We start from the raw sequence: 53,163 nt of genomic DNA, 5'->3' as shown, positions 1-53,163 counted from the left end.
GGCATCGCGCCATGCTCGATTTCGCGGTCAAGCTGACGGAGACGCCGCATCTGATCGGCGAGGCCGATCGCGAAGGCCTGCGCAAGGCGGGCTTCGGCGAGCGCGACATCTGGGATGTCGGCGCGGTCGCGGCCTTCTTCAACATGTCGAACCGGATGGCCTCGGCGGTCGATATGCGGCCCAATGCCGAATATCACGGCCAGGCGCGCTAGAGCCGGATGATGTCTGATGGGATCACACAGTGATCCCATCAGACATCTGAATCCGTCTCTCATCTAAAAGTGAGAGCAGGATCAATGCGAAAAACCGGTGCCCACTTTTTCGCATCCTGCTCGAGAGCATCGGCCCGAAAAGTGGGACCGGTTTTCGGGACGAGCCGATGCCGTAAATCGCGGAAACAAACGGCAAAAGAAAACGGCCAGCGGAGACCGCCGGCCGTGAGGTAGCCTCGAACCGATTGGCCCGGCCCATTCGAACTCCGGGGGGCTGGGGGGCTGACAAATCCGAAGATCAGCAGGCCGGGCCGTCGAGGCAACATGCATAGTTGAACCGCCTAGTTTGGCCGTCGCTTGTCGCGTTTCGGGCGAAAATGCGGCGAAGCTGACGAAGCTGTGATGGCGTTCACTGCCTTGCCGGTAGGGAACCTTGCCAGCGCAGCATCGCAAGCGCATCATCGACTGCCAAACAGCGTGGCGACTCGACGGTCGCCGATCGGGAGGCGCAATGAGCGAAAGCGAAACGCCGCAATCGCAGCAGGCCGGCGGGGTCATTGCCTTCCCCAGCCCGGCCAAAACCCCCACCGTCACCTTCGATCGACGCGAACTCGCGGAATTGCTGAACCTCTACGGCCGAATGGTCGCACTGGGTGAATGGCGCGACTATGCGATTGATTTTCTGAAGGACAAGGCGCAGTTCTCAGTCTATCGCCGCTCTTCCGAGGTACCACTTTATCGCTTCGTCAAGGACCCGGCACTGGCCAAGCGGCAGGGCGCCTATTCCGTCGTGGCGGCGACCGGGCTCGTGCTCAAGCGCGGCCCCGATCTCAGCCGCGTGCTGCGGGTGGTCGATAAGCGCCTGAGCGTGGTGAGCTGAGGCTCAAAGCGAAGGCGGCACCCTGTCGGCTTCGCCCAACTCCTTCTGCATCAGCATCTGGTCGAGCCAGCGGCCGTGCTTGTAGCCGACCTTCTCGGCCACGCCGATGAGCCGGAAGCCGGCGCGCTCATGCAGCCGGCGCGAGCCGATGGAAGCGCCGGTGCCGTCGCCGATCACTGCGATCATCTGCCGGAAGCCGCGCGCGGCGCAGGCCTCGATCAGCGCCGCCAGCAGCGCACCGCCGACGCCTGAGCCTTGCGCGGCAGGGGCGATATAGATCGAATTCTCGACAGTCGCGCGATAAGCGGGGCGCGGGCGGTAGGCCCCGGCATAGGCATAGCCGAGCAGCGCGCCGTCGCGCTGCGCAACAAGATAAGGGTAGCCCCCGGCCAGGATCGCCTCCTGGCGGCGCAGCATCTCAGCCTCGTCCGGGGGCTCGATCTCCCAGGAGGCGGTGCCGTGCAGAACGGCTTGAGCGTAGATCGCCGTGATGGCGGGAATATCGGCGGGGCCGGCGGGGCGGATCGAAAGCGTCGTCATCCGCCGATGATGACTGTGTGGCTGCCCAAAAGAAAAGCCCCGGCCTTGCGGCCGGGGCTCGTTTTCATGCAGGGCGGAGGTCGCTCAGCGACGGTCGCCGAAGAGCTGCAGCAGCATCTGGAACATGTTGATGAAGTTCAGGTAGAGCGACAGGGCGCCGTTTACCGAGAGCTTCGCAGCCGATTCCTGATCCATGTCCGAGTAGAGATACATCTCCTTCAGGCGCTGCGTATCCCAGGCGGTCAGGCCGGCGAAGACCAGCACGCCGATCGCCGAGATGGCGAAGGACAGCGCGCTCGAGGCCAGGAAAATGTTGACCACCGAGGCAATCACGAGGCCGATCAGGCCCATGATCAGGAACGAGCCCATGCCCGAGAGCGACTTCTTCGTGGTGTAGCCGTAAAGGCTGAGGCCACCGAAAGCCGCAGCCGTGATGAAGAACACCTTGGTGATCGACTCGCCGGTGAAGACGACGAAGATCGACGCCATCGAGACGCCCATCACCGCCGCGAAGGCGAAGAACATGGCGCGTGCGGCCGAGGAGCTCATGCTCTCGGCCTTGAACGAGAAGAACAGGATGAAGGCGAGCGGCGCCAGCATCACGACCCATTTCAGCGGGCTGGTGAAAAGCGTCACCCCGAACGGAGACAGGATCGCCTTTCCGGTCGACGCATAGCCGGCGATCGCCAGCATGGAGATGCCGATCGCGGCGAGGCCGGTGATGGCCAGACCGATCGACATGTTGTTGTAGACGCCGAGCATGAACGAGCGCAGGCCCTGATCCATCTCGACGGCGCTGGTCTGCTGTGCGCGGCCGGCACCCCAGACTGGAGCATTGCGGTCGAAGTTGCTCATCGAGCGAGTTCCCCTGACGTTGATTCCGGAGACGGATATCGCCTCTGCGAAACCCATCATCGCCGACAATCGTGGCGATGTCGCGAATATGAGGGGGATCGGCCGCGCTTACAAGGGGGCGTCATGGTTAAGACGGGCGCCCGCATAGAAACGCGGCGCGCGAATGATGCAATGCAGCGACCGTTCATGTCTATCGTTAGCCGGAGCAGATAGTCATCACAAATTTCGCAGGTGAGAAGCCGGCGCTTTCGATAGTATCTGCAGCGTGCCGACAAGCCCGAACAGGACGGTAACGCCGACAGCCGCAGTCGCAGCCAGTAGAGCGCCGGTCGGATCACTGACGAATGCGATCTTCATCACTTGCGTGACGACGCCCCAGCCCGCCAGTGCGCCCGCGAGAACGCCGAACAATGCCGAAACGAGGCCGATCGCAGCGTACTCAAGGGCGTACGACGAAAGTATAAAGCGCCTCGTCGCGCCAAGCGTCTTCAGGATCATTGCGTCATAGAGCCGCGCGTGCTGCCCGGCTGCGAGCGCGCCGCCCAGGACGAGCAGGCTTGCAGCGATGGCGAGGCCCGATGCGCCCCGGATCGCGGTGGCGAGCTGGCCGACGATGGTGTTGACCGCTTCCAGCGCGTCCTTCACCCGCACGGCCGTCACCGAGGGGAACGCGACGGCGAGCTTGCGTAGCAGGCTCGCATCGTCGGCGCTGCTTGCATTGGCGGCGGGCGTGATCGTGGCGAGGTTGGTGTGGGGCGCGCCGGCGAAGGTGTTGGGCGAGAACAGCATCACGAAATTGATGCCGAGCGAGCGCCATTCGACCGCGCGCAGATTGGCGACGCGGGCGGTGATGTTGCGGCCGAGCACGTTGACGGTGAGCGTGTCGCCGACCGAGAGGCCGATTCCCGCCGCGATCGGCGCATCGAAGGAGACGAGCGGCTCGCCCTTGTAGTTTTCCGGCCACCACTCGCCGGCGGTGAGCTTCGAGCCTTCCGGTAGGGCTGCGGCGTAGGTGATGCCGCGGTCGCCGTCGAGCACCCAGGCGGACTGTTCGGTCGCCTTGACGTCTTCGGCCCTGACCCCGTTCACGCTGACGATGCGCCCGCGCATCATCGGCACGCGCTCGGTCACCGCGCCCGGCCGCTGTTCGGCGAGGAAGGCGTCGAAGCGCGCCGATTCGGCGTTGGGGATGTCGAGGAAGAAGAAACTCGGGGCTTTCTCCGGCAGCGCCTGGGTGAGCTGGCGCGTCAGGCTGACATTGATGAAGGCCAGCGCCGAAAGCAGGGCGACGCCCAGCCCCAGCGAGAGCACGAGCGAAGGCGTCAATGCGCCGGGGCGGTGGCTGTTGGCGAGCGCCATGCGCAGGCTCGGATTGCGCGGTCGCGGCAGGGCTCGCGCCAGCGCCATCAAACCCCATGAAACCGCGCGCAGCAGCAGGAAGATGCCGGCCATCACGGCGAGGTAGATCAGCGCGATGCGCTGCTCATAGGCGAAGACGAGCGCGACGCCGACGAGCCCGGCCAGCGCCAGAGCGAAGATCGCCATGTAGACCGGGCGCGGGCGGCGGGCATCCGGCTCGATCTGATCGCGGAACAGCGCCGAAACCGGCACGTCATGGGCGCGGCCGAGCGGCAGGATCGCGAAAACCAGCGCCGTCAGCATGCCGTAGAGCGCCGCGACGCCGAGTTCGCCCGGCGCCAGGGTCGGTTCGAAAGGCAGCGGCAGGATGCCCTGAAGCGCATAGCCCAATGCGAAAGGCGCGGCTGCGCCGAGCGCAAGGCCGATGGCGGTGCCCAAGGCTGCGACCAGCATGACCTCGGTCAGATGGATCGCGACGACGCGCCCGCCGGTCGCCCCGATCGCCTTCATCGTGGCGAAATCGAGCTTCTTGGCCTCGACGAAGCGGCGTACCGCATTGGCCACGCCGACGCCGCCGACGAGCAGGGCGGTCAGGCCGACCAGCGTCAGGAACTGGGTGAAGCGCTCGAGATTGCGCTGGAAGCCCGGATTGGCGTTGGAGCGCGAGCGGATCTCCCAACCCGCCTCGCGCTGCTGCGTGCCGGCGGCGGCGATCAGCGCATCGAGCGCGGGTTCATTCGAAGCAGCGGCGGGCAGGATGACGCGATAGGTCCAGCGCACCAGGCTGCCGGGCTGGAGCAGGCCGGTGGCGCGCAGGGCGGCCTGGGTCATGAGCAGGCGCGGGCCGAAGCCAACACCGGCCGCGATCTTGTCGGGCTCCGAGACGAGATTGGCGCGCAGTTGAAGCTTTGCGGCGCCAACCGAGATGATGTCGCCCGGCTTCAGGTCGAGACGTCCGAGCAGGACCGGATCGGCGACGGCGCCGAAGACGCCGTCACGCTCAGTGAGGAGATCCGGGAGCGGTGCTGCCGGTTCGGTCGTGACCGCGCCGATGCTCGGATAGCCGGCATCGACCGCCTTGATCTCGACCAGGGCTGCGCCCTTCTCGCCGGCATTGGCCATGCCGCGCATGGTGGCGATGGTGGAGACGGCGCCATGGGAGCTGAGGAAGGCCAGTTCCTGCGAGGTCGCTTCGCGGTGGATCAGGCTGAAGGCGGCGTCGCCGCCGAGGATGCGCCGTCCTTCCCGGGAGAGGCCCTCGGTCAGGCCGCGCGACGCCGAGGCCACCGCTGCGATCGCCATCACGCCGAGCGCGAGGCAGGCGATGAAGACGCCGAAGCCACGCAGCCCGCCGCGCAGATCGCGCCAGGCGAGCCGCAATGCCAGGGCAACGCCGGCGGCGCGGGAGGGGGGCTGGGCTTGCGGCTTCACGATTGCGTGCATGATCAGGCGACCGCCAGATCGGCATCGGCCTCGATGCGCCCGGCGCGCAGGCGGATCGTCCTGTCGCAAAGGGCTGCGAGCGAGAGATCATGCGTGACCAGGACCAGCGTTGCGCCGCGCTCGCGCCGGAGCGCGAAGATCAGGTCGACGATCGAGCGGCCGGTGTTCTCGTCGAGATTGCCGGTCGGCTCGTCGGCGACGAGGATCGCCGGATCGGGCGCGACCGCACGCGCGATCGCGACGCGCTGCTGCTCGCCGCCCGAGAGCTGGGCCGGGTAATGGTCCATGCGATCGCCGAGGCCGACATTGCGCAATTCCGCTTCGGCGCGGGCGAAAGCGTCGTTCGCGCCGGCCAATTCCAGCGGCAGCGCGACATTTTCACGCGCCGTCATGGTCGGGACGAGATGGAAGGACTGGAAGACGATGCCGATGCGCTTGCCGCGGAACAAGGCGAGGCCGTCCTCGTTCAGGCTGCCGAGGTCCTGGCCCGCGACCTTGACGATGCCGGAATCGGGGCGCTCCAGTCCGGCCATGGTCATGAGGAGCGTGGACTTGCCCGAACCGGATGGACCGACGAGCCCTGTCGCCTCGCCCGAGGGCAGCGACAAAGAAACACCCTTCAAGATATGGACGCGGGCAGCGGCACGCCCCAGACTAAGGTGGACATCCTGCAATTCGATCGCCGGGGCGGGCTTTTCGCTCATCGTGACATGATCCTGACTTCGCATTCCATCAGACCCTCTCGCACTGCATCATGGAGCGAGTGGGGCGGTACCGCAGCGCACCCCGTTCCGGGGCGATATGGGCGTGCGCATGCGCTTGTCCAATCGCTCGCCGCGGTTTTTCTGTTCTGTCTCATGCTGCTTCCGGTCGCGACCATGGCCCAGACACCGCCGCGCCCGCTCAAGCTCGTCGCCTTCGGGGACAGCCTGTCGGCCGGGTACGGCCTGCCCGGCAGCGCTGCCTTTCCCGCCGTGCTGGAGCAAGCCCTGCGCCAGAAGGGCGTTCAGGTCGAGATCAGCAATGCCGGCGTCTCCGGCGATACCGCCTCGGGCGGGCTGGAGCGACTGGACTGGTCGGTTCCCGACGGGACCGATGGCGTCATCCTCGAGCTCGGCGCCAACGACGCGCTGCGCGGTATCGATCCGGCGACCACCGAGAAGGCGCTGGATGCGATCGTCACGCGGTTGAAGGCGCGCAACATTCCCGTGCTGCTGGCGGGCATGTATGCGCCACGCAATCTCGGCACGGACTACACCGGCCGTTTCGACGCCATGTTCCCGCGGCTTGCGCAGGCGCATGGACTGGTGCTTTACCCGTTTTTCCTGGACGGCATCGCGGGCGACCGCGCGTTGAATCAGGCCGACCTGCTTCATCCCACCCCAGAGGGCGTCCGCGTCATCGTCCAGCGCATCCTGCCGACGGTCGAGCGCTTCCTCGCGACGTTGCCCGCCAAATCCTGAACGCGGTTCTCGGCCCGAAAATCGCTTCCCTCGTTTTTCGTCTTGCCCGCCTTTTCCGTTTTGCCTTCCTCGCGGCGCGCGCCTGCTCGCCGGTCTTTTCTCGGAGTTGCATCACCATGGAATATCGTCGTCTCGGGCGCACCGATCTCAAGGTCTCGGTGATCTGCCTTGGAACCATGACCTGGGGTGAGCAGAACACCGAAGCCGAGGGCCATGAGCAGATGGACTATGCCCTCGACCAGGGCGTGAACTTCTTCGACACGGCCGAGATGTACTCGATCCCGCCCAAGGCGGAGACGCAAGGCTCGACCGAGCGGATCATCGGCAGCTGGTTCAAGGCCAGGGGCAATCGCGACAAGGTCATCCTAGCTTCCAAGGTGCTGGGGCGCAGCACCAGCGACTGGCTGCGTGACGACAAGAGCCCGACGCGCGTCACCCGCAAGCAGATCTTCGAGGCCGTCGACAAGAGCCTGGCGCGGCTGCAGACCGATTATATCGACCTCTACCAGATCCATTTTCCCGAGCGGCCGATGCCATGGGGTTCGAACCCGACGCGCTTCAGCACGACGGCCTTCGAAAAGCTGGCCGACGAAACGCCGATCGCCGAGCAGCTCGACGCTTTCGCCGAGGTCATCAAGGCCGGCAAGATCCGCCATCTCGGCCTTTCCAATGAGAGCGCCTGGGGCACGATGAGCTTCGTGCGCGATTCGGAAACGCGCGGCAGCCCGAGGGTCCAGTCGATCCAGAACGCCTATAGCCTGCTGAATCGCACCTTCGAGACGGCGCTGGCTGAGGTCGCCATCCGCGAGGATGTCGGTTTGCTGGCTTATTCGCCGTTGGCTCAGGGTTTCCTCACCGGCAAATATCTCGACGGTGCGCGACCGGCCGGGGCCCGCACCACTCTGTTCAATCGGGCGCAGCGCTATGAGACGGCAGGCGCGGAGGATGCGATCAAGCGCTATGTCGCGCTTGCCCGCGAGGCAGGGCTCGATCCGGCGCAGATGGCGCTGGCCTTCGTCAATTCGCGCTCCTTCGTGACGGCCAACATCATTGGCGCTACCAAGATGGATCAGTTGAAGACCGACATTGCCTCGATCGGCGTGATGCTCTCGCCCGAGCTTGAGGCCAAGATCGACGCGATCCACCAGCTCGTCGGCAACCCCTGCCCCTGACGGTTGACGTCATTCCCGGGCTTGCCCCGGGAATCTCCCGCCAGAGATGCCCGGGTCTTCGCCCGGGCATGACGGGAGAGCAACGCTGCCTTGTGGACGAAGGCAGTGCTTGCTCGGTTTTTCGTCTCGCCAGAGTCACAAAAAACTGGCACTGATTCGTCATGCCGAGGCTGTTCACAGCTCTGGAAATACCCGCCGAGGTTGCCTCGGTGCTAACGCTGCATCGAGGCGGGCTGGTTGGCGCGCGCTGGATCGAGGCGGCCGATTACCACATCACCTTGCGCTTCCTCGGCGATATCGATCGCCGCATGGCCAATGACGTCGATAGCTTTCTGGCCGATCTGCAATCCTATCCCTTCCAGGTGACGCTCGATTCGCTCGGCAGCTTCGGCGGCGACAAGCCGCGCGCGGTCTTCGCCAGGGTCCAGCCGAGCCAGAAGCTGAGCGAACTCCAGGCCGATATCGAGCGCTTGATGCGCCGGCTCGGCCTGCCGCCGGAGGCGCGCAAATTCGTGCCGCATGTCACCCTGGCGCGGCTGCGGGACGCCTCCCCGATCGATGTCGCGCATTATCTCAGCCAGCATCCGATTGTCCGGCCGATCAGCTTCACGACACGGCGGTTGGCGCTGATGTCGTCGCGCGATTCGGTCGGCGGCGGCCCCTATGTGCTGGAAGCGGCCTATCCGCTTGGACCTGCCTACCCCAACCGGCTGTCCCAGACCGGTTTCCAGCGGAGATGACGATGCCGAAGCGATTAGGCGCGGAGGCCCGCAACGAGGCGCTGGTGACGTTGACCGGCTGGCGGCTCGTCGAGGGGCGCGAGGCGATCACGAAGCGCTTCATCTTCCGCGATTTCAGCGAGGCCTTCGGCTGGATGACGCGCGTCGCGCTGCTGGCGGAGAAAATGGACCACCATCCGGAATGGTCGAATGTCTACAAGACCGTCGAGGTCACGCTGGCGACGCATGACGCCGGCGGCCTGACCGAGCTCGACGTCAAGCTCGCCCGCGCCATGGACGCGCTGGCGGGCTGAGACCCATCAGAACCGCGCCGTCATCCTGGGCGACCGAAGGTCGTCATTCTCGGGCTTGCGCCCCGAGAATCTCATGACCAGAGCGCTCTGGGCTTACGAGATGGTCGGGACAAGCCCACGACCGTCCGGTTGGGGTTTTGGCCACTGAGCGGATCATGGACGGTTCTCCCCTCGCGGGCAAGATGAAGCGAAATGCCGGATGAAGGACGCGGGGAACCCTTCTCCCATCCGGGAGAAGGGTTCCCCGCGCCTGTCTCATTCCTCACCGCCTGCTGGAAAGCCTGCGATGAATGGAGCTTTTTCGACCGGGGGCTCGTGGCGAACCGGTCGGCAGTGGGTCAAGCCCGACCGTGTTCAGCTCTTGCCGGTGTTCGACCAGGCGGCGAGGCGGCGGGTCACCGGCTCCGGCAGGTTCCGGACGGCGGCCCGCAGCGCCGGGCGCAGATGACGCAGCCCGAGTCGGCAGATCAGGCGGCCCCGCCAGGACAGCGGCAGCATCGCATCGCTCACCACGGTCAACCCGTCGGCATGCTCCAGCTTGTAGGCGTCGGCCGGGGCCAGCAGATCGAACAGGGCGTTGCCGCGCGCCTTGGCGGCAGCGAAGCTGCGATGCACCAGGATGCCGCCGACGCCGCCTCGCTCATGGTCGGGATGGGTCGCGATGACATGGCCGAAGCTCACCTGTTTGCAGTCGAGCGCGAGGTCGATGCCGATCGCCTGGTCATCGCAGCGAATCACGGCGATCCGGAGTGGCGAGCCGCCCTCGGCGTCGCCGGCGAGATCGTGGAAAAAGGCGGCGAAGCGCGGATCGGCGACGGTCGGGGCGACGATGCCGTGCCGGGTCAGCGCCATCTGCTTCATCGCGATCGCCTCGGCGGCAAGCCCTGCGGCCTCCGGGCCCGGGTCCAGCGTCGCAAAGGAGATGTCGCCGCGCTCGCTCAAACGTCGCAAGCGCCTGCGATGGTTCGAGCGCTCGCGCGCGGCGTAGACGGCGCTGGGACCCTCCCGGCCGACGCGCAGGTCGAGATCGGCGTAAGGCGCCTCGCGCTGCTCGAGCAGGATCGCGTCAGCCGGCATTCCGGCGGGGGCAAGGGCGGCATCGGTCCGCAGCTTGCGCAATTCGAACAGGTCGGCGCGCAGCGCGCGGACCGCCGCCCAGCCGGCCTGCAACAGCTCGACTTCATGACCGGTGCGCTCGACGAGCACATCGCCGAACTGCGCGACCGGTACGCCCATGAAGCGCAGGATGGTCATACCGAAGCGGCGTTGGGCGATCAGCGGCCAGACCATGACGAGCCGGCCTCCGCGCCTGGCCGTGACGATGCTGAGGCGGCTGCCGGCTTCGAGATAGTGCCGCGCCCAATGGCGCAGGAAGACATGGCTCTGGAAGACCTGCTGCGGCAAAGCGGCGCGGGCGAAGAGCGCGTCCCATTCGGGCTGCAGCGCCAGGAAGCCGTCATGCCCGCTGACGATGTCGATGGTGGGCGCAACCTCGCGCGTGGTCGGGGCAGCCATGCTCGGTGCGGCGAGCTCGATGCATTTGGTACGAAGCGCGGTGAGGGCGGCCATCAGGCGCCGGTCCGGGCATGCGAGATCAATCGTTTCACGCCCGCCAGCGGAAAGCGCGCGAGATAAGGCACCAGCAGGAGCGGATGGCGCGCCGCGAAGGGGGCGTCCTGCTCGACCATATGGCGGATGGCGAGCACCGGCAAAGGTGCGCGCAGCGGCCGGAATTCGGGGTTCCATAGTCCCGGCGCGTCGGAATCGGCATACATCAGCCCGATCATGCGGTTGCGGGCGAGCGAATAGAATCTGTGGCGCTTCTGGATGCGCTTGAGCATCGCGACGCCGTCCGGCGCGGCGCAGGCGGGGAAGCCGATGATCACGGTGCGGAAATGCGCCATGGCGGGCTTGGCGGGAATCGCGTTCAGCGCCTTGAAGCCGTCGCGAAGCAGCATGAAGACCGCCTCTTCGTCTCCGGGGCCGGCATCGCTGATGCTGAGACGCACCGTGTCGAGCTTGGCGGCCTGACGGGTGAAGGGGCAGACCGCGCCGGTGCGGCCGAGATCGGCATGAGCGCTCATCAGATAGCTCTCGACCCAGCCGAGCAGGATCGACAGCGCTGTTCCGGTCTGGCCTGCGCAGCGGGAGCGCGCTTCGGGCAATGTCAGAAGAGAACGCGCAGTTGGAACAACCGACATTGGAGTGTCGGCTGCGCTGATTGTCTGATGCATGGCCCCGCCCGGCTTTGATGTCCGAGGCGTTTTAATGGGTACACGTTAGGGAAGGGTTTCCCGCAACCTGCGGTAGCCAAGGAACGGCGTTAGGATTTTGTAAAAGATTTCGTCCAGCCGCATCGCGAAAGCGCCGTCTGCATATGCTCCGGCGGCGTGGCCTCGACATGGATCGGCGCGCGCTTGCGGTAGAGCGGGATCGTGATGCTGCGCGCATGCAATTGCAGTCCCGGCCCGCCCTCGCGCGGCGCCGTGCCGTAGATTTCGTCACCGAGCATCGGCCAGCCGGAAGCCGCGCAATGCACGCGCAACTGATGGGTGCGACCGGTCAATGGCTCCAAAGCGAGCCAGGCGAGTGGCCCGGCCTCGTCGGCGCCACGCCCGAGCACACGGAAACGTGTTTGCGAGGGCTGGCCTTCGGGATCGACCTTCATCCACCAGCCGCGATCGGGTGCGCGCTTGCCGAGGGCCAAGTCGATCAGGCCTTCGTCGAGAGCGGGATCTCCCTGCACGACCGCCCAATAGGTCTTGTCGATGCGGCCCTCACGGAACATCTGGTTGAGTTCGGCCATGGCGCGGGGATGGCGGCCGAGCACGAGGCAGCCGGAGGTATCCTTGTCGAGCCGATGCGCCGCCTCGGGCCGGCGCGGCAGGCCGAAGCGTAGCGCGTCGAGGTGATCGGTGAGGACCGGGATGACGCGGCGCTTGGCCTGGGGACCGCGATGCGAGGGCAGGCCCGCCGGCTTGTCGATGACCAGCATCATGGCGTCGCGATAGAGCAGCGGGACGGGAAGCTCGGAATCCGCCGTCGCTTCCGGCGTCTCTTGCGAAATTTCTGGTTGATCGGGCGCGGTCATGGCATTGCGCTAGAGCAGGATGCGAAAAAGTGGGAACCGGTTTTTCGCATCGATCCTGCTCTAACTCTCAGATGAGAGACGGATTCAGATGTCAGATGGGATCACTTTGTGAGCCCATCTGACATCATCCGGCTCTAGCGAAAGCGGCCGAACGACGCAACCTCGAGGCGCGGCGCGGTCGGACGACAGGACGGATGATGAGCGAGACGCAACCGAAGAAACGCGGTTTCTTTTCCAGGCTTTTCGGCAGCGAGGACGAGCAGGCGAAGTCGGCGGAGCAGCCCAGCGCGCCCGTCACGCAGGCGCCGCCGGAGCCGGAGCCTGACGCGCTGATCGCGCCCGACCTGCTGATGGGCGAAGCCGCGCCCTTGCCGATCGCGATGCCCGAGCCTGCGCCGGTGCAAGCCCCTCCCGTCATGGCCCCTCCCGTCATGGCCCCTCCCGTCATGGCCCCTCCCGTCATGGCGCCTCCAGTTATGGCGCCTCCAGTCTTGGCACCTTCAGTCCTGGCCCCCCCGCCGGTGGTTGCCGCGCAGGAGCCGAAGCGGAGCTGGTGGCGCAGGCTGACCGAGGGTCTGTCACGGACCTCCTCGGCGCTCACCACCGGGATCACGGACCTCTTCACCAAGCGCAAGCTCGACGCCGGCACGCTCGAAGACCTCGAGGACATCCTGATCCAGGCCGATCTGGGTCTCGCGACCTCGGCGCGCATCGCCAAGGCGGTCGGCGAGGGGCGCTACGACAAGCAGATCGATCCGGCCGAGGTGAAGGCGATCCTGGCGCGCGAGGTCGAGGCGATCCTCACCCCCGTGGCCTTGCCGCTGGCGATCGACGCCACGAAAAAGCCGTTCGTGATCCTGATGGTCGGCGTCAACGGCTCGGGCAAGACGACGACGATCGGCAAGCTCGCGGCCAAGTTCAAGGCTGAGGGCAAATCCGTGATGCTCGCTGCCGGCGATACTTTCCGCGCCGCCGCGATCGAGCAGCTCAAGGTCTGGGGCGAGCGCACCGGGGCCGAGGTCATCTCGGGCCAGCAGGGCGCGGATGCGTCGGGCCTGGCCTTCGAGGCCTTGCAGAAGGCCAAGGCTGCCGGGACCGACGTGCTGCTGGTCGACACCGCCGGGCGGCTGCAGAACAAGACGGGATTGATGGACGAACTCGCCAAGGTGGTCCGCGTCATTCGCAAGATGGATCCGGAAGCCCCGCATGCGGCGCTGCTCGTGCTCGACGCGACGGTGGGCCAGAACGCGCTCGCCCAAGTCGAGGCGTTCCAGGATACGGCCGGAGTGACGGGGCTGGTCATGACCAAGCTCGACGGCACGGCGCGCGGGGGCATCCTGGTGGCGCTGGCGGCGAAATTCGGTCTGCCGGTGCATTTCATCGGCGTCGGCGAGAGCGTCGATGATCTGGAGCCGTTCTCGGCGCAGGAATTTGCCCGCGCGGTCGCGGGATTGGGAGAAGCGGCGTGAGCGAGAATGTGGTCGAGGCGAAACCGGGCAAAAGCGTCAATCCGCTGCTCAAGCTCGCGCTCGAATTCGGGCCGCTGGCGATCTTCTTCTTCGCCAACTCCTATGGCGACCGGCTCTTCGGCGTCGCGCAGGATCGGCGCATTTTCGTCGCAACCGGCATCTTCATGGTCGCTTCGCTGGTCGCGCTGGTGCTGTCGCGGATCGTGCTGGGTTATCTGCCGCGCATGGCGATCGTCAACGCCGTGGTGGTCAGCGTCTTCGGCGGGCTGACGATCGCGCTCGACGATGCCTTCTTCATCAAGGTCAAGCCGACCATCGTGAACGCGCTGTTCGGCTGCGTGCTGCTGGGCGGCCTGTTCTTTGGCCGCTCGCTGCTGGCGCTGGTGCTGGAGACGGTGCTCCAGCTCGACGAGGAAGGCTGGCGCAAGCTGACCTTCCGCTGGGGGCTGTTCTTCTTCGTGCTGGCAGCCCTGAACGAGGTGGTCTGGCGCACCCAGACGCAGGATTTCTGGGTCGCCTTCAAGGTCTGGGGCGTGATGCCGCTGACCATGGCCTTCGCGCTCGCGCAGACGCCGCTGATCCTGAAGCATGAGCTGAAGCCGGCGAAGACCGAGGAGTAGCAGGCGGCCTCGCGAGCTGGTTACTCCCGTAAATCGGGCTCGCGCCATGCCATGGGCGCATCGCGGAACTGCCCTGCAAGGCGGGCTCGCAGGTTGCGACCGGCGGATATCGGGGCTCTGCTGACCTCACTCAGGCAGTTTGACAACCAAGACCTGTCGACAACCAAGACCTGAGACGGAGGTAGCGCCCATGCCGTCACTTCGTTTTCCGTCGCTTGCTCTCATCTTCTCCATCAGCGGTTCCATAGCCGCCTGGGCCCAGGCCGTTCCGGCCCCGCAGGCTGCGCCGCCGGCCAATTTCGCCGCCGAGCAAGCTGCCGCCAACGCCGCGGACGGTCCGCGCCGGACGCCGCCGCGCAGCTTCGCGGTGCCGACCGACGAGGTCAGCCCGGAGATGCGCAAGCTGATCGCCCTGCCGTTCCCGCCGCATATGGACGCTGCGCCCAAGAACGCGGCCGAGTGGAAGGAATTGGTCGACCGGCGCGCCAAGCTCGCCATCGCCGCCCTTCCGGCGTTGAAGGAGAAGCTGAAGGTCGATGTCCAGCCAGCCGTGATCGGCGGCGTGAAGGCCTTCATCGTCACGCCCAGGACGATCCCGCGCGCCAATCGGGACCGGCTGCTCGTTCATGTCCATGGCGGCGGCTATGTCTTCGGGCCGGGAGAGGCGGCGCTGCCGGAAGCGATCCTGCTCGCCGGCTTCGGCGGCTACAAGGTGATCTCGGTCGATTACCGCATGCCGCCCGATGCGCCCTATCCCGCCGCGATGGACGACGCCATGGCGGTCTGGAAGGCGGCGACCAAGATGGCCAACCCCCGCAACATGGCGATCTTTGGAACCTCGACCGGCGGCGCGATGACGCTCGCCATGGTCCTGCGCGCCAAGGCGGAGAAGCTGCCGCTGCCCGCCGCGATCGCGCCGGGCACGCCGTGGTCGGACATCGCCAAGATCGGCGACAGCTACGCCACCAATGAATGGGTCGACAATGTCCTGGTGACCTGGGATGGCTGGCTCGGGCGCGCAGCCTTGCTCTACGCCAATGGCCGCGATCTGAAGGATCCGCAGCTCTCGCCGATCTATGGCGATTTCCACGGTTTCCCGCCGACGATCCTGACCTCGGGCACGCGCGACCTGTTCCTGTCGAACACGGTCCGGACCCATCGCAAGCTGCGGCGCGCCGGCGTCATTGCAGACCTCAACGTCTATGAGGGCCAGAGCCATGCACAGTATGGCGCGGATATGAACGCCCCCGAGACGAAAGAGGCCTTCACCGATATCGCCAAATTCTTCGACCGCCATCTCGGGCGATAGAGCCCGCTGTCTTGGTTCCGAACCACACCGTCATTCCGGGCCTCCGCTTCCCACGCCCGGGATGACGCTGTGCTCCCGAGCGCAATCATTGGCCTGATCTTGGGTTCGATCTTGCCATTTGGCATTTTATGTATTATTTGATGCCAAATGGAGATTGCGTCATGACGGCCCTGCAGCGCATCGAGACGACCCAGCGCGACTTTGTCCCGGATCCGATCTCGGATGACGAAGCCGGCGCGATGTTCCGCGCCGCGATCAATCTCTTCCGGCTCTGGCGCGTCACCGACGAGCAGGCGGCGACGCTGCTCGACCTGCCCTTGCGCAGCTATCGGCGCTGGAAGGCCGGCGAGATCGGCCGTATCTCGCGCGACGGCAAGGCGAGGCTCTCCAATCTGATGGGCATCCACAAGGCGCTACGCCTGATCTTTCGCGAGCCCCAGCGCGGCTATGACTGGATCCAGGCGCCCAATGCCGCCTTCTCCGGCCATACGGCGCTGGCGGTCATGCTGGGTGGCGAATTGACGGATCTGATGCGGGTCAGGCGCTATCTCGACGACGAGCGGGGTGGCTGGTGATCGATGTCAGCGCCGTCCCCGCCACCGATCTGGTGTGGCGGGGCGCGGTCCGGATCATCCGCAGCCTGTTTCCGCCGATCGACCTGTTCGAGGACATCGCCGATCCCGCCGACTGGCCATTGATCCTGGCGGCCGAGCAGAAGACCAATCCACGCCTGATGGAGAGCGTCGGCAATCTCGCTCTCGTGCCGCCGGAGAGGCGCGTCTCGGGCCCGGGCGCGAGCTGGCTGATGGCGCCCTTCACCCATGTCAGCCCGGACCGGCCGAGCCGTTTCAGTGCTGGCGGGTTCGGCGTGCTCTATGCCGGCGACAGCTTCGAGGTCGGGCTGTTCGAGACGGTGCATCACCATGGCCGCTTCATGGCCGCGACCAGGCAGCCGCCGGGCTGGACCTCGCAATTTCGTGAAATCCTGCTCGATGTCGAGGCGCGGCTGCATGATCTGCGCAAGCCTGGGTCGGCCGTCAGCGCGGTGCTCGACCCGGGCGACTATACGCAAAGCCAGGCGCTCGGCAGCGCGCTTCGCGCCGCCGGTTCGGAAGGCGTGGTCTATCCGAGCGTTCGCCGTACTGGGGGAGCCTGCGTCGGCCTGTTCTATCCCGACGGCGCCTCGAACCCGGTTCAGGGCCGCCATCTCGACTATCACTGGAATGGCGAGCGGGTGGACCTCTACCGCGATCTCAGCCGCGGCGAGGTTTACCGGATCGTCTGAGACTTAACTCGGCGCAAGGACTTACTTCGCCGCAAGCCGGATCGCGCCGTCGAGCCGGATCGCGGTGCCGTTGAGCATGTCGTTCTCGATGATGCTCTTGACCAGGGCCGCGTATTCGCCGGCCTTGCCGAGCCGCGACGGGAAGGGGATCGAGGCGCCCAGCGAGGCGCGCGAGTCCTCGGGCAGACCGTCGAACATCGGCGTCTCGAACAGGCCGGGCATGATCGTCATCACGCGGATGCCATAGGCGGCGAGTTCGCGTGCGATCGGCAGCGTCATGCCGACGACGCCGGCCTTGGAGGCGGAGTAGGAAGCCTGGCCGATCTGGCCGTCCTCGGCGGCGACGGAGGCCGTATTGACGATCACGCCGCGCCCGCCATCCTCTGTGACCGGGTCGAGGGCGGCCAATGCCACGGCCGATTTGGCGATCATGCGAAACGTGCCGGTCAGGTTGATGGCGAGGCCTTTCTCGAAGGTCGCCATGTCATGGGCGATGAGCTCGCCGGTCTCGCGCTTCCTGGAGATGACGCGGCGGCCGGGTGCGATGCCGGCGCAGTTGACGATGATGCGGGCGACGCCCTGGGCAGCCCGCGCCTTGGCGAGCGCCGCGTCGACGGAGGCGTCATTGGTGACGTCGCAATGGCAGAAAACCCCGCCGATCTCGGCCGCGACCGCCTCGCCGCGCTCGGCGTTCAAATCCAGGAGTGCGACCTTGACGCCGAAGCCCGCGAGCACGCGCGCGGTGCCTTCGCCGAGGCCGGAGGCGCCGCCGGTGACGATGGCGGAGAGCGAGGAATCGAGTTGCATGGGCGTTTCCCGTTCGCAATGGCGTTTGTAACGCGTTTAGAGGCCCTGCCGCCCGGCTCCAAGCGAGATTCTTGGCAGGCCTCTTGTGCAGCCTTGGGCCTGGGGCCACATTTTCCGACGGTCCTGATCGGCATCATCCTGATGACGTTGGGATCGAAAGCCCGCAAGGAGGGGCTGGCATGAGCGACACGTTCCATTCGCGCTTTTCGGCGGAGGAGATGGCGGAGATCCGCCGGAGCCTGCGCGACGAGGCCCGCTTCGGTTCGGAGTTTCTGGGCCGGCTCAAGCGTGTGGCGAAGCGGGTGCCCTTCGCCGAGGATCTGCTGGCGGCCTGGATCTGTACGCGCGATCCGGCGACGCCGCGGCGCGTGCGGCTGACGCTTCTGGCGGCGCTCGGCTATTTCGTGCTGCCGCTCGATGCCATTCCCGACATCCTGCCCTTCATCGGCTTCACCGACGATGCGGCGGTGATTGCCGCGGCCATCGCTGCGGTCGCGGGCTCGATCACGCCCGAACACCGCGAGAAGGCGAAGCGGACGCTGGCGGAGCTGTAGGCAGAGCTGCCCGCTCGTCGAAAGATGTCATTCCGGGGCGATCCGGAACGATGGCGAGATCACAGCGTCAGGATGATCTTGCCCTTGGCCTTGCGGTCGCCGATCAAAGCGAAGCCCTCGGTCCAGCGCTCCAATGGCAGGGCGGCGTGGACATGGGCGCGGATATGCCCGTTCGCGGCCCAATCCAGCAGGCGCTCCATATTGCGGCGATGCGCGGCGGGCTCGCGCCGGACGAACTCGCCCCAGAACACGCCGCGCAGGTCGCAGCCCTTCAGCAGCAGCAGGTTGAGCGCGATCTTCGGAATCGCGCCGCCGGCGAAGCCGACGACGAGATAGCGCCCTTCCCAGGCCATGGCGCGCAAAGCCGGCTCGGCCAGATCGCCGCCGACCGTGTCGTAGAGCACATCGACGCCGCGCCCTTCGGTCAGGCGGCGCAGGCCGGCCTTCGGATCCTCGCTGCTGTAGTCGAGCTCCTCCTGCGCGCCATGCGTCCGGGCGAGGGCGAGCTTATCGGCCGAGGAGGCGCAGGCGATGACATGGGCGCCGAGCAGCGCGCCGATTTCGACCGCCGCCAGCCCCGCGCCGCCGGCCGCTCCGAGCACGGCCAGGGTCTCGCCGCCCTTGAGGCCGGCGCGCTGGATCAGCCCGTGCATCGCCGTGCCATAGGTGACGAACAGACCCGCTGCCTGGGCGTCGTCGAGCGCATCGGGCACGCGCACGATCTGCTGGGCGGGGACGACGACGCTTTCGCGCGCCGCGCCGTGGCCGAGCCAGGCGGCGACGCGCTCGCCGACACGCCAGCCGGTGACGCCTTCGCCGATGCTGGCGATCGTGCCGGCGCATTCTGCTGAGGGCGAGAAGGGCAGCGCCGGCTTGGTCTGGTAGCGCCCCTCGATGATCAACGTGTCGAAGAAGTTGAGCGCGGCCGCCTTGACCGCGATGACGACCTCGCCCGGCCCGGGGCTGGGCTCGGCAATGTCGCGGATAACGAGCGTCTCGGCCGGCCCATGGGCCTCGCAGAGCAGTGCTTTCATCGTTTCCCCAACCGCTGCGATGCGCTTGGCGGCGAATGTGGCATGCTCAGATGACGAACGGAACTGTAGCTGGGGGTGTAGGGCATTCGCATTTTCGCCCGGATCGTGACATCCTATCGTTTCCGCGATCTTGAACTCTCGGGTCAAATGCCCCGGGAATAGAGACGCTGTTAAGATTTCTGCTGATTGATGGCGGCTTATGAATCTCTGTTTGCTCCGCACCGATTTCGCCGCCTCACGGCTCCTGATCGTCGCATCGCTGTTCGCCGCGAGCGTGATCGCCGTGCCGGCCTCCGCTCAACCCAAGCCGAAGCCCCAGGCGAAGCCTGCGCCGGTCGCATCGGCAAGCGCTGGCCAGGCCCAGGCGATGCTCCTGGAGACGGCCGGGAAATGGCAGGCCTTTTCCTCGCAGCAGGGCCGCTCGAAGGTCTGCTACGCGCTCTCCAAGGCGGAGGCGCGCCTGCCGGCCAATCTCAAGGATATCGAGGGACTGCTCTTCGTCTCCAGCCGCCCGACCGAGGGCGTGCGCAACGAGATCAGCTTCGTGCTGAATTTCGACCTGAAGGAAGATGTCGAGCATCAGGCGATCATCGGGTCCGAGCGCTTTGCGCTGGTCGCGAAGGGCCAGAACATGTGGCTCAAGAACCCGGCCGAGGAGCCGCGCATGCTGGACGCGCTGCGCAAAGGTTCGGGGCTCGAGGTCAAGGGCACCTCGAAGCGCGGCAACCCGACCAGCGACAAATACTCGCTCGCCGGCATGAACCAGGCGGTGAAGCGCGCCGAAGACGCCTGTAAGTAGGGCGGCGCCGGAATCCGCGAGCGCGGCCGTCTGACGCGGCTTTCTGCGCTTCCGGTGCTCACGGACATGAAGTCCGCTGCGCTCCGGTTCTCGAAATCCGCGCCAGCCGACTCACGCTGGCGAATTCCGGCGGCCACCCTGCGTCGCACCGGTTTGTAATGGTATTTGTCCTGTGATTTCGCGGCTGGGCGTTCTCGTGCTATGAGCCGCGGATATTCGGGCCGATGATCGCCCGTCCGAGCCAGAGTTCCGATGACCTTGTCCGTGCTTGAGCCCGCCGCGCCAGCGGCCGAACCCGTTGTTTCGAGCCGCATCTCGCTGGTCGGGCGCACGCGCGCCGGGCTTGGCGATGCGCTGGCCGAGATCGGCGTCCCCGAGAAGGAACGGCGCATGCGCGTCGGCCAGCTCTGGAACTGGATCTACCATTACGGCGTCCGCGATTTCTCCGCGATGACGACGATCGGCAAGGGTTTGCGCGCGGCGCTCGATCAGCGCTTCACGCTCGACCTGCCGGAGGTGACGGCCGAGCAGGTCTCGACCGACGGCACGCGCAAATGGCTGATCCGCATGGCGCCGACCGGCCCGCGCGATCGCGGCGCCGAGATCGAATGCGTCTATATTCCCGAGGTCGACCGCGGCACGCTTTGCGTCTCCAGCCAGGTCGGCTGCACGCTGACCTGCACCTTCTGCCACACCGGCACGCAGCGCCTCGTGCGCAACCTCACCTGTGAGGAGATCGTGGCGCAATTGATGGTGGCGCGCGACCGGCTCGGCGATTTCCCGAACCGGAGCAAGCCCGACGGCGCTTTCGTGCCCAATGATGGCGGGCGCTTCGTCTCCAACATCGTCTTCATGGGCATGGGCGAGCCGCTCTATAATTTCGACGGCGTGCGCGATGCCATCGGCGTGATCTCGGACAATGAGGGGCTGTCGCTCGGCCGCCGCCGCATCACGGTCTCGACCTCCGGCGTCGTGCCGCAGATCGGCCCGCTCGGGCATGAGATGGGTACGATGCTGGCGATCTCGCTGCATGCGGTGCGCGACGAATTGCGCAACGAGCTCGTGCCGCTGAACAAGAAGTATCCGATCGCCGAACTGCTCGAGGCCTGCCGGACCTATCCCGGCGTTTCGAACGCGAAGCGGATCACCTTCGAATATGTCATGCTCAAGGGCGTCAACGACAGCGATGCCGATGCGCGCGAACTGGTGCGCCTGCTCAAGGGCATTCCGGCCAAGATCAACCTGATCCCGTTCAACCCCTGGCCCGGCACAAAATATGAGTGTTCGGACTGGGACCGGATCGAGCGCTTCTCCGAGATCGTCTTCCGGGCGGGCTATGCCTCGCCGGTGCGCACTCCGCGCGGGCGCGACATCCTCGCCGCCTGCGGCCAGCTCAAGAGCGAGACCGAGAAGCTCTCGGCCCGCGCACGATTGATGCTGGATCAGGACGAGGCGGCGGCTGCCGCTGCCGTCGCTGCGGAATAATCACCTTGCTGCGCTGGCTGCTGCTGATCCCCTTCGCCTTGCTCGTCGCAATGGGGGCGGGGCTGTTTGCCATGCTCGTCGCCAGCGTGGTCTCACCTGAGATCGCGCTTCTGATCGGCGGTGGTTTCCAGCGCTTGATGGAGGCGCTGTTCGGCCTGGCTGAGAGCGACATCGATCCCACGCCGGTGGCGCAAGCCGCCTTCAGCCTGCTTGGGAGGCTCGGCATGGCGATCATCGTCGCGCCGGTCGTGCTGGTCGCAGTTTTCAGCGAGCTTTTCCGACTGCGCAGCGGGCTGATCCAGAGCGGGCTCACCGGCCTGCTGGCGACCGTAATGCCGCTGGCCATGCTGCGCCTCTCGCGCGCGCCGAGCGAGGCCGAGATGCGGGTGATCGGCGCCTTGTTCCTGATCGGGGCGGCGACGGGGTTCGTCTACTGGCTGATCGCGGGACGTGGGGCGGGCGCGGCCCGGACCGTTCCGACCGGCGCGCCGCGCCGATAAGGCTTACGGCTCTCATCAAAGAGTTAGAGCAGGATCGATTGCGAAAAACCGGTTCCCACTTTTTCGCATCCTGCTCTAGAGGCCGAGGCCCTTGCGCAGCTCGGCCTTCGCCGCGGCATATTCGACCTGGAATTCGGGCTGCTCCATGATCCTGGCTGCGATCACCGTGCCGGCGATGCGGCCGGCCTCGACATCGGCGCGGAAATGGATGCCGCCGATGATCCGGTTCTCGCCATAGGCCCAGGCGCGCGCCATGATCTCGTTGCGCTTCTCCGGAACCATGTTCGACAGGACGACGCCCATCAGCGTACCGACGGTGGTGTGGCCCGAAGGATAGGCGCCGGAGTTGGAGAGCTTCACCGCGGGCTTGACCAGCGGGCTATACTGATGCGGGCGCGGGCGCTTCCAGCTGTCCTTGGCCGGGTCGACGACCTCGCCTTCGGTTGCGACGATGCGGTCGAAGAAGGCGGAGAAGGCCGGCAGCGCCTCGGTCTTGAAGTTCGGCCCCATGACATTGGCGAAGCGCCAGACATTCTCGACGACATCGGCCTGGGCCTGCGCCTCCATCTCCGGCGTGCGCGTGACCTGGATGCTCAGCACCTCGGCGAGTTCCGCCCGGGTCTGGGCCGAATCATTGGCTGGCGGCGGCTTCAGCAAGGTCAGGAGATCGATGGTCTTGGCCGTGGCGAAGGGTTTCGCCTCCCCTGCATGAACTGGGGAGAGGGCGAGCAAGGCCGTCGTCAGGGCGGCGAGAAAAAGGGAGCGCATGGCGGTTCTCCTGATGGGAAGAAACCGACGCGCCCGAAACATGACAGGGCGATGAAGCCTCAATCGCCGATGGCGACGCCCTCGCGCCGGCCATCGGCGCCGCCGACGAAGCCTTCCGGCGTCTTGACGATGGCCTGGATGCCCGAGGTCATCTCCAGCAGGCGGACCTCGTGGCCTTTCGCCTCCAGAGCAACCTTCCAGGGCTCGGCCTCGGTGCCCTTTTCCAATTCGGTCGGGCCGTTGCGGCTGCCGAAATTGGCGAGATCGACGGCGTTCTGCGGATCCATCTTCCAGTCGAGGAGCGCGACCAGCGTTTTGGCGACGAAGCCGATGATCTGGCTGCCGCCGGGTGAGCCGACCACGGCATAAAGCCTGCCGAAGGCGTCGAAGACCAAGGTCGGCGCCATCGAGGAGCGCGGACGCTTGCCGGCTTCGACGCGATTGGCGACGGGTTTGCCGTCTTCTTCCGGCGCGAAGGAGAAGTCGGTCAGTTCGTTGTTGAGCAGGAAGCCGCCCTTGCTCATCAGGCGCGAGCCGAACCCGTCCTCGATCGTCGTGGTCATCGCGACGGCGTCGCCATTGGCGTCGATCACCGAGATATGGCTGGTGCCGTGCTCGACGCCGTCCGAGGGCGCGAGCAATTGCGCGCGCTTATGCGGCGGGTCGCCGGCGGTGGCGCGGCCCATGGATTTCTCGGGGCTGACGAGACCCGCGCGCGAGCGGATATAGTCGCGGTCGATCAACCCCGAGACAGGGACGCTGAGGAAGGCGGGGTCGGCGAGATAGAGCGCGCGATCGGCGAAGGCGAGGCGGCCGGCCTCGCTGAACCAGTGCACTGCTTCTGGCCCGGGGCCCATGCGCGCCAGATCCTGGGTTTCGAGGATGCCGAGCATCTGCTGCACGGCGATGGCACCGGAGCTCGGCGGGCCCATGCCGCAGATCCGGTAGACGCGGTAGAGCCCGCAGACGGCCTCGCGCTCCTCAATTTTGTAGGCGGCGAGGTCGGCAAGCGTGATGTCGCCTGGATTGTTGTTGTGACCGGTGACCTTGGCGACGATGTCCTCGGCGATCGGCCCGGCATAGAAGGCAGCCGAGCCGGTCTCGGCGATGGCGCGCAGGGTCGCGGCGAAGGCCGGGTTCTTCAGGATCGTACCGACGGCCTTGGCCTTGCCGTCGGGCTCGTAGAAATAGGCGGCGGCGAGCGGGTCGGCGCTCAGGTTCTTCTCGCCGGCCAGGAGGCCGTTGAGGCGCGGCGAAATCGCAAAGCCGTCCTCGGCGAGCTTGATCGCCGGCGCGATGACCTGCGGCCAGGGCAGCTTGCCCCAGCGCTGATGCGCGCCCTCGAGCAGCTTCAGCGTGCCGGGAACGCCGACCGAGCGGCCGCCGATGACGGCCTCCATGAATTTCGTCGGCTTGCCGTCCGCGCCGATGAAGCGGTTCGGCTTTGCCGCCGCCGGCGCGGTCTCGCGCCCGTCCAGCGTCGTGAGCTTCCGGCCGGCCTCGTCCCAATGCACCATGAAGGCGCCGCCGCCGATACCCGAGCTTTGCGGCTCGACGAGGTTGAGCACGAGTTGGATCGTGATCGCCGCATCGACCGCGCTGCCGCCGGCGCGCAGGATCTCGCGGCCGGCATTGGTGGCCAGCGGATTGGCGGCGGCGACCATATAAAGCTGGGCGTGGCCGGAGGTCTTGGCGATGCGCCCCGTCGCGGCTTCGGGCGCCGGAGCGAGGCTCTGGGCAGCTGCAGAGCTCACGACGGCCGCGGACAGGGCGATCGCGAGGAAAGCGCTCCTCGATACTGACAGGGTCGTCATCTCATGCTCCTCGCCGTTGCGCCGTACTGCCAGACTAGAGCCGGATGATTTCAGATGGGATCACAAAGTGAGCCCATCTGAAATCATCCGGCTCTCATCTAAAAGTGAGAGCAGGATGCGAAAAACCGGTTCCCACTTTTTCGCATCCGGCTCTCACGCCAGATTGCGCTGGCGCGCCATGGTCTTGGCGACGGAGCTTCGCATCCGCCTTGGAGGCGGAGCCCGGGAAGGCTAAGGTCGCGGTCCTGCCTGTCGATACGTCAGCAAAGGGACCCGGCATGTCGTTCCCAGTTTCCATCGCCTTTCGCCGCAGTTTGACGGCGGCAGTGCTTGCTTTCCTCGGTTTCGCGCTCGCGGGTTGCGGTTACAACAACGTCCCGACGCTGGAGGAAAAGGCCAAGGCGTCCTGGTCCGAGGTGCAGAATCAGTATCAGCGCCGCGCCGATCTGATCCCGAATCTGGTCGAGACGGTGAAGGGCTATGCCGCGCAGGAGCGCGAGGTGCTGACGCAGGTCGTCGAGGCGCGCGCCAAGGCGAGTCAGGTCAAGGTCGACGCCTCGACCATCACTGATCCCGCGAAGTTCAAGGAATATCAGGACGCGCAGAACCAGCTCACCGGCGCACTCGGCCGGTTGCTCGTCACGGTGGAGCGCTACCCTGACCTCAAATCGAACCAGAACTTCCTCGCCTTGCAATCGCAGCTCGAAGGTACCGAGAACCGGGTCACGGTGGCGCGGCGCGACTACATCCAGGCAGTGCAGGCCTTCAACACCGAGATCCGCACTTTTCCGGGCGTGATCTGGGCAAAACTGTTCTGGGGTTCCAAGCCGATGGAGACCTTTGCCGCGACGGCCGGGGCGGAGCGGCCACCGACGGTGAAGTTCTGAGGCTATGCGCCGAGTTCGCCGGGTGATGCTGCAAGCATTGCATGGTGAGGCGCGGGGAACCCCTCTCCCGAGTGGGAGAGGGGCAGGGGTGAGGGCAGGCCAGCAAACCAGGTGGGCACGAAATTCTCTGCGATGCTGAACCTCACCGTCGAACGGCCTACACCTCACCCCCGCCCCTCTCCTTACAGGAGAGGGGTTCTCTGGCGTGTTTCCGCATTTCTTCTGTTTCTGTTGGCGACCGGTTACGCCCTTGCCGCCGACCCCTCCTATCCCGCCCTCACCGGCCGTATCGTCGATGGCGCCAAGCTTATCGCGCCGGAGGCACGCCAGCGCATCGAGGCGAAGATCAAGGCGCATGAGGACAAGGCCGGCGACCAGCTCGTGGTTGCGACCGTGCCCTCGCTGCAGGACATCGGCATCGAGGATTTCGCCAACGGCCTGTTCCGGTTCTGGAAGCTCGGCGAGAAGCCGCGCAACAACGGCGTGCTGTTCATCGTCGCGCCGAACGAGCGCAAGGTCCGCATCGAGGTCGGCTATGGGCTGGAAGGGGCGCTGACCGACGCGCTCTCCAAGATCATCATCACCACGGCGGTGGCGCCGAAGTTCAAGACCGGCGATTTCGCTGGTGGCATCGAGGGTGGCGTCGATGCGATCCTGACCATCCTCTCCGGCGACGCCGAGGAATGGCAGCGCCGCGCCCTGGTGCGGAATGATGAGAGCTCGCCGGCTGAGACCCTCGCCGTGATCCTGGTGATGGTGTTCATCTTCATCCTGGTGGTTTCCTTCATGCGCAGCCTGAGCCAGGCGCGCGGAGCCGGCCGGCATCGCCTGCGCGACGGGCGCTGGATCACGCTGCCGCAGAGTTCGGGTTGGGGCACGGGGTCGGGCTCGAGCTGGGGAGGTGGCGGCGGCTGGAGTTCCGGTGGCGGAGGCGGGGGCGGCTTCTCCGGTGGAGGCGGCTCGTCGGGCGGTGGCGGTGCGTCGGGGGATTGGTGATGGATTCAGACGACAGGGACGCGATCGCAGCGGCCGTCGCCCAGGCCGAGCGCCTGACCAGCGGCGAGATCGTGGTGGTGATCGACCGCGCCGCGAGCAGCTACCGATCGGTGCCGATGGTGCTGGCTTTGGTGCTGTCGCTGTTCGTGCCCTGGCCGCTTCTGGCACTGACGATGACGAGCGCGCCGCGCATCTTCCTGATCCAGTTGATCTGCGCGGCCCTGCTGATGGCCGCACTGCTCTGGTATGGGCGCGGCGGCCGCTTCGTGCCCGGCTTCGTCAAGCGCGGCCGCGCGCATGACGTGGCGCTGCGCGAGTTCACCGCGCGCGGGTTGACGCAGACGCGTGGGCGCACCGGCGTGTTGCTCTATGTCGCCCTGCAGGAGCGCTATGCCGAGGTCGTCACGGATATCGGCATCGACGGCAAGGTTGATCCGGAGACATGGCGGGACATCGTCGCGGCCCTGCTCGACGCCGCGCGGCAGGAGCGTTTGCGCGAGGGGCTGATCGACGCGGTCGGGGCGCTCGGGCGCGTCCTGGCGCAGCATGCACCGCCGGTTGCCGACGATATCGACGAACTGCCGAACAAGGTGATCCTGCTGTGACGTCCATCTCTCGTCCTGACTGTCTGAAGGTGCGCCCCCTCGCGTGACGAGATGTGTTGTCGCGCGCGTCCAGATTGTCTAGACATATGGGGCGCCACGCTTTATCGGGAGGTCCCAGGACGTCATGAGCGTTCAGTCTTGGTTGGGTTTTGCGGCTCTTATTGCCATCGCAACCTGTTCGCCTGGCCCAAACGTGCTGACGGTCATCACCAACGCCCTGCGGCATGGTTGGCGCGGTGCGGGCCTGGCCATCGCAGGCAATCTCGTCGCATTGTTCGTGGTTGCCCTGGCTGCGGCGCTGGGCACGGGGACTGTGCTGCGGGCGTTTCCGAGCGCGTATCAAGCGATGAAGCTGGCAGGCGCCGCCTATTTGATCTGGGTGGGCCTCAATCTGCTGCGCGTCTCGTTCTCGGCGATCGCACGTCTCGAGCTCGATCGGGAAGAGGCCAGCCAGCGCGCAGATCTCTCGATTGTGCTTCGTTCGCTCCTTGTTTCCCTGAGCAACCCGAAATCGATCCTGTTCTTATCGGCGGCGTTCCCGTCTTTTCTTGATCAGGCGGCGCCCATCGCGCCGCAGTTCGCGATGATGTTCGTCACGATCATCGCGATCGTTGGCTTGATACATACGAGCTACGCGGCGGTATCGCTGCGGTTGCGGGCGCGCTTGCTGGGCGCTGGTGGCCGGCGCTGGATGGGCCGCGTCGCCGGGTTCAGTTTTTTCGGTCTTGGAGTCGGACTGGCTGCAGACGCTGTCCGCAGCTGAGTCTGAAACGAGCGGCGCTATGGCGTTTCGCGCGGCCGACTTTTCAACAGGCTGCTAGAGCAATTCCCGATCCGGTTGGATCGTTCAATTGCTCTAGATCTTTGTTTTAACGCGTTTTCCTGGCGCGAACCGGTGTCCACTTCGTTCGAAAACGCTCTAGGATGCGGATGCCGGCTGTTCTGGTCGCCGCCAGACATAGACGAGCACGCCGAGCATGATCGCGGCCACAACGGCCTGAAGCAGGCGCGAATCGGTTTCCAGGAAGATCAGCGAAAAGCTCGCGATCATGCTGATCGTGATCAGCCATTTCGCACTGCGCGGTATGGCACCGGACGTATTCCAGTTCGCGATCAGCTTGCCGAAGCGCGGATGGGTCGTCAGCCAGGTTTCCATCCGGGGCGAGGATCGGGAGAAGCAGGCCGTCGCCAGCACCAGGAAGACGATGCCGGGAATCAGGGGCACGACCAGCGCGACGACGCCAATCGCCACACTCAGGCAGCCGAGCGCGAAATAGACCGGGCGCTGCCAGCGCGGCTTCAGGGAAGCATTGGGTTCCACTCGAGATCCTTGCCGCAGGGGTCGCGTCGCGCCATGGCCTTGAGCCGGCTGCACGTCACTGGCATTTAGGGGAGGTCGATACAAGCGGGGGGCGCGATCCCGGATCAGCGCGTGCTGCGAGCCGCGCCCAGCATTGCGGCGGGCATCATGCCGTATTTCCCGAGCGTTTCGGCCTGCACGACGACGATATAGCTGTCGGAATCGGCGGCGCGCGTCGTCGTGAGGGGAGCCGTCAGGGTCGTCTCCCCGCCATCCCATTCGCCGACGCGCACCATGGCGCGCACGACATTGGCGTAGGTGATGGTGCGGCCTTCATTCTCGCCACGCGTGATCGGAACGGTGACCAGCTTCGCGACCGGAAGAATCCAGACGCCGGCGGGCCTGTCACCGGGGCTGGCGGAGGCTGCGATCTTGATCCGCAGCGTCGTGCCGTCCTCCTGGATCGAGAGCTTTACGGGCAGAGCACTGGGCGCCTGCTCGCGCAGCATGCGCTCGATCTCGGTCTTGTCGGAGCCGACGATGTGGGAGGCGCCGTTGATCACAGCCTGGGGCGTGTAGACCTGGCCGTCGCCGCGGGCCTTGGCATAGAATTTCTGGCGCTTGGTGAAGACGTCCTGGCCGAGCGTGTCCTTCCAGCCGAGATAGTCCCAATAGGTCACTGGCAGCGTCAACGCGATGACGGCAGGGTCCTTGGCGATCTCGCGCAGCAGCGCGTCCGCGGGTGGGCAGGACGAGCAGCCCTGGCTGGTGAAGAGCTCGACGACCGCCTTCGGCTGCACCGCCGGAGCCTGCGCATGCGCCGTCGCGCCGCCCAGGAGGAGCGCGGCGATGGATACAGGAAGGAGGCGGGCGCGAAGGGTCATGGCTGAACTCGGCGACCATTATAGCTGTGAGGTATTACCAAAGCGCCCAACAGCTCTCACTTGGAAATCACGTTGCCTTGAAAACCGGTTGAATCGTCATGATGGGCGCGTCGCCGCCCTTCGCCGCGGCGATCAGGTTAGGCCGCCAGCGCCGATGCATCCAGAGCCATTGCTCGGGATGCTCGCGGACCCATCCCTCGACGACGGCGGTCATCATCGCCATCGCGCCTTGAACGTCGATCTCGCCATTGGCATCGCGCGGCAGGTCGAGCGGCGGCGTCAACTCCAACCGGAAGCGATGATGGGGCAAGCGGATGACGCGCACGCCATGGACCGGGCATTCGAAGCGCCGGGCGAATTTGCCGAGGATCGGGTTGGTCAGCGCCGGCCGGCCCATGAAGGGCACCACCACGCCGCGGGTGAAATGCTGGTCGATCAGCATGCCGAGATGGCCGCCCTTCTCCAGCACGCCCTGCATGGCGAAGGCCGCGCCCTGCTTGGCGGCAGCGAGCCCGCCCATCGCACCGGAACGGATCTCATGCACGATCGCGGCGATGGCCGGGTCGTTGGGCGCGCGGAACACGGCGGTGGTGTCGAGCTTGTAGGCGGCGGCGCAGATCGCCGGCAGCTCCCAATTGGCGAGATGGGAGGAGAAAATCAGGCCCGGCTTGCCATCGTCCTTGAGCGCGATGAATTGCTCGATGCCGTCGACCTCGACGCGCGAGGGAGCGTCCCGGTTGTCGTCGTCATAGTCGAACAATGTGTTCAGATGGGCGTATTCGGCGGCGGTGCGGCCGAGATTCTCCCAGGCCCCGCGCGCGATCCGCCGAACCTCGTCCTCCGCCATCTGCGGGAAAGCCGCGCGGATATTCGCGAGCGCGACGCGGTTGACCGGGATCACGGGGCTGACGCTGCGCAGCAGCCAGCCGCCGAGATCGCTCGCGCGCTCGGGCCCGAGCCAGCGCAGGAAGCCAAACAGCGCCCGGATCAGGCCGATCATCACCACGGCGCCGGCGCGCGCGGCGAGAGCTTTCAGTCGTCTCAAGGTCAGCCCGGTCCCATCTCGCCCGTGCATTGAGCTTATCGGGCAGGAACCGGGGACTTGCGGCAGGAAGGCCCGTTGCGTCAAGCCTTCCGGGCGCGGAGCGCCTCGTCAGAAGGCGACGATGACCTTGCCGAAGACCTGCCGGCCTTCAAGCCGGGCCAGGCCTTTCTCGAAATCGGCGAGCGGAAACACCGAATCGATCACGGGTCTCATGCCGCCGGCCATCTTTTCCAGCGATTGCGCGATGTTTTCGATGCGGCAGCCGAAGGAACCGGTGATGCGGTATTGCTGCTGAAAGAGCTGCATCAGATTCATCGTGGTCGAAGCGCCCGACGTCGCGCCGCAAGTGACAAGCCGGCCGCCGCGCTTGAGGCAGAGCAGCGAGCCGTTCCAGGTGTCGGCGCCGACATGCTCGAAGACGACATCGACGCCCTTGCGCTTGGTGAGCTGGCGAACCTCGCCCTCGAAGCGCTCGGTCTTGTAGTTGACGACGAAATCAGCCCCGAGCGCCTTGGCCTTGCGGCCCTTTTCGTCATCGCCGACGGTGGTGTAGACCGTGCAGCCGATAGCCTTGGCCATCAGGATGGCGGCCGTGCCGATGCCCGAGCCGCCGGCATGGACCAGGACGGATTCGCCGGGTTCGAGCTTGGCGTTGTCGAACAGCATGTGCTGGACCGTGCCGAAGCCGATCGGCGCGCAGGCCGCGTCCTCGAAGGAGACACCTTCAGGCGCCTTGATGACGAGGCGCGCGGATTTGTTCAGCAGTTCACGCGCGAAGCCGTCGATATGGAAGCCCATGATGCCGGCGACGTTCTCGCAGAGATTGTCGCGGCCCTCCCTGCAGGCCTTGCAGTGGCCGCAGGTCTCGGCGCCATAGGCGGTGACGGTGTCGCCAACCTTGAGATTGGTGACACCCTCGCCGACGCAGACGATCTCGCCCGCGGCCTCGACGCCGGCGGCCTGGGGCATCTTGCGCTTGGCGAAAGCCATGCCGCGAAAGCCCCAGACGTCGAGATAGTTCAGCGCGACCGCGCGGATACGGATCTGCACCTCGCCGGCGGCGGGCGGCGGCGGCGGCTCGATCTCCTCGAGACGGAGGTCGCGGTCGCCATGAAGCTGGAGGGAACGCATCGGTATAGTGCCTTTCAGAACTGGTCAGGCCAGTCACGCGCGGCGTGCAGCGCGGCCAGGATTTCGACGCGTCCTTCGCGGACGCGATAGGGGAGGATATAGCTCGTGCCGGAGACCACGAGTTCACGCGTTTCCTCAGCTCGGCCCGGCCGGCCTATGGCGGGGTTGTCGGCAAGCGTTTTGGCTGCAAGTCGAAGCCTTCGGACCAACGTCAGCGCGGCAGTCGGATTGAAATCAGCGATATAATGGCCGATCTCGCGTAAGTCATCTTTGGCACGAGGCGTCCAGATCAACTTCATCGGGCGGCATCGATGCGAGCTTGCAACTCCACTTCAATCGCGTCGAGCTCTTCCTCCGTCGCGAACTCGCCACGGTCGGCCTGGGCGATGCCCTCCTTGATCTTGGCGATCTGCCAGGCATTCAGCTCGACATAGGATTCGATCGCCTTGGCCGCGATCCAGCTGCGCGAGCGGTCCGTGTCGGCGGCCAGCGCGTCGAGCTTGGCCAGCATCTCGTCGTCGAGGCGGATGGTGAAGGCTGCGGTCATGATGGTTCGCTCCGGTTCGGAGTGAACCTAGCATATTTGGGCCGTCGGGTCGAACTCAGCGATGTACGCCGAGCTGCGCCGTCACCCCGCCATCGATCGGCAGCACGGTGCCGGTGATATAGGCCGCTGGCTCGCTCATCAGGAAGGTGGCGAGCCCGGCGACCTCCTCGGGCTTGGCGAAGCGGCCGGCCGGGATCTGGGCCTGCATCTTGTCGCGATAGGCGGCATAGGGTGCCATCATGTCGGTGTCGACGAAGCCCGGCGCGATCACGTTGACGGTGACGCCGCGCTTGCCGGTCTCGACCGCGAGCGTCTTGGCATAGGAGATCAGCGCGCCCTTGGAGGCGGCGTAGGCGGCATTGCCGGGGTTGCCGCGCAAGGCCGCGACGGAGCCGATCGCGACGATGCGGCCAGCGCGGGCGCGGATCATGTTGCGCATCAGGCTCTTGGCGAGCCGGGAGAAGGCCCAGAAATTCACCTGCATCGCCGCTTCGGCCTTGTCCTGCGCCATCATCGCGGCGAGCGAATCATAGGGCTGGCCGGCATTGTGGATGAAGCCGAAATAGCTTTCCGCCTCGCGCCCCTCGCAGAAGGCGTCGAGCGCGGCCTTGTCGGAGAGATCGAGCGGGAGGGCGGCGAGGAGACGATCGGGGTGGGCCGCATTGATCTCCGCGACGAGTGCCTGCGCCTGGTCGGGCGATGAGCGATAGGTGAAATCGACATCGTGACCGGCCGCGGCCAGCGCACGGACGATCGCGGCGCCGACGCCCTTGGCGCCGCCTGTGACGAGGATGCGGGTCATGCGTGGGTAGGCTCCACAGTCAGCACGAGGCAGGTGTTCTGGCCGCCGAAGCCGAAGGAGTTCGAGATGATGGTGCGCACCGTCGCGTCGCGCGCCGTGTTGGGCACGACGTCGAGCGCTATCGCCGGGTCGGGATTGGCGTAGTTGATCGTCGGCGGGATGCGGCCATTGGCGATGGTCATGAAGGAGATCACGGCCTCGACCGCACCGGCCGCGGTCAGCGTGTGGCCGATCATCGACTTGTTGGAGGAGATCGGCAGGCTCGCCATGCGCTCGCCGAAGACGGCGGCGCAGCTCATCGCCTCCATCTTGTCGTTCTCGGGCGTCGAGGTGCCGTGCGCGTTGATGTAGTCGACATCGTCGGGCGTAAGCCCGGCATCGTCGAGCGCATCCTGCATGGCCAGGATCGCGGGCTTGCCGTCGGGGCTCGAGCGGGTGCGGTGGAAGCCGTCGCCGCGCTCGCCGCAGCCCGCGACGATGCCCAGGATGGTCGCGCCGCGCGCGAGCGCATGGTCGTAATCCTCCAGCACCAGCGCGCCGGCGCCTTCGCCCATGACGAAGCCGTCGCGGTTCTTCGAGAAGGGTTTCGCTGCGGCTTCCGGCGGATCGTTCTGAGTCGAGAGCGCCGAGAGCAGGGAGAAGCGGATCAGCGCCTCGGCATGGACCGAGCCGTCGGTGCCGATGCAGAGCGCGGCCTGCGTATCGCCGCGGCGGATGGCCTCAACGCCCATCTGGATCGCGGTCGCGCCGGAGGAGCAAGCCGTGGAGAGCGAGATCGGCGAGCCCTTGGTGCCGAATCTGTCGGCGATGTGATCCGCGACTGCGCCGAACAGGAAGAGTTCGTGCATGGGTTTGAATTTCTGCGAGGCGGCGGCGCGCAAAAGCCCGTCATAATCCACGTCGCCTTCAAGAGTTTGGGCCAGCTCCTGCTTCTGCGGCCATTCCATCTCGACAGGCGGCACCGCCATGAAGAGCTCGCCGGGAAAATCGCCGGGCTGACCGAGGCCGCTCTGGCTGACCGCCTCGTCGGCTGCGAGCGTCGCGAGCTTTTCCGAGAGCTGCGGCGCGGTGAAGGAGCCGTCGAAGAGAAAATCGACCGTCCCGGCGATGGTGGTGCGCAGGCCCTCGGTCGGGAAGCGTTCGATCCGGTGGATGCCGGATTTGCCGGCGGTCAGCGCTTGCCAATTGGCCTCCTTGCCCTGGCCGAGCGAGGTGACGATGCCGAGACCGGTAACGGCGACGACCCGGCGGCCCTTGGCGTCGCGATGGGCTGCGGTCTGGCCTGCCGCAGTCTGGTTCACGGCAGTCTGGTTGGCCATAGTCTGGTTCTTGGCGCTCATCGATCGATCCTCACGCTTTCACCAGGCGCGCCGCGCCCTCGCCGCGCCAATGGCCGGCGCCGGTGACGATCGCCTCCTTGGCCTGCCCTGCCGAGATGGCGGCCGCGGCCAAGGCAACGGAAACCGGGAATGCGGCCTCCACGGCATGGCCGACGAGGTCGCCGGTCGCGACGCGCCTGGCTTGCGGCAGCGCAGCGATGACCGAAGCCTCCTCCGCTGTGACTCCGGCGGCGCCGGTCGCGGCCGAGATCGCCAGGGCGCCGGGTGCAATCGCGCCAAAACCCGAGAGCAGTCCGCTCAGGGCCGCCTCGACCGTGCCGGGCTGGCGCTTCGAGCGCGCCGCAGCAACATGGCTCAGCCGAGCATGGACTTTGGCGCCGCGCGCGGCGGCGCGCGCGGCTGATTCGAGCACCAGGAAGGCTCCGGCGCTGCCGGTGATGAGGCCCGGCGCATCCTCGCGCGCGAAAACCGGGGCAAATTCGCCCTTGCGCAAGTAGCCGCCGAGTTCAAGCAGCAGCAGCATGTCGCGCCGCTCGGCATTATAGGCGCCGCCAACCAGCATGACCTCAGCCTGGCCGGCCGCGATGCGGGCATGCGCGGTGCGGATGGCGTCGACGCCGGCCTGCTCCTCGCCCATGAAGGTGCGCGAGGCGCCGGTGACGCCGTGGACGATGGCGATATTGCCGGCAAGCAGGTTCGAGAGCTGGGCGAGGAAGAGCGTGGGGCGCAGATCGCCCATCAGGCGCTCGTTCAGAAAGGCTCCCGGCTCGCCCGCGCCGCGCAGGCCGGTGAGGATGGCGCCGTCGACGGCATGGTCGCGCTCGCCGCCGCCGGCGGCGACGATGACCTGCAGTACGCTCTTGGCCTCGACATCCTGCTTCAGCCCGGCCTCATCGAGGGCCAGGCCGGCGGCGTAGACGCCGAGCCGCTGCCAAGGCTCCATCTGGCGCTGATCCGATTTCTTCGGGATCTGGCGGTCGAGTTCGAGCGGCTTCAGCGGGTGAACCGGATAGGGTGCGAAGCTCGTGATGTCGGTATGCGGCGCGGCGCCGACTGCGAGCGCCTGCGCATGGGCCTCCAGCCCCTCGCCGAGACTGGATGCCAGTCCGATCCCGGTGATGACGACGTCGTGCGGGTTCATCGCGCAGGCTCCGGCTTGAGGCCGATGGTTTTGATGCGGCCTTCCATCAGCGCGCGCATGTCGGCGGGGAAGGGCATCAGTCGGAACCGCAATTCAGCGTCGCAGATCGGCTTGCCGGCGATGGTGATCTTCGCCTTGGTGGCGGCGTAGCCCGACCCCTCGATCACCAATTCGGCGAAGACGTCGAGAACGGCGTCGGGCTCGACGAAAGTGCGGAAGCGCGCCTTGTCGACCGTCATCAGGAAGGGCATCTGGGTCAGCCCGTTGAGGCCCAGCAGCAGATAGCCGGAGGCCTGCGCCATCGTCTCGGTCAGCAGGACGCCGGGTACGAGCGGGTGGCCGGGGAAATGGCCTTCGAAGACCGGGCTCGCAGTTGCCGACGGCACGGTCGAGCGCGTGGTGATGCGCTTTTCCGAAGGTTCGAATGCGACAACGGTGTCGATCATGTCGAAATATTCGAGGCGCATGCGATCCTTGGCCTTGTCGGGCGCGACCTTGAGACGGCGCGCGCCCGCGCCGCGGACCGAAGTCTCCGCGCGCGGGCTTGCATATGCTCTATCGGGAGAGTGTGCCCGGCTCAAGGCCGAGCGCAGATCAAGCTCGCGTCAGGCGCTGGGCCTGCCGTCGACCTCAGGCCTTCCTGCGACCTCAGGCCTTCTTGGCAGCCACGAGCTCGTCGATGCGCTTGCACAGGTTATCGAGCACGAAATACTGCTCGGCCGGCGCCTTGCCCTCGTTGACTTCCTGGGTCCACTGCTCGAGCGGCAGCTTGATGCCGAAGGCCTTGTCGATCGCGAAGGCGATGTCGAGGAAGGCGAGCGAGTCGATGCCGAGGTCTTCGATGGCGTGGCTCTGGGGCGTAATCTTTTCGCGTGGAATGTCGCAGGTCTCGGAAATAATGCCGGCGACCGTCTCGAACGTGGCGGACATGCGGGTGCTCCCGTCTTGAATGATGATGGCGGGCGACATCCGGGCGCGGGGATCCCGCGCCTGCCCCAAGCCCCCCGCCGAGGATGACTGTGACGCCCCCTTACACCGAGGGCGGAAAGAGGACAACTGTGGGCTTTTTCCTTCTCCCCTCGGGGGAGAAGGTGGGCCGGCGAAGCCGGGTCGGATGAGGGACGGATGGACTGGACGAGGAGTTTCCGGTTTGCGCCGGCCCTTCCCTCATCCGTCTCCGCTTCGCGGAGCCACCTTCTCCCCGCCATCTCGGGCTTGCCCGAGATGGGCAAGCCAAAGTGTCAAAGTCGGCAACAGCCGACTTTGATGGGGGAGAAGGAAAACTCAGGCCGCGATGCCGCGCAGCACGTATTGCAGGATGCCGGCGTTCTTGAAGTAGTCGATCTCGTCCAGCGTATCGATGCGGCAGAGGATCGGCACCTTCTTGACCTTGCCGTCGGCGGAGGTGATCTCGGCCTCCAGCATCTGGCGCGGCTTCACGGTGGCGAGGCCCTTGATGGTCACGCTCTCGTCGCCCTTGAGATCGAGCGAAGCCCAGCTCGTGCCCTCGGCCAGTGTGAACGGCACCACGCCCATGCCGACCAGGTTCGAGCGGTGGATGCGCTCGAAGCTCTGGGCGATCACGGCCTTGACGCCGAGCAGGTTGGTGCCCTTCGCCGCCCAGTCGCGCGAGGAGCCGTTGCCGTATTCGACACCGGCGAAGACGACCAGCGGCACTTTCTCCTGCTGGTAGCGCATCGCTGCGTCATAGATCGGCAGCTCTTCCTTGCTGGGATAGTGGATGGTGTAGCCACCTTCGCGCCCGTTGGGGCCCATCATGTGGTTGCGGATGCGGATATTGGCGAAGGTGCCGCGCATCATCACCTCATGGTTGCCGCGCCGCGTGCCGTACTGGTTGAAGTCGGCGACTTCGACGCCGTGCTCCATCAGATACTTGCCCGCGGGCGAGGCCGCCTTGATCGAGCCGGCCGGCGAGATGTGGTCGGTGGTGATCTTGTCGCCGAACAGGCCCAGGATGCGGGCGCCGACGATCTCGGTGACGGGCTTGGGCGTCTGGCTGATGCCCTCGAAATAGGGCGGGTTCTGCACATAGGTCGAGGCGTCTTCCCAGGCATAGGTCTGGCTCTGGGGCGTCTTGACCTTCTGCCAGTTGGCGTCGCCCTTGAAGACGTCGGCATATTTCGCCTTGAAGATCGCCTTGGTGACGTTCTTGGCGATGAAGGCCTGGATTTCCTTGTTGGTCGGCCAGATGTCCTTCAGGAAGACCGGCTTGCCGGTCTTGTCCATGCCGAGCGGCTCAGTGGTCAGGTCGAGCTGCACGGAGCCCGCCAGAGCGTAGGCGACGACCAGCGGCGGCGAGGCGAGGTAGTTCGCCTGCACGTCGGGCGAGACGCGGCCCTCGAAATTGCGGTTGCCGGAGATGACGGCGGCCGCGATCAGGCCCTGCTCGTTGATGGTCTTGGAGATCTCGGTCGGCAGTGGCCCGGAATTGCCGATGCAGGTGGTGCAGCCGAAGCCGACCAGGTTGAAGCCGAGCTTGTCGAGGTCCTTCTGCAGGCCGGCCTTGGCGAGATATTCCGCCACGACCTGCGAACCGGGCGCGAGCGAGGTCTTGACCCAGGGCTTGACCTTCAGGCCCTTGGCGACCGCGTTGCGGGCGAGCAGGCCCGCCGCCATCAGCACCGAGGGGTTGGAGGTGTTGGTGCAGGAGGTGATCGCGGCGATGACGACGTCGCCATGGCCGAGGTCGAAGTTCTTGCCCTCGACCTTGACCCGGCGCGAGAGCTCGACGCCCTTCTTGTATTCGGTGTCCATCGCGGCGGCGAAGCCGGATTTGATGGCGCCGAGATCGGCGCGGCCTTCGGGGCGCTTGGGACCGGCCATCGAGGCCTTGACCGTGGTCAGGTCGAGCTCGAGCGTGTCGGTGAAGACCGGATCGGGCGTGGCGCGGGTGGCGAACAACCCTTGCGCCTTCGAATATTTCTCGACGAGGGCGACGCGGGCCGGCTTGCGGCTGGTGGTGTCGAGATAGTTCAGGGTCTCGGCGTCGACCGGGAAGAAGCCGCAAGTGGCGCCGTATTCAGGGCCCATATTGGCGATGGTGGCGCGGTCCGCGAGCGTCAGCGCATAGAGGCCCGGCCCGAAGAATTCGACGAATTTGCCGACGACGCCCTTCTTGCGCAGCATCTGGGTGACGGTCAGCACGAGGTCGGTCGCGGTGATGCCTTCCTTGAGCTTGCCGGTGAGCTTGAAACCGATGACCTCGGGCAGCAGCATCGACTGCGGCTGGCCGAGCATGGCGGCCTCGGCCTCGATGCCGCCGACGCCCCAGCCGAGCACGGAGAGGCCGTTGACCATGGTGGTGTGCGAATCGGTGCCGACCACGGTATCGGGATAGGCGACCTCGACGGTCTCGGTCTTCTTGCCCTTCTTCACCTTCTCCTTACCCGTCCAGACGGTCTGGGCGAGGTATTCGAGATTGACCTGGTGGCAGATGCCGGTGCCGGGCGGGACGACGCGGAAATTGTCGAAGGCGAGCTGGCCCCATTTCAGGAAGCGGTAGCGCTCGCCATTGCGCTGATATTCGAGGTCGACATTGGCTTTCAGCGCCTTGGGCGAGCCGAATTCGTCGACGATGACGGAATGGTCGATGACGAGATCGACCGGGACCAGCGGGTTGATCTTCTTGGGGTCGCCGCCGAGCGCCTTGACGCCGTCACGCATCGCGGCGAGGTCGACTACGGCGGGAACGCCGGTGAAGTCCTGCATCAGCACGCGGGCGGGGCGGAAGCCGATCTCCTTGCCGGCCTTGCCCTTGTCGTCGAGCCAGCCGACGAAGGCCTCGATATCGGTCTTGGTGACCGAGCGACCATCCTCGAAGCGCAGCAGGTTCTCGAGCAGAACCTTCATCGAGAAGGGCAGCTTCGAGATGCCGGGCAGGCCGTTCTTCTCGGCGATCTTGAGGGAGTAGTAGACGTATTTCTTGGTGCCGACGGTCAAGGTCTTGCGGCATTTGAAGGAATCGAGCGAAGCCATGCGGGCTATCCTGATCAAGGGGTTGCGGTCGCGAGCCGGTGAGCCTTGCGGCTTTGCCGGATCGAAGGCCTAATGCGCATGACGCGCGCGCCGCCTCGGGAGTGCCCGAGCCCCGCGCCGGATCGGCGTGCGGCGTAGCCACGGGTTCTATAGAGCAATTCCAAGAAGCCCGCTACATGTACCGTATGAGCGCGGCGATGACTTTGACGCTTGGGAAGACGCTGTAGCCTTGTCGCAATTTTCATTCTCCGAGCTGGTTCTGAACGCCGAGAATCTCAGCTGCCGGCGCGGCGGGCGATTGATTTTCGAGGGCTTGAGCTTCCGGCTCGGTCATGGCGAAGCGATCGCGCTGACCGGGCGCAACGGCGCCGGCAAGTCGAGCCTGATCGCGATGCTGTGCGGCCGGCTGCGGCCCGATGGCGGGGATATGCGGATCGAGGGGGCCGAGGATGCGCCGCTGGCCGAGCTCAGCCATCTCGTCGGTCACCGCGACGGGCTGAAGGTCACGCTGACGGCACAGGAGAACCTCGTCTTCGCGCAAGAGCTGCTCGGCGATCCCGGTGCGGCGCCGCCGGACGCGCTCTCGGCTGTCGGCCTGCTGCATGTCGCTGGCCTGCCGGTGGGCTATCTCTCGGCGGGGCAGCGCCGCCGCGTCGCCCTGGCGCGGCTCCTGGTATCGCGGCGGCCGTTCTGGTTGCTCGACGAGCCGATGGCGGCGCTGGACGCCGCCGCGCAAGCGATGCTGGCCGGGCTGATGCGCGATCATCTCGCTCAGGGCGGCGCGATCCTGGCGGCAACGCATGGGCCATTGGGCCTCGAAGCTGCGCGCGAATTGAGGATCGGACCGTGACGCGCGCCTTCCTCGCCATCCTGAAGCGCGACCTCATGCTCGCCTCGCGCGCCGGCGGCGGCGGGGAACTGGCGCTCGTCTTCTTCCTGACGCTGGTCGTGCTGGTGCCGTTCGCGCTCGGGCCCGATCTCAACCTGCTGTCGCGGATCGGTCCGGCCATCCTCTGGCTGGGCGCGCTGCTTTCGACGCTGATCGGGCTCGACCGCCTGTTCCAGAGCGATGAGGAGGACGGCTCGCTCGATCTGATCCGCGCCTCGGCGCTGCCGCTCGAACTCAGCGTTCTGGCCAAGGGGCTGGCGCATTGGCTGACGACTGGGCTGCCATTGGCGCTGGCCGCGCCGCTGCTCGGCCTGCTGGTCGCGCTTCCCGTGGACGCGATGCTGCCGGTCGCGGCGACCTTGCTGGTTGGAACCCCGGCGCTAAGCTTCATCGGGGCGGCGGCGGCGGCGCTGACGGCCGGTTTGCGGCGTGGCGGCCTGATCCTGCCCGTCCTGGTCGCGCCCCTGACGATTCCGGTGCTGATCTTCGGCGTCTCGGCCGCCAACAGCGCGTTGGGCGGCACGGTTCCGTTCCTGACGCCGTTTCTGATCCTGTGCGCGCTCACGTTGGGGTCGATCGTGATCGGCACGGTCGCGGCGGCCGTGGCCCTGCGCCAGGCGGATTAGGACAAGACCAGCGGCCGCTCGACAAGGTGCGCCCCGCGATCGCCGAACTCCAGGGCGCAACCGTATTGCGCCGCAGCCCGCGCCACCATGTTCGCGATGTCTTCGAGCGCGACATTCTGATCTTCGTGCTTGCGGCGGATGCTCTCGGCCGTCGCAAACACATCCAGAACCAGCGATTGGCTGGCGCTGGACCTGACGGTTTCCTTGATGTCGTCCTGGATGCTGGTGGATAGCTGGATCAGCATGGCTGGCCCTCCTGTTCATGATCGAGCATAGGGCTGACGTTGATTCGAAGCAACGTGGAAATCAAAAAAGTATTATATAGTTCAATTAGTTAGTATGAAACGCCGATGGCGACATGCATGCTTTTGACAGTGTCGCCGGCAATGGCGGCAACGCGGCCATCGGCCTTTCCTGCGCAAGAGCCGGTCCATGGGATGTTGGTGTCGACGGCCAAACTCCCGCTTTTTCAACAACCTGTTGATTCAGCCGATAGTGCAATTACATAGTCACTTACTCATTTGGCCCATGGAGAGAAGGGGCGATGGTTGAGCTGGAACGTGCCGACAGGCTTCAGATCATGCTGAATCAGGACGAACTGCGCGCGGTCGAGAACTTTCGCTTCGAGAAGCGGATGCCGAGCCGCGCCGCCGCGGTGCGCGAACTGCTACGGCGCGGGTTGGAGTCGGAGGGCTTCAGTCTTGCTCCGGAAGGCGTTCGATCGCGCGATTTTGGCGTCGTCGGCGGTAACGGATCCGAGGCATCGTCCCTGCAAAACGAGGACTGACCCGGCCGCCACGACGCGATTTGCCGCGCGTGTCGTGGATTGTTGAGACGCGCCGTGATTGCTAGATCAGGTTCGAGTTCCGGCTTCCGCCGGATGAGGACAAGCCGATCGCGATGACATGGCCAGCCTGATCGATTTCGCGAATCCGACGCGCTTCATGCGCCTGTCGGGCGCGCTGTTGCCGTGGATGACCGGCGCGGCCACGCTGATGCTCGCGCTCGGCTTCTATCTCGCCTGGTTCGTCGCTCCGGCCGACTACCAGCAGGGCGAGACCATCCGGATCATGTTCGTGCATGTCCCGGCCGCCTGGCTCGCGCTGATGTTCTACACGATGATGGCGGTCTCCGGCCTCGGCACGCTGGTCTGGCGGCACCCCCTGGCGGATGTCGCCCAGAAGGCGGCGGCGCCGATCGGGGCGTGCTTCGCGTTGATCTGCCTGCTCACCGGTGCCTTCTGGGGCAAGCCGATGTGGGGCACCTATTGGGTCTGGGACGCACGGTTGACGTCGGTGCTCGTGCTGTTCCTGATCTATCTCGGCATCATCGCGCTCTGGCGCGCGCTCGACGATTCCGCCCGGGCCGGGCGGGCGGTGGCGATCCTGACGCTGGTCGGCTTCGTCAATGTGCCGATCATCAAATTCTCGGTCGACTGGTGGAACACGCTCCATCAGCCGGCCTCGGTGTTTCGTAGCGGGGGGCCGACGATCCACCCCTCCATGCTGTGGCCGCTGCTGATCCTGGCGCTGGGCTTCACCTTGCTGGGCCTGGGCCTGCATCTGGTGGCGATGCGGGCCGAGATCATGCGCCGGCGGGTGCGCACGCTGACGATCTTGGAAGCCGAGCGGCTCGACCGACTGGCGGCGCAGGCGGTGCCGGCATGAGCGGTCTGGGTCCCCATGCCGGTTTCATCCTCGCCTCCTATGGCGCGGTCGTCCTGATCCTCGGCGGCCTGATCGCGGCGACCCTCTTCGACCACAGGGCGCAGAAGCGCGCGCTCGCGGCTTTGGAGCAGCGCGGCGCAGGCCGTCGCTCGGACAGGATGTCGTCATGAGCGAGATCGAGGTTCAACCCCGCCGCCGCTCGCCGCTGGTTTTCCTGATCCCCCTGATCCTGTTCGGCGCGCTGGCGCTGGTCTTCGCGGTCGGCCTGTTCTCGGGCGACGCCAGCAAGGTGCCCTCGGCCCTGATCGGAAAGCCTGCTCCGGCGGTCACGCTGTCGCAGCTCGACGGGCTGCAGCGGGACGGGCAGCCCGTGCCGGCTTTCGCGATGGCGGATCTGGCGAAGGGCCGCGCCACGCTCGTCAATGTCTTCGCCAGCTGGTGCGCGCCCTGCCGGGTCGAGCATCCCTTCCTGGTGGCCATGGCCGAATCACCCGCGGTGAAGGCCGGCAAGGTCGCGCTGGTGGGCATGAACTACAAGGACGAGGCGGAGAATGCCCGGCGCTTCCTGGGCGCGCTCGGCAATCCCTATTCGGCTGTCGGCGTCGACCGGAGCGGGCGCGCGGCGATCGAATGGGGCGTCTATGGCGTGCCTGAGACCTTCCTGATCGGCCCGGACGGGCGGATCCTGGAAAAGCATGTCGGGCCGCTCGATGCCCAAACCGCCGGGCGCCTGCTGACGCGGGCGGCGGCTGGGAAGTAGCTGTTCAGGCCGGAACGAGAGTCAATCTGAGGCCGAGGACTTTCGTCGCGGCGGCTAGTGTCTGCAAACGCGGATTCCCGCTTGCGCGGAATGTCTTGTAGATCGTCTCGCGGCTGATGCCGGCTTCCTCGGCGAATTTGGTGACGCCGCGCGCGCGATGTCGCCGAGCGCGATCGCGATGAAGCTCGGGTCATCCTCGGCGAGAGCCGCTTCGAGATAGGCAGTCTGTTCGCTTTGCGTCTTCAGGTGGTCCTGAATGTCGAAACGCGTGGTTTCAAGCGCCATGTCACAACTCGTCCGCCTAGCGTTGAGCCTCGGAGATATCCGCCTGCTGGGACCGCTTGTTGGCCCCGGGCACCGTTGATCTGTCAACTATGTTACACAGTTTAGGGAGGCTCTGCCCGCCTGCGCTCAGGCGGCGCGCTTGCCGCTCATCAGGCTTGCGAACATGCCGCGCCCGTCGATGCCGCCGGTCAGCGAATCGATCAGGTTCTCGGGGTGCGGCATCAGGCCGAGCACGTTCAGCTTGGGCGAATAGATCCCGGCGATGTTGTTCTGCGAGCCGTTCGGATTGGCAGCGGCTGTGATCCGGCCCAGCGCATCGGCATAGCGGAAGGCGACGAGGCCTTCGCCTTCGAGGCGCGCCAGGGTCTCAGCGTCGGCGATGTAGTTGCCCTCGCCATGGGCGATACAGACATCGATGACCTGGCCCTTGGCATAGGCGTTGGCATAAGGCGTGTCGGTGCGCTCGACCGTCAGATGCTGACGCTTGCAGACGAATTTGAGGTCGGCGTTGCGCATCAGGATGCCGGGCAGGAGCCCGGCCTCGCAGACGATCTGGAAGCCGTTGCAGATACCCAGCACATAGCCGCCGCGTTCGGCATGGGCGCGGGTCGCATCCATGATGTTGGCGCGCCCGGCGATGGCGCCCGTCCGCAGATAGTCGCCATAGGAGAAGCCACCGGGCAGCACCACGAGATCGGTGCCTGCCGGCAGGGCCGTGTCGGCGTGCCAGACATGGGCGACCGTCGCGCCGGCCTGCTTCAGCGCCTTGGCGACATCGCCTTCGCGATTGGAGCCTGGAAAGGTGATGACGGCGGCTTTCACGGGGTCTCACTCCTCGGCTTGCGGTCGCGATAGCGCGCGGCATCGATCGACATGATCGTCATGACGGCAGGCGCGCCATTGCGTTGCACCTCGCTCAGCCCGTCCTCTCTCATGCCGAGCTTGGTGTAAAGAGCCATGCCGCGCGCATTATGCGGCCAAACGCGCAACCAGGCCTTCGCGGCGCCCAATTCGTCGAAGATCAGCGCAAGCGCATGGTCGAGCAGGGCGCGGCCATGGCCGCGTCCCTGGCTCAGGGCCGCGATCCGGCGCACCAATACGGCGCTGGCGGCGGGCGCGATCTCCTGCAGGATCACGAAGCCCATCACGGCACTGTGGGAATCGAGCGCGACGATATAGCGATGGCTCGGCTCGACCAGCGCCGCGAGGTGCTCCTCACGACTCCAGCGCCCGACGGTGTCGTCGTAGCCGGGCTGGCGTTCGCAAGCCATGATCGCATCGACGTCGTCATGAGTCGCGGGGCGAAGCGCTATGGTCGCGGTCGCAGCCAGCTGAGGCGCGATTCCCGTCATGGCTCGCGAGACTGCCGGTCAGACGCCGATCTCGACGCGGTAGTTCTCGATCACGGTGTTGGCGAGCAGCTTCTCGCAAGCCGTCTTCAGCGCGGCTTCGGCGGCAATGGCATCCTGGCCGGCGAGCTCGATGTCGAAGACCTTGCCCTGGCGGACCGAATCGACGCCGGCGATGCCGAGCGATTTCAGTGCGCCCTCGATCGCCTTGCCCTGCGGATCGAGCACGCCGGTCTTGAGGGTGACGGTGACGCGGGCTTTCATGAGGTTCTCCGGGCGTTTGTTGCGCGTGGCTTAGCGGCGAATCGGTGCTGGCTCAACCTCTGCCGCGCGGTTTCACGTGAATCAGCGGTCGCGCCAGGCCGCGCGCGCCTGGTTGCGGGCGGCGTCGGGGTCCGGGCTCACGCCCAGCGCCAGGTTCAGGCGGGAGCCGTCGCGGCCCGACAGGATCGCAGTGACGGCGCGCTTGCCGCTTGCGTCGCGGGCGCGGATCTCGACGAGCAGGCCGTGGGCGCCGTCCTCGCTGAAGCGGGAGACGGTCGTCGTGCTCTTGGGTGCGGTCGACTCTGCTGTCTTGGCGGTCTTGGCCTTCTTGTTCGCTCCTTTAGTCGTCGGTTTCTGGCTCGCCGGTTTGGCGAAATCGCGCGCGAGCCGGGCCGGGTCCGTCGCCAGCGTCTTCTCCATTGCGTCGGCCTCGCGGCCTTCCAGCGTGATCAGCGCGGCGAAGCCCTGTCTGGTGCAGGTCGCGCGCGGGCAAAACGACATTGCCTTCGCCGAGAGCCCGTCATTCAGGACCCAGGATTCGATCGGCAAGGGTTGCCAGCCACGCTCGGCCGGGAGTTCGGTGATGCCGAAGCCGTAATGATGGCTGCAGCCGGCGAGCAGCAGCGCGCCCGCCAGCGTCAGGGCGACATGAAAACGGGAGCGCGAAGGCTCCCGTTTCAGTCTTGTTATCTGTTCGCGGCGAAGGCTCACGGCACCAGGCGCGGCGATTACTGCACCAGCCGGGGGCCCGCCGGTCCGACCTTTTCGTTCTCGCCCAGGATGCCCAGGCGGCGAGCGACTTCGGTATAGGCCTCGATCAGCCCGCCCATGTCGCGGCGGAAGCGGTCCTTGTCCATCTTGTCCTTCGACTTGATGTCCCAGAGCCGGCAGGAATCAGGGCTGATCTCGTCGGCGACGACGATGCGCATCATCTCGCCTTCCCAGAGCCGACCGCACTCCATCTTGAAGTCGACGAGGCGGATGCCGGCGCCGAGGAACAGGCCGGACAGGAAGTCGTTGACGCGGATGGCCAGGGCCATGATGTCGTCGATCTCCTGGGGCGTCGCCCAGCCGAAGGCGGTGATGTGCTCTTCGGAGACCATCGGGTCGTTCAGCGCGTCGTTCTTGTAATAGAACTCGATGATCGAGCGCGGCAGCTGCGTGCCTTCCTCCAGCCCGAGACGGGTGGAGAGCGAACCGGCAGCGACGTTGCGCACCACGACTTCGAGCGGAATGATCTCGACCTCGCGGATGAGCTGCTCGCGCATGTTCAACCGACGGATGAAATGCGTGGGCACGCCGATATCGTTGAGATTGGAGAAGATATGCTCCGAAATCCGGTTGTTCAGCACGCCCTTGCCGTCGATCACTTCATGCTTTTTGGCATTGAAGGCGGTCGCGTCGTCCTTGAAATGCTGGATCAGCGTACCGGGCTCGGGTCCTTCATAGAGGACCTTCGCCTTGCCTTCGTAGATGCGACGGCGGCGATTCATTGGGATGTACCGTGGCTTGAGGAAATCCATAGGTCGGCCTTTCTCTGGTCGCGGTTGCCCGCGGCGGGATCGGGGCCCCTGATCAGCCGGTCCTGCGCGATCTGCGCTGATTCCGATTCTTAGGCGGGATCAGCCTAGACCGCATGGTCGGCCGGCTCAATGCGAAGGCGGCCGCCAAGGCCGTCTTCGCGCCCGCTATATGGGACTTCTGCACTGCAAACGCAACAAATCCGCTCTGGAAGCCTTGACGCAGGGATAATCGGCCTGCTCGCGATCGGGCGCGGGAGCATTCCGCTCTGGCTCTGGGCGGCCGGCCGTCCTATATGGCTCAGAACCAAGCCTTCCCGAGCCCTTTTCCAGCGCGCGCCCCGCGAGAGGACTTCAAAAGATGTCGACATTCGATCAGCGCAAGGACGCTTTCGAGAACAAATTCGCTCACGACGAGGAGCTGCGCTTCAAGGCGACGGCGCGGCGCAACAAGCTGCTCGGTCTCTGGGCGGCCGAGAAGCTGGGCAAGAGCGGCGCGGAGGCGGACGTCTATGCGAAGGCCGTCGTGGTGGCCGATTTCGAGGAGGCCGGCGACGAGGACGTCGTGCGCAAGGTCAAGGCCGATTTCGCGGCCGGGGCGGTGACGGTCGGCGACGCCGAGATTCGCCAGATCATGGCGGAGCTCCTGATCAAGGCGGCCGAAGAGATCCAGGCCGGCCGCTGAGCGCGCTGCTCGGTAACGCAGGATGCCGGCAAACGCAGGACGCATGTGAGACGGGCGCATGGGCGCCCGTTTGCTTTTGGGCGTCGCCCCGGTCCAGTTTGAGCGACCCGCCATCCCCCAAGAGCGGGCCCAGAACCGGATGAACGCCCATGTCGAAGCCCACCGTGCTCTCCTCGCTCGCCGACCGTCTCGCCAAGGGCGACAAGATCCTCTCGGCCTGGTCGAGCATTCCTGAGCCGAGCGTCAGCGGCATTCTGGCTCAGGAGGCATTCGACGCCGTCACGCTCGACATGCAGCACGGGCCGATCACGCTGGGCGAGGTCATCCGCGCGATTCCGTTGATCAACGCGGCGGGCAAGCCGGCGCTGGCGCGTCTTCCGGTCGGCGAGTTCCAGAACGTCTCGAAGTTGCTCGATGCCGGCGTTTCCGGCGTGATCGCGCCGATGATCAACACGATGGAGGATGCGCGCCGCTTCGCCGCCTATTCCAAATACCCGCCGATGGGCGAGCGCAGCTGGGGCAGCTACGGCGCGCTCGGCACCTCCGGGCTCGATGCGAACAGCTATTTCAAGGCGGCCAACGGCTTCTCGCTCTCCTTCGCGATGATCGAGACGCGCGAGGCGATCGCCATCCTCGACGACATCCTGGCGCTGCCGGGCATCGACGCCGTCTTCGTCGGCCCTTCCGATCTTTCGATCGCGCTGTCGGGCGGCGCGTTGGTCGATGCAACGATTCCCGAGGTCGATGAAGCGATCCGCCACATCGTTGCGCGCGCATCCGCCGTCAACAAGCCGGTGGCGATCTATGCCCAGTCGGCGGAGCGGGCGAAGGATTTCTTCGCGCTCGGCGCCAGGATGGTGACGCTTATGAGCGATACCGGATTGATGCGCGCCGGCGCCCAGGCGGCGATCAAGACGATCAGGGGCTGATCCGAGCGCTCAAGCGTTGATCCCTTCGCGCTTCTTCAAGGCGGCGTAATAGGCCCAGAGCAATCGCGCCGCGACGCCGCGCCATGGCCGCCAGGCTTCGGCCAGCGCCGCGAGTTCGGCCGCTTTCGGACGGGCGGGCAGGTCGAAGGCCTGCCGCGCCGCCTCCTGGATCGCGAGGTCGCCGGCGGCGAAGCCGTCGCGATGGCCGAGGCAGAACAGGAGGTAGATGTCCGCCGTCCAGGGGCCGATTCCGGAGACGGCGGTCATGTGCTCATGCACGGCCTCGGGCGTGGCGGCCTCCAGCGCCTCGAAGCGCAAGCTGCCCTCGACGAGGGCGGCGGCGACCGCGCGCAAGGTACGCTGCTTGGGCCGCGAGAGGCCCGATAATCGCATCTCATCGTCGCTGGCCGCCAGGATGCGCTCCGGCGTCAGGGGCGCGAGCACGCTCTCGACGCGGGCCCAGACGGCGCGGGCGCTCGCCACCGATAATTGTTGGGAGACGATGATGGCGGCCAGCCCCGCGAACCCGCCGGGGCGGCGGCGCAGCGGCGGCAGACCGACCTTGTCGATGATCCCAGCCCAATGCGGCTGCAGCGCGCGCAGCGCCGCCATGCCTTCCTCGAGATCGGCTTCGCAGGTGATCAGGTTCATGTAATCAGGTTCATGGCGGGCTGATGGAACGGCATGGTCGAGACGGGGATTGTCAGCAGCGTCGCGATCTTGGCTGGCCGTTCGCGAGACCATAAAGCGTTTTCGCGCGAGGTGGATATCGGTTCGCGTGAAGAAAACGCGTTAAAACAGAGGTCTACGGCAATTTTCGGTCCAGTTGGATCGGAAATTGCCCTAGAATCGGAAATTGCTCTAGAGAAGGCGGATGGCAGCGTCCTCCCCCGCTTTCACGGAGCCGGTCTTCCGCTTCGCGCCGAGCCCGAACGGGCGGCTGCATCTCGGTCACGCGCTGTCGGTGCTGACGAATGAGCGGCTGGCGCGCAAGCTGGGCGGCCGGCTGCTGCTGCGGATCGAGGATATCGACGTTACCCGCTGCAAGCCGGAGTTCGAGGCTGGGATCAGGGAGGATCTGGCCTGGCTTGGCCTGCGCTTCGACGGTGCGGTCCGGCGGCAATCCGAGCATTTCGAGAGCTATGCCGAGGCGGTGAGGGGGCTGCAGGCGCGGAGGCTGGTCTATCCCTGCTTCTGTTCGCGCCAGATGATCAAACGTGCGGTCGGCCTGCACAAGGCCTGGCCGGTCGACCCTGACGGCGCGCCGCTTTATCCCGGAACCTGTCGCGCGTGCGGTCCGGCCGAGGCCGCAACACGCATCCGGGCCGGCGAGCCGCATCTGCTGCGGCTGGCGATGGACCGCGCGATCGAGGTGCTCGATCACGGCGCATTCGGACGTTTCCGTCCGAATGCGAAAAACGTGATCGATTCCTGGAGTTTAGAGCATTGCTCCCGCGAAAAACCGGTACCCACTTTTTCGCGCAATGCTCTAGGCGGGGCGGCCGATTATGTGGCTTTCGACGAGGCAGGGCATGAACGGCGCGTCGTCGCGCAGCCGGTCCGCTGGGGCGATGTCGTGCTGGCGCGCAAGGAGGTGCCGACGAGCTATCACCTCTCGGTCGTGTTCGACGATGCGCTGCAAGGCGTGACCCATGTCGTGCGCGGGCGCGATCTCGAAGCGGCGACCGATATCCATGTCGTGCTGCAGCGGCTGCTCGGCCTGCCGATGCCGCGCTATCATTTCCACCCCCTGCTGAGCGACGAGACCGGGCAGAAGCTGGCGAAGAGCAGGCTTTCGGAAAGCCTCGCCGATCTCAGGGCGCGCGGCGTCACGGCTGGCGAGATCAGGGCGCAGCTAGGCTTCGGCTGAGCGGCCTTGCGTCATCGCAATGACGGTTTGCGTCGTCAGCCCACCCTGAGCCAGGTCAGCCAGGCCGTGGTGGTGAAGAGCGAGAGCATGGTCGAGAGCGCGATCGCGCTCGAGGCGTCGGCGACACCCTGCTTGTAGCGCTCGGCGAAGAGATAGGCGTTGATGCCGCAGGGGCAGGCGGCGAAGAGCACGGCGACGCCCGACCAATGCGCCGGCATCTGGAAGACCATGGTCGCCAGCACATAGACGATCAGCGGATGCAGCCCGAGCTTGAGCCCGCTCAGGATGGCGGGCAGAGCGAGGCCCGATGTCAGGCCGTAACGCCGCATGGCGATGCCGAGGCTGATGAGCGCGCAGGGCACGGCGGCGCCGGCCAGGAGGTCGACGATCGTCCAGAGCGGCTCGGGGATCAGGCCGATGATCGGGCGCGCCGCCGAGCCGAGCAGGATGCCGATGATGATCGGGTGAGTGAACAGCCGCTTGATCATCATCGTGATCGAGGCCGCGCGGCCTTCGGCGAGCAAGGTGGCTATCGTCATCGTGACCGGCAGATGGATCGCCAGCAGCAGACCGAGCGGCACGGCGCCGGCGTCGCCATAGGCCTTCAGGATCATCGGCACGCCGACGAAGACGGTGTTGGATTGCGCGGCGGCGAAGCCCGAGACGACCAGTTCAGGACCCCTGCGGGCAAAAATGCGGCTCGCGATCAACATGGCGAGCGCCCAGACGATGGCGAGGCCGGTGAAATAGGCGATCCAGTAGCCCCAAGGCTGGGTGGCCGGAATATCCGCCTTGGCGAGCGTGCGGAAAAGCAGGCAGGGCAGGGCCAGCACGAAGACGAAGTCGGAGAGGCCCTCGCCGGTGGTCTCCCGCACGATCTTGGCCCAGCGCGCGAGATAGCCGAGGCTGATCAGGCCGAAAACGGGCAGGACGACGATGAGGGCGGCGAGCATCGGCCTAATTCGCGGGGCAGGAGCGGAACAGGCTTTCCCGGTGTGCGCTTGCTGGCGCTAAGTCAAGCGTCGGATGCGGCGCGGTGTAGCTCCAGCGGCCGCGTCATGCGCTCAGCGCAACTGTGCGAGCGTGCCGCCGGCCTTCACGATCAGGCTCTGGATCTCGTCGCGCTGGCGCTTGAACTCTGCCAGCGCGCCGCCCTGGAGTTCGCGGCCGCGCGGCACGCGGATCTTCATCGGGTTCACGAAATTATCGTTGACCTTGACCTCGTAATGCAGGTGCGGGCCGGTCGAGAGGCCAGTCGAGCCGAGATAGCCGATAATCTGGCCCTGCCGGACCCTTGCACCGGGCACGATGCCGTTGGCGAAATTGGATTGGTGCGAATAGGTCGTGACGTAGCCATTGGCGTGCTGGATCTCGGTGTGCTTGCCATAGCCCGAGGACCAGCCGGCGCTGATGATCGTGCCGTTGCCCGCCGCCAGGATCGGCGTGCCGATGCGGTTGGCCCAGTCCACGCCGGTATGCATCTTCGAATAGCGCATGATCGGGTGGTAGCGCATGCCGAAGCCCGACCGCATCTCGCCTTCGGCGATCGGCTTGCGCAGCAGGAACTTCTTCAGCGAGCGGCCGTCCTCGTCGAAATACTCGATCAGCCCGTCCTCGGGCGCCTGGTAGCGGAAGACGCGGCGCGTCTCGCCATTGATGGTCAAGGCCGCCGACAGGATCTCGGCGCGCTCGCCTTCCTCCTCCTCGGTGAAGATGACCTCGAGATTGTCGCCGCCGCGCACGCGCTGCTGGAAATCGACGTCATAGGAGAAGATGCGGACGAGCTCGTCGACAAGCGGGCGCGGCATCTCGTGGCGCAGACCGGTCTCGTAGAGGCTGTCATAGAGCCTGGCGCCGGTGCTGCCGCCGCCATCCTCATCCTCTTCCTCATCCTGCGCGTCGCCGGTCTTGCGCTGCGGGCGCTGCGGGCCGACCAGGTCCTGGCGGGGCAAGGTGACGGAGACGAAGGCGCCGGCGTCGTTGATCGCGACCGTGCCGTCGGGCTGGCCCGCGGTCAGGAAGGAGACGCGTACGATCTGTCTGACATCGCCGGGGCGCGGACCTGGCGCGAACAGAACCTGCAGGACCTGGCCGTCGGGAAGGGCCGAGACGCGGACCTTGCCGCCAAAAGCCTGCATCATGCCGCGGATCTGGTCCTGGTTCGCGCCGGCAGCACGCATGGTCTGCTCGAAATTCTCGCCGCGCTTGGCGATCACCAGCTTCTCCTCGACCAGCGGCTCGCGCGAGGCGGGGATCGGGGTCTTGCGCGCGTTGGTGACGTTCTCGGGAACGACGCGGACTTCGATGCCGGAAAAGCGCGTATCGCTCGGCGCATAGGCCAAGAGGTCGCCGGCGGTCGGGGCCGCGCCGGTGAGCGTGCGGCTCAGCATCAATTGCGGCGGGATCGGCAGGCTGCGCTGCCGCCCGGCGGCCGCGGCATTGGTGCGCTCTTCCTCCATCTGGGTGATGACCTCGGCGTCACCGAGTTGGGCTTTGCCGTCGGGGACCTGGATATCGGTCAGGTCGCGCTTCACGATGGTCACGTCGGCGTCGGGGAGATCCTGCACCGGCTCGGCGTAGCGCTCGCTGGGCTGGCCGCCCTCGGCGAAGAGCCGCAACGGGTTGAAGGGTGGAATATTGGTCGCGTAGACGCCGGTCGTCATCGACAGGTTGGATGCGAGCCGGATGAAGGGCCGGACGCGGATGACCTCGCGATCCCCGAGTTTCTGCGACATCGGTGCGCGCACGGCCTGGCGTGCGCCGATCACGGGTTGCTCGGCCACGAGCTTGTCGGCCTTGCGGGCCCCACCGCCGGCGCCGGCGCCCGAGGAGGCACGCGCCGTCACGGTCTCGGGCTGTTCGGGAAAGCTGGTGTCGCCGCGCATCGCGATCAGGATGGCGGCGCCGAGCAGGGCCGCGCCGCAGGAGCCGACGAGCATGCAGGCGAAGAGCCAGCGCACCGAGATGCCGCGCCGGTCCTGCAGTTGATGCGCGGAGCCGTCCGGCCGGATCGGTGGCTCGATCCCGAGATCGATCAGCAGCGCCGCGGCCTCGGGGGCGAGCGGTTCTGCTGGGGTGTTGAACTCGGGATGGGCGTTCATCGTCTGGCGTCTTGATCCGTCTTTATCCGCACCTGCAAACCTAGCCATGCGG

60 protein-coding genes and 1 pseudogene (1 of these 61 running past the window's edge) are annotated in these 53,163 nt (G+C 66.2%); 28 read left to right on the top strand and 33 right to left on the bottom strand.

What is annotated here, in order from left to right:
- Together BHK69_RS04490 and BHK69_RS04485 are read left to right on the top strand one after the other, a co-directional pair.
- Positions 1–212: the final stretch of a peroxidase-related enzyme gene (locus BHK69_RS04490; RefSeq protein ID WP_069689057.1), read on the top strand. The gene continues 406 nt to the left of window position 1, outside the view; the window shows 212 of its 618 coding nt (coding positions 407–618); its start codon lies beyond the left edge, outside the window; its stop codon occupies positions 210–212.
- Positions 213–723: 511 nt separating this feature from the next.
- Positions 724–1,092: a DUF2794 domain-containing protein gene (locus BHK69_RS04485; protein WP_069689056.1), complete on the top strand. Its 369-nt coding sequence runs from the start codon at positions 724–726 to the stop codon at positions 1,090–1,092.
- A gap of 3 nt (positions 1,093–1,095) precedes the next feature.
- Here BHK69_RS04485 and BHK69_RS04480 read toward each other — a convergent pair whose 3' ends face one another.
- From BHK69_RS04480 to BHK69_RS04465, 4 genes are all read right to left on the bottom strand, one after another.
- A complete protein-coding gene (locus tag BHK69_RS04480; protein ID WP_069689055.1) occupies positions 1,096–1,632 on the bottom strand; it encodes a GNAT family N-acetyltransferase in 537 nt (178 codons plus the stop codon).
- An 84-nt stretch (positions 1,633–1,716) separates the two neighbouring features.
- A complete protein-coding gene (locus tag BHK69_RS04475) occupies positions 1,717–2,487 on the bottom strand; it encodes a Bax inhibitor-1/YccA family protein (RefSeq protein WP_069689054.1) in 771 nt (256 codons plus the stop codon).
- 216 nt (positions 2,488–2,703) lie between these two features.
- On the bottom strand, positions 2,704–5,289 hold the full coding sequence (locus tag BHK69_RS04470; RefSeq protein ID WP_069689053.1) for an ABC transporter permease: 2,586 nt from the start codon (positions 5,287–5,289) through the stop codon (positions 2,704–2,706).
- A gap of 2 nt (positions 5,290–5,291) precedes the next feature.
- Entirely contained in the window at positions 5,292–5,993 is a 702-nt protein-coding gene (locus BHK69_RS04465) for an ABC transporter ATP-binding protein (RefSeq protein ID WP_069689052.1), read from the bottom strand.
- Positions 5,994–6,146: 153 nt separating this feature from the next.
- Here BHK69_RS04465 and BHK69_RS04460 point away from each other — a divergent pair, with 153 nt between their 5' ends.
- From BHK69_RS04460 to BHK69_RS04445, 4 genes are all read left to right on the top strand, one after another.
- Complete coding sequence (locus BHK69_RS04460) at positions 6,147–6,752, top strand: arylesterase (protein ID WP_069689051.1); 606 nt, start codon at positions 6,147–6,149, stop codon at positions 6,750–6,752.
- Positions 6,753–6,868: 116 nt separating this feature from the next.
- On the top strand, positions 6,869–7,924 hold the full coding sequence (locus BHK69_RS04455; protein WP_069689050.1) for an aldo/keto reductase: 1,056 nt from the start codon (positions 6,869–6,871) through the stop codon (positions 7,922–7,924).
- A 161-nt stretch (positions 7,925–8,085) separates the two neighbouring features.
- Entirely contained in the window at positions 8,086–8,664 is a 579-nt protein-coding gene (thpR, locus tag BHK69_RS04450; protein WP_069689049.1) for an RNA 2',3'-cyclic phosphodiesterase, read from the top strand.
- A 2-nt stretch (positions 8,665–8,666) separates the two neighbouring features.
- On the top strand, positions 8,667–8,957 hold the full coding sequence (locus BHK69_RS04445) for a 4a-hydroxytetrahydrobiopterin dehydratase (protein WP_069689048.1): 291 nt from the start codon (positions 8,667–8,669) through the stop codon (positions 8,955–8,957).
- Between the two features lie 354 nt (positions 8,958–9,311).
- On the opposite strand, the gene BHK69_RS04440 is transcribed toward BHK69_RS04445, so the two are convergent.
- The 3 genes from BHK69_RS04440 to BHK69_RS04430 form a co-directional block, all read right to left on the bottom strand.
- Entirely contained in the window at positions 9,312–10,526 is a 1,215-nt protein-coding gene (locus tag BHK69_RS04440) for a GNAT family N-acetyltransferase (RefSeq protein ID WP_069689047.1), read from the bottom strand.
- Positions 10,526–11,158 (bottom strand): DUF6875 domain-containing protein, encoded by a 633-nt coding sequence (locus BHK69_RS32545; protein WP_158516156.1) that lies wholly within the window; start codon positions 11,156–11,158, stop codon positions 10,526–10,528. Before BHK69_RS32545 ends, BHK69_RS04440 begins: the two co-directional genes overlap by 1 nt.
- Before the next feature lie 122 nt (positions 11,159–11,280).
- Positions 11,281–12,048, bottom strand: a complete 768-nt coding sequence (locus BHK69_RS04430) for an RluA family pseudouridine synthase (protein ID WP_069689045.1) — start codon at positions 12,046–12,048, stop codon at positions 11,281–11,283.
- Positions 12,049–12,242: 194 nt separating this feature from the next.
- Here BHK69_RS04430 and ftsY point away from each other — a divergent pair, with 194 nt between their 5' ends.
- The 5 genes from ftsY to BHK69_RS04405 all read left to right on the top strand — a co-directional run bounded on the left by ftsY (position 12,243) and on the right by BHK69_RS04405 (position 16,731).
- Positions 12,243–13,517 carry a signal recognition particle-docking protein FtsY gene (gene ftsY / locus BHK69_RS04425; RefSeq protein ID WP_069689044.1) on the top strand — a complete coding sequence of 425 codons (1,275 nt, stop codon included), beginning with the start codon at positions 12,243–12,245 and terminating at the stop codon, positions 13,515–13,517.
- Positions 13,514–14,137: a septation protein A gene (locus tag BHK69_RS04420; protein ID WP_244548396.1), complete on the top strand. Its 624-nt coding sequence runs from the start codon at positions 13,514–13,516 to the stop codon at positions 14,135–14,137. The genes ftsY and BHK69_RS04420 overlap by 4 nt, the downstream gene beginning before the upstream one ends.
- Positions 14,138–14,327: 190 nt before the next feature.
- Positions 14,328–15,446: an alpha/beta hydrolase gene (locus BHK69_RS04415; RefSeq protein ID WP_069689043.1), complete on the top strand. Its 1,119-nt coding sequence runs from the start codon at positions 14,328–14,330 to the stop codon at positions 15,444–15,446.
- 161 nt (positions 15,447–15,607) lie between these two features.
- A complete protein-coding gene (locus tag BHK69_RS04410) occupies positions 15,608–16,021 on the top strand; it encodes an MbcA/ParS/Xre antitoxin family protein (RefSeq protein ID WP_069689042.1) in 414 nt (137 codons plus the stop codon).
- Positions 16,015–16,731, top strand: a complete 717-nt coding sequence (locus BHK69_RS04405; protein ID WP_199579184.1) for an RES family NAD+ phosphorylase — start codon at positions 16,015–16,017, stop codon at positions 16,729–16,731. Before BHK69_RS04410 ends, BHK69_RS04405 begins: the two co-directional genes overlap by 7 nt.
- A 21-nt stretch (positions 16,732–16,752) precedes the next feature.
- Here the strand turns inward: BHK69_RS04405 and BHK69_RS04400 are convergent, their stop codons facing one another.
- On the bottom strand, positions 16,753–17,538 hold the full coding sequence (locus tag BHK69_RS04400) for an SDR family NAD(P)-dependent oxidoreductase (RefSeq protein WP_069689040.1): 786 nt from the start codon (positions 17,536–17,538) through the stop codon (positions 16,753–16,755).
- Between the two features lie 179 nt (positions 17,539–17,717).
- Between BHK69_RS04400 and BHK69_RS04395 the strand changes: the two genes are divergently transcribed.
- Positions 17,718–18,092 carry a YkvA family protein gene (locus BHK69_RS04395; RefSeq protein WP_069689039.1) on the top strand — a complete coding sequence of 125 codons (375 nt, stop codon included), beginning with the start codon at positions 17,718–17,720 and terminating at the stop codon, positions 18,090–18,092.
- 59 nt (positions 18,093–18,151) lie between these two features.
- Here BHK69_RS04395 and BHK69_RS04390 read toward each other — a convergent pair whose 3' ends face one another.
- Positions 18,152–19,126, bottom strand: a complete 975-nt coding sequence (locus BHK69_RS04390) for an NADPH:quinone oxidoreductase family protein (protein ID WP_069689038.1) — start codon at positions 19,124–19,126, stop codon at positions 18,152–18,154.
- Positions 19,127–19,337: 211 nt separating this feature from the next.
- On the opposite strand from BHK69_RS04390, the gene BHK69_RS04385 reads away from it, so the two are divergent.
- The 3 genes from BHK69_RS04385 (at position 19,338) to BHK69_RS04375 (ending at position 21,910) form a co-directional block, all read left to right on the top strand.
- Positions 19,338–19,925, top strand: coding sequence for a hypothetical protein (locus tag BHK69_RS04385; RefSeq protein WP_158516155.1), 588 nt, complete (start codon positions 19,338–19,340; stop codon positions 19,923–19,925).
- A gap of 252 nt (positions 19,926–20,177) precedes the next feature.
- Complete coding sequence (rlmN, locus tag BHK69_RS04380; protein ID WP_069689036.1) at positions 20,178–21,410, top strand: dual-specificity RNA methyltransferase RlmN; 1,233 nt, start codon at positions 20,178–20,180, stop codon at positions 21,408–21,410.
- Between the two features lie 5 nt (positions 21,411–21,415).
- Positions 21,416–21,910, top strand: a complete 495-nt coding sequence (locus BHK69_RS04375; RefSeq protein WP_069689035.1) for a hypothetical protein — start codon at positions 21,416–21,418, stop codon at positions 21,908–21,910.
- Positions 21,911–21,985: 75 nt separating this feature from the next.
- Here the strand turns inward: BHK69_RS04375 and BHK69_RS04370 are convergent, their stop codons facing one another.
- Positions 21,986–22,678 carry an acid phosphatase gene (locus BHK69_RS04370; RefSeq protein ID WP_069689034.1) on the bottom strand — a complete coding sequence of 231 codons (693 nt, stop codon included), beginning with the start codon at positions 22,676–22,678 and terminating at the stop codon, positions 21,986–21,988.
- 59 nt (positions 22,679–22,737) lie between these two features.
- Positions 22,738–24,492: a gamma-glutamyltransferase gene (gene ggt, locus BHK69_RS04365; RefSeq protein ID WP_069689033.1), complete on the bottom strand. Its 1,755-nt coding sequence runs from the start codon at positions 24,490–24,492 to the stop codon at positions 22,738–22,740.
- Between the two features lie 278 nt (positions 24,493–24,770).
- On the opposite strand from ggt, the gene BHK69_RS04360 reads away from it, so the two are divergent.
- From BHK69_RS04360 to BHK69_RS04345, 4 genes are all read left to right on the top strand, one after another.
- Positions 24,771–25,379, top strand: a complete 609-nt coding sequence (locus BHK69_RS04360; protein WP_069689032.1) for a LemA family protein — start codon at positions 24,771–24,773, stop codon at positions 25,377–25,379.
- Positions 25,380–25,511: 132 nt separating this feature from the next.
- Entirely contained in the window at positions 25,512–26,375 is an 864-nt protein-coding gene (locus tag BHK69_RS04355; RefSeq protein ID WP_069689031.1) for a TPM domain-containing protein, read from the top strand.
- Positions 26,375–26,980: a TPM domain-containing protein gene (locus BHK69_RS04350; protein ID WP_069689030.1), complete on the top strand. Its 606-nt coding sequence runs from the start codon at positions 26,375–26,377 to the stop codon at positions 26,978–26,980. Before BHK69_RS04355 ends, BHK69_RS04350 begins: the two co-directional genes overlap by 1 nt.
- 124 nt (positions 26,981–27,104) lie before the next feature.
- Positions 27,105–27,743, top strand: coding sequence for a LysE family translocator (locus BHK69_RS04345; RefSeq protein WP_069689029.1), 639 nt, complete (start codon positions 27,105–27,107; stop codon positions 27,741–27,743).
- Positions 27,744–27,899: 156 nt separating this feature from the next.
- Here BHK69_RS04345 and BHK69_RS32540 read toward each other — a convergent pair whose 3' ends face one another.
- The 12 genes from BHK69_RS32540 to acnA all read right to left on the bottom strand — a co-directional run bounded on the left by BHK69_RS32540 (position 27,900) and on the right by acnA (position 39,166).
- The gene (locus tag BHK69_RS32540) at positions 27,900–28,301 is read right to left on the bottom strand and encodes a YbaN family protein (RefSeq protein WP_069689028.1); all 402 of its coding nucleotides are present in this window, start codon (positions 28,299–28,301) and stop codon (positions 27,900–27,902) included.
- 104 nt (positions 28,302–28,405) lie between these two features.
- Entirely contained in the window at positions 28,406–29,164 is a 759-nt protein-coding gene (locus BHK69_RS04335; protein ID WP_069689027.1) for a DUF1223 domain-containing protein, read from the bottom strand.
- 67 nt (positions 29,165–29,231) lie between these two features.
- Positions 29,232–30,164, bottom strand: a complete 933-nt coding sequence (locus BHK69_RS04330) for a lipid A biosynthesis lauroyl acyltransferase (RefSeq protein WP_069689026.1) — start codon at positions 30,162–30,164, stop codon at positions 29,232–29,234.
- A gap of 153 nt (positions 30,165–30,317) precedes the next feature.
- Complete coding sequence (locus tag BHK69_RS04325; RefSeq protein WP_069689025.1) at positions 30,318–31,340, bottom strand: zinc-binding dehydrogenase; 1,023 nt, start codon at positions 31,338–31,340, stop codon at positions 30,318–30,320.
- Between the two features lie 14 nt (positions 31,341–31,354).
- Positions 31,355–31,639 (bottom strand): type II toxin-antitoxin system RelE/ParE family toxin, encoded by a 285-nt coding sequence (locus tag BHK69_RS04320; RefSeq protein WP_069689024.1) that lies wholly within the window; start codon positions 31,637–31,639, stop codon positions 31,355–31,357.
- A complete protein-coding gene (locus BHK69_RS04315; protein WP_069689023.1) occupies positions 31,636–31,887 on the bottom strand; it encodes a CopG family ribbon-helix-helix protein in 252 nt (83 codons plus the stop codon). Before BHK69_RS04315 ends, BHK69_RS04320 begins: the two co-directional genes overlap by 4 nt.
- Positions 31,888–31,942: 55 nt before the next feature.
- Positions 31,943–32,689, bottom strand: a complete 747-nt coding sequence (locus BHK69_RS04310) for an SDR family oxidoreductase (RefSeq protein ID WP_069689022.1) — start codon at positions 32,687–32,689, stop codon at positions 31,943–31,945.
- Entirely contained in the window at positions 32,686–34,008 is a 1,323-nt protein-coding gene (locus BHK69_RS04305; protein WP_069693370.1) for a beta-ketoacyl-ACP synthase, read from the bottom strand. Before BHK69_RS04305 ends, BHK69_RS04310 begins: the two co-directional genes overlap by 4 nt.
- A gap of 31 nt (positions 34,009–34,039) precedes the next feature.
- Complete coding sequence (locus tag BHK69_RS04300; RefSeq protein WP_069689021.1) at positions 34,040–35,170, bottom strand: beta-ketoacyl-ACP synthase; 1,131 nt, start codon at positions 35,168–35,170, stop codon at positions 34,040–34,042.
- Positions 35,167–35,637, bottom strand: a complete 471-nt coding sequence (locus tag BHK69_RS04295; RefSeq protein WP_069693369.1) for a 3-hydroxyacyl-ACP dehydratase FabZ family protein — start codon at positions 35,635–35,637, stop codon at positions 35,167–35,169. The genes BHK69_RS04300 and BHK69_RS04295 overlap by 4 nt, the downstream gene beginning before the upstream one ends.
- 181 nt (positions 35,638–35,818) lie before the next feature.
- On the bottom strand, positions 35,819–36,100 hold the full coding sequence (locus BHK69_RS04290) for an acyl carrier protein (RefSeq protein WP_069693368.1): 282 nt from the start codon (positions 36,098–36,100) through the stop codon (positions 35,819–35,821).
- Between the two features lie 354 nt (positions 36,101–36,454).
- Positions 36,455–39,166, bottom strand: a complete 2,712-nt coding sequence (gene acnA, locus BHK69_RS04285; RefSeq protein WP_069689020.1) for an aconitate hydratase AcnA — start codon at positions 39,164–39,166, stop codon at positions 36,455–36,457.
- Between the two features lie 253 nt (positions 39,167–39,419).
- Here acnA and ccmA point away from each other — a divergent pair, with 253 nt between their 5' ends.
- Both ccmA and ccmB read left to right on the top strand, forming a co-directional pair.
- On the top strand, positions 39,420–40,016 hold the full coding sequence (ccmA, locus tag BHK69_RS04280) for a heme ABC exporter ATP-binding protein CcmA (RefSeq protein WP_069693367.1): 597 nt from the start codon (positions 39,420–39,422) through the stop codon (positions 40,014–40,016).
- Positions 40,013–40,681 carry a heme exporter protein CcmB gene (ccmB, locus tag BHK69_RS04275; protein ID WP_069689019.1) on the top strand — a complete coding sequence of 223 codons (669 nt, stop codon included), beginning with the start codon at positions 40,013–40,015 and terminating at the stop codon, positions 40,679–40,681. The genes ccmA and ccmB overlap by 4 nt, the downstream gene beginning before the upstream one ends.
- Here the strand turns inward: ccmB and BHK69_RS04270 are convergent.
- Positions 40,678–40,926: a hypothetical protein gene (locus BHK69_RS04270; protein ID WP_069689018.1), complete on the bottom strand. Its 249-nt coding sequence runs from the start codon at positions 40,924–40,926 to the stop codon at positions 40,678–40,680. The genes ccmB and BHK69_RS04270 overlap by 4 nt on opposite strands.
- Positions 40,927–41,225: 299 nt before the next feature.
- Here BHK69_RS04270 and BHK69_RS04265 point away from each other — a divergent pair, with 299 nt between their 5' ends.
- The 4 genes from BHK69_RS04265 to BHK69_RS04250 all read left to right on the top strand — a co-directional run bounded on the left by BHK69_RS04265 (position 41,226) and on the right by BHK69_RS04250 (position 43,108).
- A complete protein-coding gene (locus BHK69_RS04265) occupies positions 41,226–41,468 on the top strand; it encodes a hypothetical protein (protein WP_069689017.1) in 243 nt (80 codons plus the stop codon).
- A 118-nt stretch (positions 41,469–41,586) separates the two neighbouring features.
- Positions 41,587–42,348, top strand: coding sequence for a heme ABC transporter permease (locus BHK69_RS04260; protein ID WP_069689016.1), 762 nt, complete (start codon positions 41,587–41,589; stop codon positions 42,346–42,348).
- Complete coding sequence (ccmD, locus tag BHK69_RS04255) at positions 42,345–42,518, top strand: heme exporter protein CcmD (RefSeq protein ID WP_069689015.1); 174 nt, start codon at positions 42,345–42,347, stop codon at positions 42,516–42,518. Before BHK69_RS04260 ends, ccmD begins: the two co-directional genes overlap by 4 nt.
- Entirely contained in the window at positions 42,515–43,108 is a 594-nt protein-coding gene (locus tag BHK69_RS04250; RefSeq protein ID WP_069689014.1) for a DsbE family thiol:disulfide interchange protein, read from the top strand. Before ccmD ends, BHK69_RS04250 begins: the two co-directional genes overlap by 4 nt.
- Before the next feature lie 4 nt (positions 43,109–43,112).
- Here the strand turns inward: BHK69_RS04250 and BHK69_RS31270 are convergent.
- From BHK69_RS31270 to purC, 6 genes and pseudogenes are all read right to left on the bottom strand, one after another.
- A pseudogene (locus BHK69_RS31270) lies at positions 43,113–43,393 on the bottom strand (addiction module antidote protein).
- A gap of 126 nt (positions 43,394–43,519) precedes the next feature.
- Positions 43,520–44,215 carry a phosphoribosylformylglycinamidine synthase subunit PurQ gene (gene purQ, locus BHK69_RS04245; protein ID WP_069689013.1) on the bottom strand — a complete coding sequence of 232 codons (696 nt, stop codon included), beginning with the start codon at positions 44,213–44,215 and terminating at the stop codon, positions 43,520–43,522.
- Entirely contained in the window at positions 44,212–44,745 is a 534-nt protein-coding gene (locus BHK69_RS04240; RefSeq protein ID WP_069689012.1) for a GNAT family N-acetyltransferase, read from the bottom strand. Before BHK69_RS04240 ends, purQ begins: the two co-directional genes overlap by 4 nt.
- A gap of 18 nt (positions 44,746–44,763) precedes the next feature.
- The gene (purS, locus tag BHK69_RS04235) at positions 44,764–45,006 is read right to left on the bottom strand and encodes a phosphoribosylformylglycinamidine synthase subunit PurS (RefSeq protein WP_069689011.1); all 243 of its coding nucleotides are present in this window, start codon (positions 45,004–45,006) and stop codon (positions 44,764–44,766) included.
- An 81-nt stretch (positions 45,007–45,087) separates the two neighbouring features.
- Positions 45,088–45,717 carry a hypothetical protein gene (locus tag BHK69_RS04230; RefSeq protein WP_069689010.1) on the bottom strand — a complete coding sequence of 210 codons (630 nt, stop codon included), beginning with the start codon at positions 45,715–45,717 and terminating at the stop codon, positions 45,088–45,090.
- A 17-nt stretch (positions 45,718–45,734) separates the two neighbouring features.
- Positions 45,735–46,529: a phosphoribosylaminoimidazolesuccinocarboxamide synthase gene (gene purC, locus BHK69_RS04225; RefSeq protein ID WP_069689009.1), complete on the bottom strand. Its 795-nt coding sequence runs from the start codon at positions 46,527–46,529 to the stop codon at positions 45,735–45,737.
- Between the two features lie 358 nt (positions 46,530–46,887).
- On the opposite strand from purC, the gene BHK69_RS04220 reads away from it, so the two are divergent.
- Both BHK69_RS04220 and BHK69_RS04215 read left to right on the top strand, forming a co-directional pair.
- Positions 46,888–47,211 (top strand): DUF1476 domain-containing protein, encoded by a 324-nt coding sequence (locus BHK69_RS04220; protein ID WP_069689008.1) that lies wholly within the window; start codon positions 46,888–46,890, stop codon positions 47,209–47,211.
- A 149-nt stretch (positions 47,212–47,360) separates the two neighbouring features.
- Positions 47,361–48,140 carry an HpcH/HpaI aldolase family protein gene (locus BHK69_RS04215; protein WP_069689007.1) on the top strand — a complete coding sequence of 260 codons (780 nt, stop codon included), beginning with the start codon at positions 47,361–47,363 and terminating at the stop codon, positions 48,138–48,140.
- A 9-nt stretch (positions 48,141–48,149) separates the two neighbouring features.
- Here BHK69_RS04215 and BHK69_RS04210 read toward each other — a convergent pair whose 3' ends face one another.
- A complete protein-coding gene (locus BHK69_RS04210; protein WP_069689006.1) occupies positions 48,150–48,791 on the bottom strand; it encodes a DNA-3-methyladenine glycosylase family protein in 642 nt (213 codons plus the stop codon).
- 223 nt (positions 48,792–49,014) lie between these two features.
- On the opposite strand from BHK69_RS04210, the gene BHK69_RS33030 reads away from it, so the two are divergent.
- Positions 49,015–50,010 (top strand): glutamate--tRNA ligase family protein, encoded by a 996-nt coding sequence (locus BHK69_RS33030; RefSeq protein WP_244548394.1) that lies wholly within the window; start codon positions 49,015–49,017, stop codon positions 50,008–50,010.
- Positions 50,011–50,045: 35 nt separating this feature from the next.
- Here BHK69_RS33030 and BHK69_RS04200 read toward each other — a convergent pair whose 3' ends face one another.
- Both BHK69_RS04200 and BHK69_RS04195 read right to left on the bottom strand, forming a co-directional pair.
- On the bottom strand, positions 50,046–50,963 hold the full coding sequence (locus BHK69_RS04200; RefSeq protein ID WP_069689005.1) for an AEC family transporter: 918 nt from the start codon (positions 50,961–50,963) through the stop codon (positions 50,046–50,048).
- A gap of 111 nt (positions 50,964–51,074) precedes the next feature.
- Positions 51,075–53,111: a M23 family metallopeptidase gene (locus tag BHK69_RS04195; protein WP_069689004.1), complete on the bottom strand. Its 2,037-nt coding sequence runs from the start codon at positions 53,109–53,111 to the stop codon at positions 51,075–51,077.
- Positions 53,112–53,163 lie beyond the last annotated feature (52 nt).

The sequence above is a fragment of the Bosea vaviloviae genome (assembly GCF_001741865.1).
GTDB classification, from domain to species: domain Bacteria; phylum Pseudomonadota; class Alphaproteobacteria; order Rhizobiales; family Beijerinckiaceae; genus Allobosea; species Allobosea vaviloviae.
This window is presented reverse-complemented; position numbering and strand designations above follow the sequence as displayed.

What these genes read in the sequence shown, in the direction of transcription:
- BHK69_RS04465 (WP_069689052.1), bottom strand. Translation starts at nt 5,993, where the DNA reads ATGAGCGAAAAGCCCGCCCCGGCGATCGAATTGCAGGATGTCCACCTT.
- BHK69_RS32545 (WP_158516156.1), bottom strand. Translation starts at nt 11,158, where the DNA reads ATGTCGGTTGTTCCAACTGCGCGTTCTCTTCTGACATTGCCCGAAGCG.
- BHK69_RS04360 (WP_069689032.1), top strand. Translation starts at nt 24,771, where the DNA reads ATGTCGTTCCCAGTTTCCATCGCCTTTCGCCGCAGTTTGACGGCGGCA.
- BHK69_RS04295 (WP_069693369.1), bottom strand. Translation starts at nt 35,637, where the DNA reads ATGCGCCTCGAATATTTCGACATGATCGACACCGTTGTCGCATTCGAA.
- BHK69_RS04250 (WP_069689014.1), top strand. Translation starts at nt 42,515, where the DNA reads ATGAGCGAGATCGAGGTTCAACCCCGCCGCCGCTCGCCGCTGGTTTTC.
- BHK69_RS04270 (WP_069689018.1), bottom strand. Translation starts at nt 40,926, where the DNA reads ATGCTGATCCAGCTATCCACCAGCATCCAGGACGACATCAAGGAAACC.
- BHK69_RS04315 (WP_069689023.1), bottom strand. Translation starts at nt 31,887, where the DNA reads ATGACCGCAGCCTTCACCATCCGCCTCGACGACGAGATGCTGGCCAAG.
- BHK69_RS04415 (WP_069689043.1), top strand. Translation starts at nt 14,328, where the DNA reads ATGCCGTCACTTCGTTTTCCGTCGCTTGCTCTCATCTTCTCCATCAGC.
- BHK69_RS04460 (WP_069689051.1), top strand. Translation starts at nt 6,147, where the DNA reads ATGCTGCTTCCGGTCGCGACCATGGCCCAGACACCGCCGCGCCCGCTC.
- BHK69_RS04320 (WP_069689024.1), bottom strand. Translation starts at nt 31,639, where the DNA reads ATGAAGTTGATCTGGACGCCTCGTGCCAAAGATGACTTACGCGAGATC.
- acnA (WP_069689020.1), bottom strand. Translation starts at nt 39,166, where the DNA reads ATGGCTTCGCTCGATTCCTTCAAATGCCGCAAGACCTTGACCGTCGGC.
- BHK69_RS04210 (WP_069689006.1), bottom strand. Translation starts at nt 48,791, where the DNA reads ATGAACCTGATCACCTGCGAAGCCGATCTCGAGGAAGGCATGGCGGCG.
- ftsY (WP_069689044.1), top strand. Translation starts at nt 12,243, where the DNA reads ATGATGAGCGAGACGCAACCGAAGAAACGCGGTTTCTTTTCCAGGCTT.
- BHK69_RS04400 (WP_069689040.1), bottom strand. Translation starts at nt 17,538, where the DNA reads ATGCAACTCGATTCCTCGCTCTCCGCCATCGTCACCGGCGGCGCCTCC.
- BHK69_RS04345 (WP_069689029.1), top strand. Translation starts at nt 27,105, where the DNA reads ATGAGCGTTCAGTCTTGGTTGGGTTTTGCGGCTCTTATTGCCATCGCA.
- BHK69_RS04260 (WP_069689016.1), top strand. Translation starts at nt 41,587, where the DNA reads ATGGCCAGCCTGATCGATTTCGCGAATCCGACGCGCTTCATGCGCCTG.
- BHK69_RS04445 (WP_069689048.1), top strand. Translation starts at nt 8,667, where the DNA reads ATGCCGAAGCGATTAGGCGCGGAGGCCCGCAACGAGGCGCTGGTGACG.
- BHK69_RS04200 (WP_069689005.1), bottom strand. Translation starts at nt 50,963, where the DNA reads ATGCTCGCCGCCCTCATCGTCGTCCTGCCCGTTTTCGGCCTGATCAGC.
- BHK69_RS04290 (WP_069693368.1), bottom strand. Translation starts at nt 36,100, where the DNA reads ATGTCCGCCACGTTCGAGACGGTCGCCGGCATTATTTCCGAGACCTGC.
- BHK69_RS04325 (WP_069689025.1), bottom strand. Translation starts at nt 31,340, where the DNA reads ATGCGTTCCCTCCAGCTTCATGGCGACCGCGACCTCCGTCTCGAGGAG.
- BHK69_RS04390 (WP_069689038.1), bottom strand. Translation starts at nt 19,126, where the DNA reads ATGAAAGCACTGCTCTGCGAGGCCCATGGGCCGGCCGAGACGCTCGTT.
- BHK69_RS04350 (WP_069689030.1), top strand. Translation starts at nt 26,375, where the DNA reads ATGGATTCAGACGACAGGGACGCGATCGCAGCGGCCGTCGCCCAGGCC.
- rlmN (WP_069689036.1), top strand. Translation starts at nt 20,178, where the DNA reads ATGACCTTGTCCGTGCTTGAGCCCGCCGCGCCAGCGGCCGAACCCGTT.
- BHK69_RS04470 (WP_069689053.1), bottom strand. Translation starts at nt 5,289, where the DNA reads ATGCACGCAATCGTGAAGCCGCAAGCCCAGCCCCCCTCCCGCGCCGCC.
- BHK69_RS04305 (WP_069693370.1), bottom strand. Translation starts at nt 34,008, where the DNA reads ATGGCCAACCAGACTGCCGTGAACCAGACTGCGGCAGGCCAGACCGCA.
- BHK69_RS04195 (WP_069689004.1), bottom strand. Translation starts at nt 53,111, where the DNA reads ATGAACGCCCATCCCGAGTTCAACACCCCAGCAGAACCGCTCGCCCCC.
- BHK69_RS04395 (WP_069689039.1), top strand. Translation starts at nt 17,718, where the DNA reads ATGAGCGACACGTTCCATTCGCGCTTTTCGGCGGAGGAGATGGCGGAG.
- BHK69_RS04355 (WP_069689031.1), top strand. Translation starts at nt 25,512, where the DNA reads ATGCTGAACCTCACCGTCGAACGGCCTACACCTCACCCCCGCCCCTCT.
- BHK69_RS04475 (WP_069689054.1), bottom strand. Translation starts at nt 2,487, where the DNA reads ATGAGCAACTTCGACCGCAATGCTCCAGTCTGGGGTGCCGGCCGCGCA.
- BHK69_RS04485 (WP_069689056.1), top strand. Translation starts at nt 724, where the DNA reads ATGAGCGAAAGCGAAACGCCGCAATCGCAGCAGGCCGGCGGGGTCATT.
- ccmD (WP_069689015.1), top strand. Translation starts at nt 42,345, where the DNA reads ATGAGCGGTCTGGGTCCCCATGCCGGTTTCATCCTCGCCTCCTATGGC.
- BHK69_RS04430 (WP_069689045.1), bottom strand. Translation starts at nt 12,048, where the DNA reads ATGACCGCGCCCGATCAACCAGAAATTTCGCAAGAGACGCCGGAAGCG.
- BHK69_RS04300 (WP_069689021.1), bottom strand. Translation starts at nt 35,170, where the DNA reads ATGAACCCGCACGACGTCGTCATCACCGGGATCGGACTGGCATCCAGT.
- BHK69_RS04410 (WP_069689042.1), top strand. Translation starts at nt 15,608, where the DNA reads ATGACGGCCCTGCAGCGCATCGAGACGACCCAGCGCGACTTTGTCCCG.
- BHK69_RS04220 (WP_069689008.1), top strand. Translation starts at nt 46,888, where the DNA reads ATGTCGACATTCGATCAGCGCAAGGACGCTTTCGAGAACAAATTCGCT.
- purS (WP_069689011.1), bottom strand. Translation starts at nt 45,006, where the DNA reads ATGAAAGCCCGCGTCACCGTCACCCTCAAGACCGGCGTGCTCGATCCG.
- BHK69_RS04455 (WP_069689050.1), top strand. Translation starts at nt 6,869, where the DNA reads ATGGAATATCGTCGTCTCGGGCGCACCGATCTCAAGGTCTCGGTGATC.
- BHK69_RS04330 (WP_069689026.1), bottom strand. Translation starts at nt 30,164, where the DNA reads ATGATCGGCCTGATCCGGGCGCTGTTTGGCTTCCTGCGCTGGCTCGGG.
- BHK69_RS04480 (WP_069689055.1), bottom strand. Translation starts at nt 1,632, where the DNA reads ATGACGACGCTTTCGATCCGCCCCGCCGGCCCCGCCGATATTCCCGCC.
- BHK69_RS04310 (WP_069689022.1), bottom strand. Translation starts at nt 32,689, where the DNA reads ATGACCCGCATCCTCGTCACAGGCGGCGCCAAGGGCGTCGGCGCCGCG.
- BHK69_RS04240 (WP_069689012.1), bottom strand. Translation starts at nt 44,745, where the DNA reads ATGACGGGAATCGCGCCTCAGCTGGCTGCGACCGCGACCATAGCGCTT.
- BHK69_RS33030 (WP_244548394.1), top strand. Translation starts at nt 49,015, where the DNA reads ATGGCAGCGTCCTCCCCCGCTTTCACGGAGCCGGTCTTCCGCTTCGCG.
- BHK69_RS04370 (WP_069689034.1), bottom strand. Translation starts at nt 22,678, where the DNA reads ATGCGCTCCCTTTTTCTCGCCGCCCTGACGACGGCCTTGCTCGCCCTC.
- BHK69_RS04265 (WP_069689017.1), top strand. Translation starts at nt 41,226, where the DNA reads ATGGTTGAGCTGGAACGTGCCGACAGGCTTCAGATCATGCTGAATCAG.
- thpR (WP_069689049.1), top strand. Translation starts at nt 8,086, where the DNA reads ATGCCGAGGCTGTTCACAGCTCTGGAAATACCCGCCGAGGTTGCCTCG.
- BHK69_RS04440 (WP_069689047.1), bottom strand. Translation starts at nt 10,526, where the DNA reads ATGGCCGCCCTCACCGCGCTTCGTACCAAATGCATCGAGCTCGCCGCA.
- BHK69_RS04215 (WP_069689007.1), top strand. Translation starts at nt 47,361, where the DNA reads ATGTCGAAGCCCACCGTGCTCTCCTCGCTCGCCGACCGTCTCGCCAAG.
- ggt (WP_069689033.1), bottom strand. Translation starts at nt 24,492, where the DNA reads ATGACGACCCTGTCAGTATCGAGGAGCGCTTTCCTCGCGATCGCCCTG.
- purC (WP_069689009.1), bottom strand. Translation starts at nt 46,529, where the DNA reads ATGGATTTCCTCAAGCCACGGTACATCCCAATGAATCGCCGCCGTCGC.
- BHK69_RS04335 (WP_069689027.1), bottom strand. Translation starts at nt 29,164, where the DNA reads ATGACCCTTCGCGCCCGCCTCCTTCCTGTATCCATCGCCGCGCTCCTC.